Source organism: Enterobacter cloacae complex sp. IR5441, from assembly GCF_049238215.1.
GTDB lineage: Bacteria > Pseudomonadota > Gammaproteobacteria > Enterobacterales > Enterobacteriaceae > Enterobacter > Enterobacter hormaechei_C.
The window spans coordinates 171473-228202 of the sequence record NZ_JBMKIA010000001.1 but is presented as its reverse complement, the minus strand read 5'-3'; the positions used below and the strand labels follow the sequence as shown (position 1 = coordinate 228202).

At 57.9% G+C, this 56730-nt stretch carries 53 protein-coding genes and 1 tRNA gene (1 of these 54 running past the window's edge); 36 read left to right on the top strand and 18 right to left on the bottom strand.

What is annotated here, in order from left to right; genetic code table 11:
* On the bottom strand, nucleotides 1-612 hold the 5' end (the start) of the coding sequence (locus tag ACOTX5_RS01105; RefSeq protein ID WP_045911500.1) for an inorganic triphosphatase. It extends 690 nt beyond the left edge of the window; only the first 612 of its 1302 coding nucleotides appear in the window; the start codon lies at nucleotides 610-612; the stop codon falls past the left edge of the window.
* Nucleotides 613-849: 237 nt separating this feature from the next.
* Here ACOTX5_RS01105 and ACOTX5_RS01100 point away from each other — a divergent pair, with 237 nt between their 5' ends.
* Together ACOTX5_RS01100 and ACOTX5_RS01095 are read left to right on the top strand one after the other, a co-directional pair.
* Nucleotides 850-1470 (top strand): TIGR04211 family SH3 domain-containing protein, encoded by a 621-nt coding sequence (locus ACOTX5_RS01100; RefSeq protein ID WP_001303390.1) that lies wholly within the window; start codon nucleotides 850-852, stop codon nucleotides 1468-1470.
* 60 nt (nucleotides 1471-1530) lie between these two features.
* The gene (locus ACOTX5_RS01095) at nucleotides 1531-2772 is read left to right on the top strand and encodes a multifunctional CCA addition/repair protein (RefSeq protein ID WP_023304444.1); all 1242 of its coding nucleotides are present in this window, start codon (nucleotides 1531-1533) and stop codon (nucleotides 2770-2772) included.
* Between the two features lie 13 nt (nucleotides 2773-2785).
* Here the strand turns inward: ACOTX5_RS01095 and bacA are convergent, their stop codons facing one another.
* Together bacA and folB are read right to left on the bottom strand one after the other, a co-directional pair.
* The gene (gene bacA / locus ACOTX5_RS01090; protein WP_003862545.1) at nucleotides 2786-3607 is read right to left on the bottom strand and encodes an undecaprenyl-diphosphate phosphatase; all 822 of its coding nucleotides are present in this window, start codon (nucleotides 3605-3607) and stop codon (nucleotides 2786-2788) included.
* A gap of 106 nt (nucleotides 3608-3713) precedes the next feature.
* Nucleotides 3714-4082: a bifunctional dihydroneopterin aldolase/7,8-dihydroneopterin epimerase gene (gene folB / locus ACOTX5_RS01085; protein WP_015571902.1), complete on the bottom strand. Its 369-nt coding sequence runs from the start codon at nucleotides 4080-4082 to the stop codon at nucleotides 3714-3716.
* A gap of 107 nt (nucleotides 4083-4189) precedes the next feature.
* Here folB and plsY point away from each other — a divergent pair, with 107 nt between their 5' ends.
* The 10 genes from plsY (at nucleotide 4190) to ureG (ending at nucleotide 12004) form a co-directional block, all read left to right on the top strand.
* Entirely contained in the window at nucleotides 4190-4804 is a 615-nt protein-coding gene (gene plsY / locus ACOTX5_RS01080; protein WP_017384031.1) for a glycerol-3-phosphate 1-O-acyltransferase PlsY, read from the top strand.
* 92 nt (nucleotides 4805-4896) lie between these two features.
* Nucleotides 4897-6363, top strand: coding sequence for an MFS transporter (locus ACOTX5_RS01075; RefSeq protein ID WP_045340049.1), 1467 nt, complete (start codon nucleotides 4897-4899; stop codon nucleotides 6361-6363).
* Nucleotides 6364-6518: 155 nt separating this feature from the next.
* Nucleotides 6519-7346, top strand: a complete 828-nt coding sequence (locus ACOTX5_RS01070) for an urease accessory protein UreD (RefSeq protein ID WP_015571905.1) — start codon at nucleotides 6519-6521, stop codon at nucleotides 7344-7346.
* 10 nt (nucleotides 7347-7356) lie between these two features.
* Entirely contained in the window at nucleotides 7357-7659 is a 303-nt protein-coding gene (locus ACOTX5_RS01065) for an urease subunit gamma (RefSeq protein ID WP_003862556.1), read from the top strand.
* 10 nt (nucleotides 7660-7669) lie between these two features.
* Nucleotides 7670-7984, top strand: coding sequence for an urease subunit beta (locus tag ACOTX5_RS01060; RefSeq protein WP_015571906.1), 315 nt, complete (start codon nucleotides 7670-7672; stop codon nucleotides 7982-7984).
* Entirely contained in the window at nucleotides 7977-9680 is a 1704-nt protein-coding gene (ureC, locus tag ACOTX5_RS01055) for an urease subunit alpha (protein ID WP_015571907.1), read from the top strand. The genes ACOTX5_RS01060 and ureC overlap by 8 nt, the downstream gene beginning before the upstream one ends.
* 9 nt (nucleotides 9681-9689) lie before the next feature.
* Complete coding sequence (ureE, locus tag ACOTX5_RS01050; RefSeq protein ID WP_017692648.1) at nucleotides 9690-10154, top strand: urease accessory protein UreE; 465 nt, start codon at nucleotides 9690-9692, stop codon at nucleotides 10152-10154.
* Between the two features lie 9 nt (nucleotides 10155-10163).
* Nucleotides 10164-10703, top strand: a complete 540-nt coding sequence (locus ACOTX5_RS01045) for a HupE/UreJ family protein (RefSeq protein WP_023295464.1) — start codon at nucleotides 10164-10166, stop codon at nucleotides 10701-10703.
* Nucleotides 10703-11377 (top strand): urease accessory protein UreF, encoded by a 675-nt coding sequence (locus ACOTX5_RS01040; protein WP_045911501.1) that lies wholly within the window; start codon nucleotides 10703-10705, stop codon nucleotides 11375-11377. Before ACOTX5_RS01045 ends, ACOTX5_RS01040 begins: the two co-directional genes overlap by 1 nt.
* Before the next feature lie 9 nt (nucleotides 11378-11386).
* The gene (gene ureG / locus ACOTX5_RS01035) at nucleotides 11387-12004 is read left to right on the top strand and encodes an urease accessory protein UreG (RefSeq protein ID WP_014071813.1); all 618 of its coding nucleotides are present in this window, start codon (nucleotides 11387-11389) and stop codon (nucleotides 12002-12004) included.
* Between the two features lie 43 nt (nucleotides 12005-12047).
* Here the strand turns inward: ureG and tsaD are convergent, their stop codons facing one another.
* On the bottom strand, nucleotides 12048-13061 hold the full coding sequence (gene tsaD, locus ACOTX5_RS01030; protein WP_015571911.1) for a tRNA (adenosine(37)-N6)-threonylcarbamoyltransferase complex transferase subunit TsaD: 1014 nt from the start codon (nucleotides 13059-13061) through the stop codon (nucleotides 12048-12050).
* Between the two features lie 236 nt (nucleotides 13062-13297).
* Between tsaD and rpsU the strand changes: the two genes are divergently transcribed.
* The 3 genes from rpsU (at nucleotide 13298) to rpoD (ending at nucleotide 17371) form a co-directional block, all read left to right on the top strand.
* The gene (gene rpsU / locus ACOTX5_RS01025; protein ID WP_001144069.1) at nucleotides 13298-13513 is read left to right on the top strand and encodes a 30S ribosomal protein S21; all 216 of its coding nucleotides are present in this window, start codon (nucleotides 13298-13300) and stop codon (nucleotides 13511-13513) included.
* 115 nt (nucleotides 13514-13628) lie between these two features.
* Complete coding sequence (gene dnaG / locus ACOTX5_RS01020; RefSeq protein WP_003862574.1) at nucleotides 13629-15374, top strand: DNA primase; 1746 nt, start codon at nucleotides 13629-13631, stop codon at nucleotides 15372-15374.
* 152 nt (nucleotides 15375-15526) lie between these two features.
* Entirely contained in the window at nucleotides 15527-17371 is a 1845-nt protein-coding gene (gene rpoD / locus ACOTX5_RS01015) for an RNA polymerase sigma factor RpoD (protein ID WP_015571912.1), read from the top strand.
* A gap of 102 nt (nucleotides 17372-17473) precedes the next feature.
* Here rpoD and mug read toward each other — a convergent pair whose 3' ends face one another.
* Nucleotides 17474-17980: a G/U mismatch-specific DNA glycosylase gene (mug, locus tag ACOTX5_RS01010; protein ID WP_017384024.1), complete on the bottom strand. Its 507-nt coding sequence runs from the start codon at nucleotides 17978-17980 to the stop codon at nucleotides 17474-17476.
* A gap of 124 nt (nucleotides 17981-18104) precedes the next feature.
* On the opposite strand from mug, the gene ACOTX5_RS01005 reads away from it, so the two are divergent.
* Both ACOTX5_RS01005 and ACOTX5_RS01000 read left to right on the top strand, forming a co-directional pair.
* Nucleotides 18105-18180 (top strand) — tRNA-Ile (locus ACOTX5_RS01005).
* 218 nt (nucleotides 18181-18398) lie between these two features.
* On the top strand, nucleotides 18399-19568 hold the full coding sequence (locus ACOTX5_RS01000) for a DNA repair protein (protein ID WP_045911522.1): 1170 nt from the start codon (nucleotides 18399-18401) through the stop codon (nucleotides 19566-19568).
* Here ACOTX5_RS01000 and ACOTX5_RS00995 read toward each other — a convergent pair whose 3' ends face one another.
* Complete coding sequence (locus ACOTX5_RS00995) at nucleotides 19569-20333, bottom strand: siderophore-interacting protein (RefSeq protein WP_045911523.1); 765 nt, start codon at nucleotides 20331-20333, stop codon at nucleotides 19569-19571. It abuts the gene before it with no gap.
* 145 nt (nucleotides 20334-20478) lie between these two features.
* On the opposite strand from ACOTX5_RS00995, the gene ACOTX5_RS00990 reads away from it, so the two are divergent.
* Nucleotides 20479-20973 carry a PadR family transcriptional regulator gene (locus ACOTX5_RS00990; protein ID WP_045911524.1) on the top strand — a complete coding sequence of 165 codons (495 nt, stop codon included), beginning with the start codon at nucleotides 20479-20481 and terminating at the stop codon, nucleotides 20971-20973.
* Here the strand turns inward: ACOTX5_RS00990 and ACOTX5_RS00985 are convergent.
* A complete protein-coding gene (locus tag ACOTX5_RS00985) occupies nucleotides 20970-22529 on the bottom strand; it encodes a methyl-accepting chemotaxis protein (RefSeq protein WP_045911525.1) in 1560 nt (519 codons plus the stop codon). The genes ACOTX5_RS00990 and ACOTX5_RS00985 overlap by 4 nt on opposite strands.
* A gap of 241 nt (nucleotides 22530-22770) precedes the next feature.
* Entirely contained in the window at nucleotides 22771-24291 is a 1521-nt protein-coding gene (locus ACOTX5_RS00980) for a methyl-accepting chemotaxis protein (protein WP_047726811.1), read from the bottom strand.
* A 422-nt stretch (nucleotides 24292-24713) separates the two neighbouring features.
* On the opposite strand from ACOTX5_RS00980, the gene ygjG reads away from it, so the two are divergent.
* The 9 genes from ygjG to ACOTX5_RS00935 all read left to right on the top strand — a co-directional run bounded on the left by ygjG (nucleotide 24714) and on the right by ACOTX5_RS00935 (nucleotide 34088).
* The gene (ygjG, locus tag ACOTX5_RS00975) at nucleotides 24714-26093 is read left to right on the top strand and encodes a putrescine aminotransferase (protein ID WP_045348130.1); all 1380 of its coding nucleotides are present in this window, start codon (nucleotides 24714-24716) and stop codon (nucleotides 26091-26093) included.
* Nucleotides 26094-26695: 602 nt separating this feature from the next.
* Nucleotides 26696-27238 (top strand): fimbrial protein BcfA, encoded by a 543-nt coding sequence (locus ACOTX5_RS00970; RefSeq protein WP_017382405.1) that lies wholly within the window; start codon nucleotides 26696-26698, stop codon nucleotides 27236-27238.
* A 71-nt stretch (nucleotides 27239-27309) separates the two neighbouring features.
* Nucleotides 27310-27843, top strand: a complete 534-nt coding sequence (locus tag ACOTX5_RS00965; RefSeq protein ID WP_017382406.1) for a fimbrial protein — start codon at nucleotides 27310-27312, stop codon at nucleotides 27841-27843.
* A 46-nt stretch (nucleotides 27844-27889) separates the two neighbouring features.
* Nucleotides 27890-28600: a fimbria/pilus periplasmic chaperone gene (locus ACOTX5_RS00960; RefSeq protein WP_045911527.1), complete on the top strand. Its 711-nt coding sequence runs from the start codon at nucleotides 27890-27892 to the stop codon at nucleotides 28598-28600.
* Nucleotides 28601-28660: 60 nt separating this feature from the next.
* Nucleotides 28661-31285, top strand: a complete 2625-nt coding sequence (locus ACOTX5_RS00955; RefSeq protein ID WP_045911528.1) for a fimbrial biogenesis usher protein — start codon at nucleotides 28661-28663, stop codon at nucleotides 31283-31285.
* A complete protein-coding gene (locus tag ACOTX5_RS00950) occupies nucleotides 31286-32293 on the top strand; it encodes a fimbrial protein (RefSeq protein WP_023295472.1) in 1008 nt (335 codons plus the stop codon).
* A gap of 9 nt (nucleotides 32294-32302) precedes the next feature.
* Entirely contained in the window at nucleotides 32303-32848 is a 546-nt protein-coding gene (locus ACOTX5_RS00945) for a fimbrial protein (RefSeq protein ID WP_052703906.1), read from the top strand.
* 9 nt (nucleotides 32849-32857) lie between these two features.
* Entirely contained in the window at nucleotides 32858-33379 is a 522-nt protein-coding gene (locus ACOTX5_RS00940; RefSeq protein ID WP_063438916.1) for a fimbrial protein, read from the top strand.
* Nucleotides 33372-34088, top strand: coding sequence for a fimbria/pilus periplasmic chaperone (locus tag ACOTX5_RS00935; protein WP_023295473.1), 717 nt, complete (start codon nucleotides 33372-33374; stop codon nucleotides 34086-34088). Before ACOTX5_RS00940 ends, ACOTX5_RS00935 begins: the two co-directional genes overlap by 8 nt.
* A 34-nt stretch (nucleotides 34089-34122) precedes the next feature.
* Here the strand turns inward: ACOTX5_RS00935 and ACOTX5_RS00930 are convergent, their stop codons facing one another.
* Complete coding sequence (locus ACOTX5_RS00930; RefSeq protein WP_045141801.1) at nucleotides 34123-34725, bottom strand: helix-turn-helix domain-containing protein; 603 nt, start codon at nucleotides 34723-34725, stop codon at nucleotides 34123-34125.
* A gap of 42 nt (nucleotides 34726-34767) precedes the next feature.
* On the opposite strand from ACOTX5_RS00930, the gene ACOTX5_RS00925 reads away from it, so the two are divergent.
* Nucleotides 34768-35457, top strand: coding sequence for a B3/4 domain-containing protein (locus ACOTX5_RS00925; RefSeq protein WP_045911529.1), 690 nt, complete (start codon nucleotides 34768-34770; stop codon nucleotides 35455-35457).
* 134 nt (nucleotides 35458-35591) lie between these two features.
* On the opposite strand, the gene lsrG is transcribed toward ACOTX5_RS00925, so the two are convergent.
* The 6 genes from lsrG to lsrA are packed head-to-tail and all read right to left on the bottom strand — an operon-like array spanning nucleotide 35592 to nucleotide 41277.
* A complete protein-coding gene (lsrG, locus tag ACOTX5_RS00920) occupies nucleotides 35592-35885 on the bottom strand; it encodes a (4S)-4-hydroxy-5-phosphonooxypentane-2,3-dione isomerase (RefSeq protein ID WP_023295476.1) in 294 nt (97 codons plus the stop codon).
* Complete coding sequence (gene lsrF / locus ACOTX5_RS00915) at nucleotides 35882-36769, bottom strand: 3-hydroxy-5-phosphonooxypentane-2,4-dione thiolase (RefSeq protein WP_045911530.1); 888 nt, start codon at nucleotides 36767-36769, stop codon at nucleotides 35882-35884. Before lsrF ends, lsrG begins: the two co-directional genes overlap by 4 nt.
* A gap of 11 nt (nucleotides 36770-36780) precedes the next feature.
* Nucleotides 36781-37782: an autoinducer 2 ABC transporter substrate-binding protein LsrB gene (lsrB, locus tag ACOTX5_RS00910; RefSeq protein ID WP_032669127.1), complete on the bottom strand. Its 1002-nt coding sequence runs from the start codon at nucleotides 37780-37782 to the stop codon at nucleotides 36781-36783.
* A gap of 1 nt (nucleotide 37783) precedes the next feature.
* Complete coding sequence (lsrD, locus tag ACOTX5_RS00905) at nucleotides 37784-38761, bottom strand: autoinducer 2 ABC transporter permease LsrD (protein WP_047726809.1); 978 nt, start codon at nucleotides 38759-38761, stop codon at nucleotides 37784-37786.
* On the bottom strand, nucleotides 38762-39793 hold the full coding sequence (gene lsrC, locus ACOTX5_RS00900; protein WP_045911532.1) for an autoinducer 2 ABC transporter permease LsrC: 1032 nt from the start codon (nucleotides 39791-39793) through the stop codon (nucleotides 38762-38764).
* Nucleotides 39790-41277 (bottom strand): autoinducer 2 ABC transporter ATP-binding protein LsrA, encoded by a 1488-nt coding sequence (gene lsrA / locus ACOTX5_RS00895; RefSeq protein WP_032669124.1) that lies wholly within the window; start codon nucleotides 41275-41277, stop codon nucleotides 39790-39792. The genes lsrC and lsrA overlap by 4 nt, the downstream gene beginning before the upstream one ends.
* Before the next feature lie 215 nt (nucleotides 41278-41492).
* Here lsrA and lsrR point away from each other — a divergent pair, with 215 nt between their 5' ends.
* The 3 genes from lsrR to ACOTX5_RS00880 all read left to right on the top strand — a co-directional run bounded on the left by lsrR (nucleotide 41493) and on the right by ACOTX5_RS00880 (nucleotide 46292).
* Entirely contained in the window at nucleotides 41493-42464 is a 972-nt protein-coding gene (gene lsrR, locus ACOTX5_RS00890; RefSeq protein WP_015571933.1) for a transcriptional regulator LsrR, read from the top strand.
* Between the two features lie 32 nt (nucleotides 42465-42496).
* Nucleotides 42497-44092, top strand: coding sequence for an autoinducer-2 kinase (gene lsrK / locus ACOTX5_RS00885; RefSeq protein ID WP_045911533.1), 1596 nt, complete (start codon nucleotides 42497-42499; stop codon nucleotides 44090-44092).
* A gap of 178 nt (nucleotides 44093-44270) precedes the next feature.
* Complete coding sequence (locus ACOTX5_RS00880) at nucleotides 44271-46292, top strand: NADPH-dependent 2,4-dienoyl-CoA reductase (protein ID WP_045911534.1); 2022 nt, start codon at nucleotides 44271-44273, stop codon at nucleotides 46290-46292.
* A gap of 103 nt (nucleotides 46293-46395) precedes the next feature.
* Here ACOTX5_RS00880 and rlmG read toward each other — a convergent pair whose 3' ends face one another.
* On the bottom strand, nucleotides 46396-47532 hold the full coding sequence (gene rlmG, locus ACOTX5_RS00875) for a 23S rRNA (guanine(1835)-N(2))-methyltransferase RlmG (protein WP_032649625.1): 1137 nt from the start codon (nucleotides 47530-47532) through the stop codon (nucleotides 46396-46398).
* A gap of 83 nt (nucleotides 47533-47615) precedes the next feature.
* Here rlmG and ACOTX5_RS00870 point away from each other — a divergent pair, with 83 nt between their 5' ends.
* The 4 genes from ACOTX5_RS00870 (at nucleotide 47616) to sstT (ending at nucleotide 51903) form a co-directional block, all read left to right on the top strand.
* A complete protein-coding gene (locus ACOTX5_RS00870; RefSeq protein ID WP_017694291.1) occupies nucleotides 47616-48119 on the top strand; it encodes a YgjP-like metallopeptidase domain-containing protein in 504 nt (167 codons plus the stop codon).
* Nucleotides 48120-48189: 70 nt separating this feature from the next.
* The gene (locus ACOTX5_RS00865) at nucleotides 48190-49188 is read left to right on the top strand and encodes a Gfo/Idh/MocA family protein (protein ID WP_003862623.1); all 999 of its coding nucleotides are present in this window, start codon (nucleotides 48190-48192) and stop codon (nucleotides 49186-49188) included.
* Between the two features lie 251 nt (nucleotides 49189-49439).
* Nucleotides 49440-50405: a TerC family protein gene (locus ACOTX5_RS00860; protein WP_017382424.1), complete on the top strand. Its 966-nt coding sequence runs from the start codon at nucleotides 49440-49442 to the stop codon at nucleotides 50403-50405.
* 256 nt (nucleotides 50406-50661) lie between these two features.
* Nucleotides 50662-51903 (top strand): serine/threonine transporter SstT, encoded by a 1242-nt coding sequence (gene sstT, locus ACOTX5_RS00855; protein WP_017382425.1) that lies wholly within the window; start codon nucleotides 50662-50664, stop codon nucleotides 51901-51903.
* A gap of 86 nt (nucleotides 51904-51989) precedes the next feature.
* On the opposite strand, the gene ACOTX5_RS00850 is transcribed toward sstT, so the two are convergent.
* Nucleotides 51990-53477, bottom strand: coding sequence for a UxaA family hydrolase (locus tag ACOTX5_RS00850; RefSeq protein ID WP_015571940.1), 1488 nt, complete (start codon nucleotides 53475-53477; stop codon nucleotides 51990-51992).
* 17 nt (nucleotides 53478-53494) lie between these two features.
* Nucleotides 53495-54907, bottom strand: coding sequence for a glucuronate isomerase (uxaC, locus tag ACOTX5_RS00845; protein WP_017382427.1), 1413 nt, complete (start codon nucleotides 54905-54907; stop codon nucleotides 53495-53497).
* A 475-nt stretch (nucleotides 54908-55382) separates the two neighbouring features.
* On the opposite strand from uxaC, the gene ACOTX5_RS00840 reads away from it, so the two are divergent.
* Nucleotides 55383-56681: an MFS transporter gene (locus ACOTX5_RS00840; protein WP_015571942.1), complete on the top strand. Its 1299-nt coding sequence runs from the start codon at nucleotides 55383-55385 to the stop codon at nucleotides 56679-56681.
* The last annotated feature ends 49 nt before the right edge of the window (nucleotides 56682-56730 follow it).

The following is a 56730-nucleotide window of genomic DNA, read 5'->3' as shown; positions in this document are numbered from 1 at the left end:
CGGCGCATTCCCGGCGGCCAGGTGATAGCCGCGCGCCGCTTTACTCAGGCTGCCCTGACGCAGGCCAGGCTGGTTCACCAGCTTGTGCGCCAGCTTCAGCACGTCGCTCGCCTCGCCTTCCAGCAGTTCGAGTTCCAATTCGCAGATCGGCTCCTGCTCTTCACCCGCCTTAATTTCACCCCGATCGAACGCGATCTCAATGCGGCTCTTGCCTTCCGTCACCAGCCATTTTTCGCGCCAGAAATCGGTGCTGAACAGCGGTTGCGCCTCTGCCGACAGCGTTGCGGGCAGCGTCCCTTCCGGCCACACTTCCGCCGGAAAACGATCCAGCTCAAGTTCTGGCTTACTGATGTCGATATTGTATTCCGGACGCTGGTGCAAACCGCCCACCACGCGACCGGCGATTTTCATCGTCATCTCGTAGCGCCCGTTCGCACCCCGGATGCGCAGGCCCATATCGTGGTTGCGCAGCCAGTTGTCCGGCGTTTCGTAATAGATGTTGAGCAGCTGTACGGGTTCATGGTGCTCGCCGGACAGCGTATTCAGATGCTGGCGGAGCGCGTCAGCGCTGTCTTTTTCGACGATAAACTTTAATTCGATCTCTTGTGCCATAGCCTTGTACTTTTGCGTGCGTCACAGACGCGTCGATGAAGGCGAACTTCCTCGCCATTTGTTTGTCAGTACATAGTATTTTGCGCCAAATTGCCACGCAATGAGCAATTTGACGGGCGTAAAAGTTTAAAGCGGTGGAAATCATGACACAGATGATTCCGATTGATGATGAATCCTTTGCGTAGCGACACTGATACCACTACTATCGTTCCACTTTTTATGAAAATAACGACTGATATGCTTAAATTACGCCTGATTGGACTTACTTTACTCGCTTTTAGCGCCGCAACCGCGGTCCACGCTGAAGAGAAACGTTACGTTTCTGATGAACTGAATACCTGGGTACGCAGCGGCCCTGGAGACAATTATCGCCTCGTGGGTACGGTAAATGCCGGCGAGGAAGTGACTCTGCTGCAAACCAATGCAGACACCAATTACGGTCAGGTTCGTGACAGCTCTGGCCGCACCTCATGGATCCCGCTGAAAGAGCTGAGCACGGTGCCAAGCCTGCGCACCCGCGTGCCGGATCTGGAAAATCAGGTGAAAACCCTGACCGATAAGCTGAACAACATTGACGGCACCTGGAACCAGCGCACCGCAGAGATGCAGCAGAAAGTGGCGCAAAGCGACAGCGTGATCGCCGGTCTGAAAGACGAAAATCAGAAGCTGAAAAATGAGCTCATCGTCGCGCAGAAGAAAGTGAACGCCGCGAATCTACAGCTGGATGACAAACAACGCACCATCATCATGCAGTGGTTTATGTATGGCGGCGGGGTGCTGGGCGTCGGTCTGGTGCTGGGTCTGGTGCTTCCTCACCTTATCCCAAGCCGTAAACGTAAAGACCGCTGGATGAACTAACTCGTCTTCTCTGCCACACTTACGTATCATCTTGCGAAAAGAGAAAACGGGAGTGTTGGCGTGAAGAGTTATCTGGTCGGTGGTGCGGTACGTGATGCGTTATTAGGTCTGCCGGTCAAAGATAAAGACTGGGTCGTGGTCGGTGCCACGCCCGAAGCGATGATTGACGCGGGCTACCAGCAGGTAGGCCGCGATTTTCCTGTGTTCCTCCATCCGAAAAGCCGAGAAGAGTACGCCCTGGCGCGTACCGAACGGAAATCCGGTTCCGGTTATACCGGCTTCACCTGCTATGCCGCGCCGGATGTGACGCTGGAGCAGGACTTACTGCGCCGCGATCTCACCATTAACGCCCTGGCGCAGGACGAAAACGGCCATATTATCGACGTCTACGGCGGCCAGAACGATCTGCGTGACCGTCTTTTACGCCATATCTCCCCCGCCTTTTCTGAAGATCCGCTTCGCGTACTGCGCGTGGCGCGTTTTGCCGCCCGTTATGCCCATCTCAGCTTCCGCATCGCCGACGAGACGATGGCGCTGATGACGGCCATGACCGACGCGGGCGAGCTGGAACATCTGACGCCAGAACGCGTCTGGAAAGAGACCGAAAACGCCCTGACTACCCGCAATCCACAGGTCTTTTTCCAGGTTCTGCGCGACTGCGGGGCGCTGAAAGTGCTGTTCCCGGAAATAGACGCGCTGTTTGGCGTGCCCGCCCCGGCGAAATGGCACCCGGAAATTGATACCGGCATTCACACCCTGATGACGCTGAGCATGGCGGCCATGCTCAGCCCGGAGGTGGACGTGCGCTTTTCCACCCTCTGCCATGACCTCGGCAAAGGGTTAACGCCAAAGGAGTTGTGGCCACGCCACCACGGGCACGGTCCGGCTGGCGTGAAGCTGGTTGAAGGGCTTTGTCAGCGCCTGCGCGTGCCGAATGACATTCGCGATCTGGCAAAACTGGTGGCCGAGTTTCACGACCTGATCCACACCTTCCCGATCCTGAAACCCGCTACCATCGTCAGGCTGTTTGATAACATCGACGCCTGGCGCAAACCGCAGCGTGTGGAGCAAATTGCGCTGACCAGCGAAGCCGACGTGCGCGGCCGCACCGGGTTTGAAGCGTCCGATTATCCGCAGGGTCGTTTGCTGCGTGAGGCGTGGGACGTAGCGAAAGCGGTGCCAACAAAAGAGGTGGTGGAGGCAGGGTTTAAAGGCCCGGCGATCCGCGAAGAGCTGACGAAGCGGCGGATTGATGCGGTTGCAGCGTGGAAGGAAAAACGTTGCCCTCAGCCGAAAGACTGAGGGCGGTCGGTCATCAGAAGAAGACCACGTACACGGCAGCCGCGACGATAAAGCGGTAGATCGCGAACGGAATAAACGAAATACGCTTAATCAGTTGCAGGAAGGTTTTGATGGCGATCAACGCCACAATAAAGGCGGTGATAAAGCCCACGGCGAACATCGGAATGTCGCCCACGGTCAGGAAGCCGATGCTTTTGTAGAGATCCAGCGCGGTGGCGCCCATCATCATCGGCACCGCCAGCAGGAACGAGAACTCAGACGCCGCGTAACGGCTCACGCCCATCAGCATCCCGCCGGAAATGGTTGCCCCTGAACGGGAGAAGCCCGGCCACAGCGCCAGACACTGGAAGCAGCCAATCATAAACGCCTGGCGATACGTCATATCGTCCAGACCTTCCGCACGCGGGGTTTTTGGCTTCAGCACTTCGGCGGCAATCAGCAGGAAGCCGCCGACAACCAGCGCGTACATCACGTTAATCGGGTTGAAGAGCGATTTAATGGTGTCGTGGAACACCAGCCCCAGCACCACCGCCGGGATCATCCCGAGCAGAATATGAATCAGCGTCAGGCGCCCTTTGCCCTCTCCTTCACGCTGCGGCAAACGCCCGAAGTGGATACCGATCAGACCAAACAGACGTCGCCAGAACATCACGACCACCGCCAGGATAGAGCCCAGCTGGATCACCACCTCAAACGTCTTTGCGGTATCGCCTTCAAAGCCCAGGAGATGGCCAACGATAATCATATGGCCCGTACTGGACACCGGCAAAAACTCCGTCAATCCTTCGACCACACCCAGTATTGCCGCAACCAGCAGCGAGTGCATATCGCTCATCTATAAACCCCTAAAAAGATATAAAAAAACGGTGTCCCACGCGGACAACCGTGAAAGATACAGCTTTAAGACCGATATAACCTAAAATGGTTTAGCTATTATGACGTTAAATCTTTCCTTTCAGATTTGTGCCACGCTCGATAATCACGCCCACATTGGCGGCGCGCGCCACCGCTCCCGGCTTGCTTAGCTTAATGCGCACCCATGGGGAGTTAAATTTGCTCAGCAGCAGGTCTGCTACCTCTTCCGCCACGCGTTCTACCAGCGCAAAACGTTGCCCTTCAACATGGGCGATGACCGTTTCACTGATGTCGGCGTAGCTCAGACAGTCATTCACATCATCGCTTTTTGCTGACTTGCGGTTGTCCCAGCCCATTTCGATATCGAACACCAGTTTCTGCTCGATGGTCTGTTCCCAGTCGTAAACACCAATTGTGGTGATTACCGAAAGTTGCTCTATAAATACAATATCCATCACGACCTGCCTGCTTTTTGGCTAAACCGGATACCACTTCCGGCGAATTATGCGTATTATCCACAGATGCTGAGAATACAGATACATTTTCAAAACGGAACAGCGTTATGAGTGCAATCGCGCCTGGAATGATTATCCTCGCCTACCTTTGCGGCTCAATCTCCAGCGCCATTCTGGTCTGCCGCATCGCCGGGTTGCCTGACCCGCGTGAAAGTGGTTCCGGGAATCCGGGGGCGACCAATGTACTACGAATTGGCGGCAAGGGAGCAGCCGTAGCGGTTTTGATTTTTGATGTTCTGAAAGGAATGCTTCCCGTCTGGGGCGCGTATGCGCTCGGCGTCACACCCTTCTGGCTGGGGCTGATTGCCATCGCCGCCTGCGTCGGCCACATCTGGCCCGTTTTCTTTGGTTTTAAAGGCGGTAAAGGCGTTGCCACCGCGTTTGGCGCGATTGCGCCGATCGGCTGGGATCTCACCGGCGTGATGGCGGGCACCTGGCTGCTGACCATCCTGCTGAGCGGTTATTCGTCGCTGGGCGCCATCGTCAGCGCACTGATCGCCCCGTTTTATGTCTGGTGGTTTAAACCGCAGTTTACCTTCCCGGTGTCGATGCTCTCGTGTCTGATCCTGTTGCGCCACCACGACAACATTCAGCGCCTGTGGCGGCGTAAGGAAACGAAGATCTGGACGAAGCTCAGGCGTAAAAAGAAAGACGCTCAGTAAACCGTTCGTTATGCCTTATAACCAAATGTGATTTTTGTCACCTTCTGCCTGTGGTAACTGTTAGAGACACAACACAACCATACAAAAAGAAAATGGCAGAAATCACAGATTCAACTCCCCTTCCAACGGCAGGAAATACCCCGGATGGCGACATCAAGTGGGTGCGTAGCGCATCGGACGTTTCACGTCTCGTTAATGACGGCTCTCAGGGCCGGGCCAATGCCCGCATCGTGATCGGTATCGCACTCGGGGGAATTTTCCTCGATGCCTACGATCTCGGCGCGCTGGCATTCGGCATCAAAGACATCACCCGCGAATTTAACCTGACGCCCGCCGGTACCGGCATGGTGGCCTCGGCGATTACCTTTGGCGCGATTGTCGGGGCGCTGCTCGGCGGCTATCTTACGGATAAAATCGGGCGCTACCGCGTCTTTATGGCCGACATGGTGTTCTTTGTCGTTGCCGCTATCGCCTGTGCGCTGGCCCCGAACGAATATGTGCTTGCGGGCGCGCGCTTTGTGATGGGTCTTGGCGTTGGGATCGACCTTCCCGTCGCGATGGCGTTTCTCAGCGAGTTCGCCAGGCTGAAAGGCCCGGGGAATAAAGCCTCCAGCGTCGCAATGTGGTGCCCCACCTGGTACGCGGCCATCAGCATCTCTTATCTTCTGGTGCTCTTCTTTTACGCCGTGCTGCCGGAAAGCCACAGCGACTGGCTCTGGCGTCTGATCCTTGGCTTTGGCGCGGTGCCCGCGCTGGTGATTATCGCCATCCGCAGCCGCTATATGAGCGAATCCCCGGTCTGGGCGGCGAATCAGGGCAATCTGAAGGAGGCGGCGTCCATCCTGCGGCAGTCTTACAATATTAATGCCCACGTACCGCAGGATGCGCTCGACCAGCCCGCGCCTGTCGTGAACAAGGCAAAATGGTCGAACTACCTGAACCTGTTCCGCGGTATCTATCTGCGGCGTACCACGCTCGCCACGCTGCTGTCAGTGGTCTCCTCGTTCGCCTATAACGCCGTAGCCTTTGGCCTGCCGGTGATCATCTCCAGCTTCTTTGTGCAGTCGATGCTGACCACCATTCTGATCTCGCTGGCGCTTAACCTGCTGTTCGCATTTGTCGGCGGGCTGCTGGCGGTGCGCTATGTTCCGCGCTTCGGCGCATGGCGGATGTCACTGGCGGGTTATGCGTGCCAGCTTGCGGCACTGCTCGGCCTGGCGCTGATTGGCCGCCCTGACGGGGCGACGGAAGGCGTGGTCGCCGTCGCGATGCTGGCGCTGTTCCTGTTTGGTCAGGGTTTTGGTCCAGGTGCGCATACCATGACGTTTGCCTCCCTGAGCTACCCGACCTCGCTGCGCGGCGTGGGTGTGGGGCTTAACCAGACGCTGATGCGCAGCAGTTCAACGCTGTCACTGTTTCTGTTCCCGCTGCTGGTCGCCTCGCTGGATACCGCCGTGTTCTGGGTGATTGCGCTGGCGCCGTTTATCGGTCTGGCGTCGCTGCTGGCGATCCGCTGGGAGCCGTCGGGGTATGATGTGGATGCAGAGGATTATCGCTAGCCTTTCTTGCCGGGTGGCGCTGCGCTTACCCGGCCTGCATTACTGAAACCGGCTCACATGAGCCGTTTTTTTATCCATAAGCGACTCATATGACAGCCTTCATTTACGCCAGGGCATACTGAAACGTACCCCGATAGTGTGGAAATGGAAGCACCATGTTAGCAACTCAGGTCACTGATAATTCATACAAAGGCTGGCAGGCCTCGCTTGCCCTCCAGTTTTGTCATACCCCTGAGAAAACCCTTCTCCATTCCGCGCGTCACAGCGGGCCGCTCACCGTTCAGCGTCCGTTTTATCCCGAAGGGGAAACCTGCCACCTTTACCTGCTGCACCCGCCAGGCGGAATTGTGGGCGGAGATACGCTGGATATTTCCGTGCGGCTCGACGCCAAAAGCCATGCCCTCATCACCATGCCCGGCGCCAGTAAGTTCTATCGCAGCAACGGTCCGCTGGCCTGCCTCAGTCAGCATTTTTACCTCGACGAAGAGGCCACGCTGGAGTGGCTGCCGCAGGACACCATTATTTTCCCCGGCGCTAACGCCGCGCTGCGTTCCGTCTTTCACCTGCACGCCACCAGCACGCTGCTGGCGTGGGAGCTGTACTGTCTGGGCCGTCCGGTGATAAACGAAACCTTCAGCCACGGCACGCTGGAGAACCGCCTTGAGGTGTGGGTGGATGGCGAGCCGCGTCTGATTGAGCGACTGCATCTCAGCGGTGGCGATCTGACGCCCGTCGCGGACCATCCGTGGGTCGGCACGCTGCTGTTCTATCCGGCCCGGGAAGCACTTCTCGACGCGGTGCGTGCGCTTCTCGCCCCGCTGGAAAACGTTGGCGGGGCGACGCTCACCGACGATCTGCTGTCGGTGCGTTTTCTCTCCCACGACAACCTGATTTGTCAGCGGGTGATGCGCGATATCTGGCAGTCGCTTCGCCCGCTTTTAACTTCCAAAACCGCCTGTTCGCCGCGCATCTGGCAAACATAAGAGAAACGCTATGGAACTGACTCCCAGAGAAAAAGACAAGCTGTTGCTGTTCACCGCCGCGCTGGTTGCCGAACGCCGCCTCGCGCGCGGGGTAAAGCTCAATTACCCGGAATCGGTCGCGCTGATCAGCGCCTTTATTATGGAAGGCGCGCGCGATGGCGAAACCGTCGCCTCGCTGATGGAAGCCGGCCGCCACGTCCTGACGCGCGATCAGGTGATGGAAGGCGTGCCGGAGATGATCCCGGATATCCAGGTGGAAGCCACCTTTCCGGACGGATCCAAGCTCGTCACCGTCCACAACCCGATCGTGTAAGGAGCGCGTGATGATCCCAGGCGAATACCGGATCCAGTCCGGCAACATTGCTCTCAACGTCGGGCGCGAAACCCGAAGTGTGATCGTGGAAAACCACGGCGACAGGCCGATCCAGGTGGGATCGCACTACCACTTTTACGAGGTCAACCCGGCGCTGAAGTTCGATCGCGAAGCCACCCGAGGTTACCGGCTGAACATCCCTGCCGGCACTGCCGTGCGCTTCGAGCCCGGCCAGAAGCGGGAAGTGACGCTGGTGCAGGTGACGGGCGCACAGCGCATTTTCGGCTTTCGCGGCGAGGTCATGGGCGAGGTGAAACATGGCTGAGATTTCACGCCAGGCGTATGCCGATATGTTCGGCCCCACTACCGGGGATAAAGTGCGGCTGGCCGACAGCGAGCTGTGGATCGAAGTGGAAGACGATCTCACGATCTACGGCGAAGAGGTTAAATTCGGCGGCGGAAAAGTGATCCGCGACGGTATGGGACAGGGGCAGATGACCGCCGACGACTGCGTGGATCTGGTGCTCACCAACGCGCTAATCGTCGATCACTGGGGGATCGTGAAAGCGGATATCGGCGTAAAAGATGGGCGGATCTTCGCCATCGGCAAAGCCGGAAACCCGGACATTCAGCCCGGCGTGACGATCCCGATTGGCGCGGCAACGGAGGTGATCGCCGCCGAAGGGAGGATTGTCACCGCCGGCGGGATCGACACCCACATCCACTGGATCTGTCCGCAGCAGGCGGAAGAGGCGCTGGTGTCTGGCGTCACCACCATGATCGGCGGCGGCACCGGGCCTGCGGCAGGCACAAACGCCACCACCTGCACACCGGGGCCGTGGTATATCGCCCGCATGTTGCAGGCAGCCGATACGCTACCGGTGAATATTGGCCTGCTGGGTAAAGGGAACGGCTCCAACCCGGACGCGCTGCGCGAGCAGATCGCGGCAGGTGCCATCGGGCTTAAGATCCACGAAGACTGGGGCGCGACGCCTGCGGCCATCAACTGTTCGCTGGAGGTCGCTGAAGAGATGGATATTCAGGTGGCGCTGCACAGCGACACGCTGAACGAGTCCGGTTTTGTCGAAGACACGCTGGCCGCCATCGCCGGGCGCACCATCCACACCTTCCACACCGAAGGGGCGGGCGGCGGCCATGCGCCGGATATCATCACCGCCTGCGCGCACCCGAATATTCTGCCCTCCTCCACCAACCCGACGCTGCCCTACACGGTCAACACCATCGACGAGCACCTGGACATGCTGATGGTTTGCCATCACCTCGACCCGGATATCGCCGAGGACGTGGCGTTTGCCGAATCCCGCATTCGCCGGGAGACCATCGCCGCCGAAGACGTGCTGCACGATATCGGCGCGTTCTCGCTCACCTCGTCAGATTCACAGGCAATGGGCCGCGTGGGGGAAGTGATTATCCGCACCTGGCAGGTGGCGCACCGCATGAAGGTGCAGCGCGGCGCACTGCCGGAAGAGACCGGCGATAACGATAACTTCCGCGTGAAGCGCTATGTCGCCAAATACACCATCAACCCGGCGCTGACCCACGGCATCGCCCATGAGGTCGGTTCTATTGAGGCGGGCAAGCTGGCGGATCTGGTGGTCTGGTCCCCCGCCTTCTTTGGCGTCAAACCCGCCACCATCGTCAAAGGCGGGATGATCGCCTGCGCGCCGATGGGCGACATCAACGCCTCGATCCCCACGCCGCAGCCGGTACATTACCGCCCGATGTTTGGTGCCCTTGGTGCCGCACGCCACGCCACGCGGCTGACGTTTGTCTCTCAGGCTGCTGATGCCAGCGGCATTCCGCAACGGCTCGGACTGCAAAGCGCCACCGCGGTGGTGAGAGGCTGCCGGTCGGTGAAAAAGGCCGACATGATCCACAACGATTTACAGCCGAATATCACCGTTGACGCGCAAACCTATGAGGTACGCGTCGACGGCGAATTGATCACCAGCGAACCGGCAGAGGTTTTGCCGATGGCGCAACGCTATTTTCTGTTTTGAGGAGTCATGATGATCTATTTAACCCAACGCCTGGACCATGCGCATCCGATTACCGCCAGCGTCACGCTACCGATTGATGTGAGGGTAAAAAGCCGCGCCCGCGTGGCGCTGAACGACGGCCGCGAAGCCGGGCTAATGCTGCCGCGCGGCCTGCTACTGCGCGGGGGCGACCTGCTGACTACCGACGATGGCAGCGAGGTGATCGAAGTGATCGCCGCCCCGGAGTCGGTTTCCGTGGTGCGCTGCGCCGACCCGTTCCTGCTCGCCCGCGCCTGTTATCACCTGGGCAACCGTCACGTACCGCTGCAAATAATGCCTGGCGAACTGTGCTACCACCACGACCACGTCCTCGACGATATGCTGCGTCAGTTCGGGCTGGAGGTGACCTTCGCCAGCCTGCCATTTGAACCGGAAGCGGGAGCTTACACCAGCGATGCCCACAGCCATAGCCACTCTCACGCTCATTCACATTAAGGACTCATCATGCGCAAGTACTTACCGCTGTTACTGCTGGCTTTTTCCGTTCCCGCGCTCGCCCATCCCGGCCACGGGACCGACAGCTTCCAGGCAGGATTTCTCCATCCGCTGACCGGGCTGGATCACCTGCTGATGCTGACGGGGGCTGGCGTGCTCTCCGCCCTGAGCGGCCGCAAGCTGCTGCTGCCGTTAGCGACGCTCGGCATGATGCTTGCTGGCGCCGTTGCGGGCAGCCTGCTCGGCGGCTTTAGCGGCATGGAGATGCTGATTATCGCCTCGCTGGCGCTCTGCGGCGTGATGATGTTTAAGACCGAAAATCGCCTGCTGCTGGCGGTACCAGCCCTGGCGATGTTCCACGGCTGGGCGCACGGCGTGGAGATGTCCGGCCACAGCTTCTGGCTCTTCACCAGCGGGTTTATGTTAGCCAGCGCCACGGTGCTGTGTGCCAGCTTCGCGGCAGGGCTGCTGCTGCGCCGTCACGACGGCCTGCGTAAAACCTTCGGTGGCGGGCTGATCGTCTCCGCCCTGCTGGCGCTGATGAGCTGATGGAGCACGCCCGCCAGCGGCTGCGCCTGATGCAGCTCTCCAGCAGTAGCCTGCCGGTCGGATCGTTTACCTGGTCGCAGGGGCTGGAGTGGGCCGTTGAGGCCGGGTGGGTCACGGACGCTGAGGCCTTCAGGCGCTGGCAGATCCAGCAGATGGAGCAGAGCTTTTTCTGCGTCGACCTGCCGCTGTTTATCCGCCTGTATTGTGCCTGCGAGAAGCAGGACGTCGCGGCAGTAAAACGCTGGACGGCATACCTGCTCGCCTGCCGGGAAACGCGCGAGCTGCGCGATGAAGAACGCAACCGTGGGGCAGCCTTTACGCGGCTGATTAAGAGCTGGGAACCTGACTGCCCGGTAGAATGGCTACCGCTGTTGATGCGAAGCCAGCTCGGCGGCATGGCGTGGCTCGGCGTGCGCTGGGGCATTAACGCGCGCGAGCTGGCGCTGAGCCTGGGCTACAGCTGGATAGAGAGCGCGGTGATGGCGGGCGTCAAGCTGGTACCGTTTGGGCAGCAGGCCGCACAACAGCTGATTATCGACCTGAGCGACCATTTTGCCGCCGGGTTTGAACAGGCATTTTTACGTGGCGACGACGCGCTGGGGGCCGCTACGCCGCTGTCGGCCATCGCCTCCGCGCGCCATGAAACCCAATATTCACGACTATTCCGTTCCTGAGGAGTCAACATGGCTGATTACAAACATCCCCTGCGCGTGGGCGTGGGCGGCCCGGTAGGGTCGGGCAAAACCGCCCTGCTGGAAGCGCTCTGCAAGGCGATGCGCGACACCTATCATCTTGCGGTGGTGACCAACGATATCTATACCAAAGAGGATCAGCGCATCCTGACCGAGGCGGGTGCGCTGGAGCCAGAGCGCATCGTGGGCGTGGAAACGGGCGGCTGCCCGCATACCGCCATCCGCGAAGATGCCTCAATGAACCTGGCGGCGGTGGAAGCGTTGAGCGAGAAGTTCGGCAATCTGGATCTGATCTTCGTGGAAAGCGGCGGGGATAACCTGAGCGCGACCTTCAGCCCGGAGCTGGCGGACCTCACCATCTACGTCATCGACGTGGCCGAAGGGGAAAAAATCCCGCGCAAGGGCGGGCCGGGGATCACCAAATCCGATTTTCTGGTGATCAACAAAACCGACCTCGCGCCGTACGTGGGGGCGTCGCTGGAGGTAATGGAGCGCGACACTAATCGCATGCGCGGCGAGCGTCCGTGGACGTTTACCAACCTGAAAGCGGGCGACGGTTTAGCGACGATTATTGCGTTTCTGGAAGAGAAAGGAATGTTGCGGGTGTAGAGCCATGATCCCCTCTCCCTGTGGGAGAGGGTTAGGGTGAGGGTTACGCCTCCGGCAGTTCCGCCAGCGGCCAGCGCGGACGCACAGACACGCTCAGGTCAGCCGTTGCGCCGGCGTTCAGACGCACCATCCCGGCGTAGGCGATCATCGCCCCGTTATCGGTGCAAAATTCAGGACGCGCGTAGAACACTTCCCCGCGACGCTTTTGCATCATTTCGGCAAGCTTCGCGCGCAGCGTGCGGTTAGCGCTGACGCCACCGGCCATCACCAGACGCTTAAAGCCGGTCTGATCCAGCGCGCGCTTGCACTTGATCATCAGCGTATCCACCACCGCGTCTTCGAACGCACGGGCGATATCGGCACGGGTCTGCTCACTGTCGTCATTATTGCGGATAGTATTGGCCGCGAAAGTTTTCAGGCCAGAGAAGCTGAAATCCAGCCCCGGACGGTCGGTCATCGGGCGCGGGAAGACAAAGCGCCCTTCCGTTCCCTGCGACGCCATTTTCGACAGCATCGGGCCGCCCGGGTAATCCAGCCCCAGCAGCTTGGCGGTTTTGTCGAAGGCTTCACCGGCAGCATCGTCGATCGACTCGCCCAGCAGCGCGTACTTGCCAATGCCCGTTACGCTAATCAGCTGGGTATGCCCACCGGAAACCAGCAGCGCCACAAACGGGAACTCTGGCGGATTGTCTTCCAGCATCGGCGCCAGAAGGTGCCCTTCCATATGGTGAACCGGAATGGCCGGAACATCCCACGCGAAGGCCAGCGAACGCCCTACCGTTGCGCCGACCAGCAGCGCGCCGACCAGGCCCGGCCCTGCGGTATAGGCCACGGCATCAATATCTTTTGCACTCAACCCGGCCTCTTTAAGCGCCGCCTGAATCAGGGGAACCGTTTTACGCACGTGGTCACGAGAGGCCAGTTCAGGCACGACGCCGCCGTAGTCAGCGTGCAATTTCACCTGACTATACAGCTGGTTGGCCAGAAGCCCTTTTTCGTCGTCGTAAATCGCGATGCCGGTTTCATCGCAGGATGTTTCAATACCCAGTACACGCATGACTTGTTTTACCTCTTTTCAATACCGCGCAGTGTAGAGCCTGGGCGGATTGTTGTAAAACTTTGTTCGCCCCAGGAAGAAGCCTCGTGTATACTCCTCACCCTTATTAAAGTCCCTTTCAAAATCGCATCGGTGCTTTACAAAGCAGCAGCATTTGCAGTAAAATTCCGCACCATTTTGAAATAAGCTGGCGTTGATGCCAGCGGCAAACCGAATTTATTAAAGGTGAGAGTTACATGCCGGTAATTAAAGTACGTGAAAACGAGCCGTTCGACGTAGCACTGCGTCGCTTCAAACGTTCATGCGAGAAAGCAGGTGTTCTGGCTGAAGTTCGTCGTCGTGAGTTTTATGAAAAACCAACGACCGAACGTAAGCGCGCTAAAGCTTCCGCTGTGAAACGTCACGCGAAGAAACTGGCTCGCGAAAACGCACGCCGTACTCGTCTGTACTAATCTGTTGAGGGCCACAGCCCTCAATTGACAGACAGAGTTGTAGTCGTAAGGCCGTGCTTCCGGAAGGAATGCGCGGCTTGTTTTCGTTTATAAGTCGCTTAAATTTTTGGGGCATATGGCCGGAAGAATCCCACGCGTTTTCATCAATGACCTGCTTGCCAGAACCGACATCGTCGATCTCATCGACGCGCGGGTGAAGCTAAAAAAGCAGGGCAAGAACTACCATGCGTGCTGTCCGTTCCATAACGAAAAAACCCCCTCTTTCACCGTAAACGGTGAAAAACAGTTCTACCATTGCTTCGGCTGTGGCGCACACGGTAATGCCGTCGATTTTTTGATGAACTACGACAAGCTCGAGTTCGTTGAAACCGTCGAAGAGCTGGCGGCGATGCATAACCTTGAAGTGCCGTATGAAGCAGGCAGTGGGCCAAGTCAGATCGAGCGCCATCAGCGGCAAACGCTGTACCAACTGATGGATGGCCTGAATTCGTTTTACCAACAGTCTCTTAAGCACTCTGCGGCTGAGCCTGCGCGTCAGTATCTGAACAAGCGCGGACTGAGTGACGATGTGATTGCGCGTTTCGCTATTGGTTACGCCCCGCCCGGCTGGGACAACGTGTTAAAGCGTTTTGGCGGCAATAGCGAAGATCGTAAATCCCTCATCGACGCAGGCATGCTGGTCACCAACGACCAGGGACGAAGCTACGACCGCTTCCGTGAACGGGTGATGTTCCCGATCCGCGACAAGCGTGGCCGGGTGATAGGTTTTGGTGGTCGCGTGCTGGGCGATGCCCTGCCGAAATACCTTAACTCCCCGGAAACCGATATTTTCCATAAGGGCCGCCAGCTTTACGGTCTTTATGAGGCACAGCAGGATAATGCGGAACCTCCGCGTCTTCTGGTCGTCGAAGGCTATATGGATGTTGTTGCGCTGGCGCAGTACGACATTAACTATGCCGTTGCGTCGCTGGGAACGTCCACCACGGCGGACCATATCCAGCTGCTGTTCCGCGTCACCAACAACGTGATTTGCTGTTACGACGGTGACCGCGCAGGACGCGACGCCGCCTGGCGAGCGCTGGAAACCGCGTTGCCGTATATGACCGACGGGCGTCAGCTACGCTTTATGTTCCTGCCCGACGGTGAAGACCCGGATACGCTGGTGCGTAAAGAGGGCAAAGCGGCGTTTGAAGCGCGGATGGAGCAGGCTCAGCCGCTCTCCACGTTTCTGTTTAACAGCCTGATGCCGCAGGTTGATTTGAGTACCCCTGACGGGCGCGCGCAGCTCAGCACGCTGGCGCTGCCGTTAATCAGCCAGGTGCCCGGCGAAACGCTGCGCATCTATCTGCGTCAGGAGTTAGGCAACAAGCTCGGCATTCTGGATGACAGCCAGCTTGAACGTTTAATGCCGAAACAGGCTGAAAACGGCACGGTACGCCCCGCGCCTCAGCTAAAACGCACAACCATGCGTATACTGATAGGGTTGCTGGTGCAAAACCCCGAACTTGCTCCGCAAGTGCCGTCGCTGGCGGGTTTGAACCACGAAAAATTGCCCGGGCTTGGCTTATTTTCAGAATTGGTCAACACTTGTTTGTCTCAGCCAGGTCTGACCACCGGACAACTTTTAGAGCATTATCGCGGCACAAAAGAGGCCGCTACCCTTGAAAAACTGTCGATGTGGGACGATATAGCAGATAAGGATATCGCAGAAAAAACGTTCACCGACTCGCTCAACCATATGTTTGATTCGATGCTTGAGTTGCGCCAGGAAGAGTTGATAGCTCGCGAGCGCACCCATGGCCTGAGCAGCGAAGAACGCCGGGAGCTCTGGATGATTAACCAGGAACTGGCGAAGAAATAAAAAATTTAACGGCTTAAGTGCCGAATATCGATCGGGAAGCCCCCGGCAGCCGCACTGAGAGGCAGCGGCAAAAATATAAGTACGCCCTCGCTTTAAAGGTTGGCAGCCCATCGCCGACACCAATCAAACGAATTAAGTGTGGATACCGTCTTATGGAGCAAAACCCGCAGTCACAGCTGAAACTTCTTGTCCAACGCGGTAAGGAGCAAGGCTATCTGACCTATGCCGAGGTCAATGACCATCTGCCGGAAGATATTGTCGATTCAGATCAGATCGAAGATATCATCCAAATGATCAATGACATGGGCATTCAGGTGATGGAAGAAGCACCGGATGCCGATGATCTGTTGCTGGCTGAAACCTCCAACAACACTGACGAAGATGCGGAAGAAGCTGCTGCACAGGTCCTGTCCAGCGTGGAATCTGAAATCGGGCGTACCACTGACCCGGTCCGCATGTACATGCGCGAAATGGGTACCGTTGAACTGTTGACCCGCGAAGGCGAAATTGACATCGCAAAACGCATCGAAGACGGGATCAACCAGGTTCAGTGCTCTGTTGCCGAATACCCGGAAGCGATTACCTATCTGCTGGAGCAGTACGATCGCGTTGAAGCGGAAGAAGCGCGTCTGTCCGATCTGATCACTGGCTTTGTCGACCCGAACGCTGAAGAAGATATGGCGCCAACCGCCACTCACGTCGGGTCTGAGCTGTCTCAGGAAGAGATGGATGACGACGAAGACGAAGATGAAGAAGAAGAGGACGACAGCAGCGACGATGACAACAGCATCGACCCTGAACTGGCGCGTGAGAAGTTTGCCGAGCTGCGTACCCAGTACGAAGTGACGCGTGACACCATCAAAGCGAAAGGCCGCAGCCATGCCGCCGCTCAGGAAGAGATCCTGAAGCTGTCTGAAGTGTTCAAACAGTTCCGCCTGGTGCCAAAACAGTTCGACTACCTGGTGAACAGCATGCGCGTGATGATGGATCGCGTACGTACCCAGGAACGTATCATCATGAAGCTGTGCGTTGAACAGTGCAAAATGCCGAAGAAGAACTTCATTACCCTCTTCACCGGCAATGAAACCAGCGAAACCTGGTTCAACGCCGCTATCGCGATGAACAAGCCGTGGTCTGAAAAGCTGCACGACGTGAAAGAAGACGTACAGCGCGGCCTGCAAAAACTGCATCAGATTGAAGAAGAGACCGGCCTGACCATCGAGCAGGTGAAAGACATCAACCGTCGTATGTCCATCGGTGAAGCGAAAGCCCGCCGTGCGAAGAAAGAGATGGTTGAAGCGAACTTACGTCTGGTTATCTCTATCGCCAAGAAATACACCAACCGTGGCCTGCAATTCCTGGATCTGATTCAGGAAGGCAACATCGGTCTGATGAAAGCGGTAGATAAGTTTGAATACCGTCGTGGTTACAAGTTCTCCACCTATGCTACCTGGTGGATCCGTCAGGCGATCACCCGCTCTATCGCAGACCAGGCGCGCACCATCCGTATTCCGGTGCATATGATTGAGACCATCAACAAACTCAACCGTATCTCTCGCCAGATGTTGCAGGAGATGGGCCGCGAGCCGACGCCGGAAGAGCTGGCTGAACGCATGCTGATGCCGGAAGACAAGATCCGTAAAGTGCTGAAAATCGCTAAAGAGCCAATCTCCATGGAAACGCCAATCGGTGATGATGAAGATTCGCATCTGGGTGATTTCATCGAGGATACCACCCTCGAGCTGCCGCTGGACTCTGCAACCACCGAGAGCCTGCGTGCCGCTACGCACGACGTGCTGGCTGGCCTGACCGCCCGTGAAGCTAAAGTGCTGCGTATGCGTTTCGGTATCGACATGAACACCGACCACACGCTGGAAGAAGTGGGTAAACAGTTTGACGTTACCCGCGAACGTATCCGTCAGATCGAAGCGAAGGCGCTGCGTAAGCTGCGCCATCCGAGCCGCTCTGAAGTGCTGCGTAGCTTCCTGGACGATTAATCGGTCCTGAAATGAAAAAGCTCCCAATCGGGAGCTTTTTTTTTGTTTATTCCCTCTCCCTGTGGGAGAGGGTCAGGATGAGGGCATCAAGCCGCAGAGGAGCTAAAGCCCCCTCACCACCAGCGCCTCATCCAGTTCCCGATACGCCTCCACCAGCTTGTCCAGCGTCGCCCTGTTCAGCCCGCTCGGGTTCGGCAGCACCCACACCTGCGTTACGCCAATGGTAATGTTCTGCTTACCCCAGCTGGCGCCGCGCTGGCTGAACGCCTGCTCGTAGGCCTGCTTGCCGAGGATCGCCAGCGCCGCGGGCTGATAGTCTTCAATTTTCGCGATCAGCTCACGTCCGCCAGCGCGCAGCTCATGCAGATTCACTTCGCTTGCCTGTACCGTGGGTCGCTCGACCAGCATGGTGATGCCACAGCGCGTATCCAGCAGCTGCTGCTCTTCTTCCGGCTTAAGCTGTTTGTCGGTAAAACCGGCCTGGTGGATCACCTTCCAGAAGCGATTTCCCGGATGAGCAAAGTGAAAACCGGTGTGCGCCGATGACTTACCCGGATTGATACCGCAGAACACCACCCGCAGGCCAGGGGCCAGAATATCGTTGATCATCTCTACTCCTGTCTATGCATCTTAAGGTAAGTATAAAGGATTGATTATGCGTTGTTTATAAAAACAGCAGGCAGGTGTGAATGGCTGGATTGCTGAGGGGAGTTACTTTATAATTCACCGCCACGGCCCCTTAGCTCAGTGGTTAGAGCAGGCGACTCATAATCGCTTGGTCGCTGGTTCAAGTCCAGCAGGGGCCACCAAATTTTAGCTTTAGAATCATCCAGTTAAGCCACTCAATTGAGTGGCTTTTTTGTAAGTAATCCACCACACGTAGCCCGGCCTGTCGCTTCCCCTCACAAACCCTAAAAACTAAAGAAATCCCCCATCGCGCCGATCATCATCCGTGTGTATTATTTCCTGTAGCTTTTACAACAACTAACCTTAACTCAAATACTTAAGCGCCAGAGCGAAAGGCATCATGAGCACACCGATCAAACGGCTAGAAATCATTAAAAATGCCATTGAGCTGGAAGATGACGACATCATCCGGAGCCAGCTGAAACGTCTCAAAGAGGAAGCCTTTGACGATGATCTCCTGTCCATCGTCGCGGCGCTTGAGCAGAAAAACTACACCGCAGCCCTTCGCGCTATCACCGCCTGGCTGCAAAGCCAGCGCGCCGTTACCCCGTGGCGTGACCCACAGCTGGCGGCCAGCAAGCTGGAGCTGAAAGCCCTGGAAGAGCGTCTGCGCGATCTGATTGATCGCCGTAACGCCCGGGTACAGCAGCTAGATGAGTTCAACGATCTCTATTTCTCCCGCCTCGGGCCGTTGATGCAGCAGATCCTCGCCCTGCGTAAAACGCTGGCGGAGCTTAACCTGCGTCGTCAGCAGGAGGAGACGCGTCGTCGGGAAGAGGATTACCGCCGCTGCCAGGACTATATGGCGCAGGCCGTAGAGGTTCTGACAACGCTCACCCGGCGCTGGCGAGATCTGCCTGCGGATTCCGTTCAGGCGGCAGAGGCGCGCAAGCATCTTCAGCAGCAAAGTAACCTGATTGCCAACCTGCTGGCCGAAGCGATGGAGCTGGAGACCGGTTTAACGCGTGAAGAAGAGCCAGCACGTCAGGCGCGCGATGAGGCCAACGAAGAGTACAAGAAGTATCGCGAACAGCATCATGATGCCGAAGTTCGCCTGCGTAAAGGCAAGGATCTCTCTGAAGAGGATCGGAACGAGCTGAAGCGGCTCTGGCGTCAGGCGAGCAAGCTATGCCACCCGGATCTGGTTGCCGATGATTTAAAAGAAGAAGCCAACAGGATGATGGTACAACTCAACCAGGCCAAACAGCGCGGCGACGTGAAGGCCATTCGCTCGCTGGTCGCCCGTCTGCAACAAGGATTCGAACCGATGATGGCGAGCGACAGGCTGAACGACCTGGAACGTATTCGCAAAAAGATGGCGCAGGTGCGTGAGCAAATCGACACCCTGGTGAACGAGCTGGCAGAGCTGGAGAAGGAAGAATCCTGGCTGCTCGTCTCGTCGCTCAGCAATATGGAAGCCTACTTTGCCCAGCAGGAGAAAGCGTTGAAAGAGGTATGCGCCTCGCTCGAACATCAGGTGAGCGAAGCGCAGCTGGATCCCGCTGCCTGATTATTTGGCGTGCCAGTACGCGCTGGCACGCACCAGCTGTGGGTCAATTGCGTCGGTTTCAAACTGACGGCTCAGGCGTTTCACCACCTTCCCCTCCCCGGTCAGCCAGATAAAGTAATCCTCTTCCGGCACATCCAGCGCGGCAAGATGGTCGGCCACCGCCTGCTCGTTGTGGCCGATAACCCAGGTGATGTTGAACCCGCTCAGGTGCGCCAGATAGTCCTGGTACGCCGCATCGCCCACGGTGACGATGGCGTGGATCGCCGGGCGAACAGGCAGTTTTGCTATGCCTTCTAAACGGCGGCGCAGCGCGGGCATGCCCGACTCGTCGCACACGTACAGCTGCCAGGCGTAATCTTCCGGCACCACCAGCGAACCGCGCGGACCGCCGATGGTCAGCTTGTCGCCCACCTTCGCCTCTACTGCCCAGTTGCTGGCAATGCCGCCATCATGAACGAAGAAATCGAGCGCCAGCTCATGTTTTTCGTCATCGTACAGCGGGGTATAGTCACGCGCCTGCGGACGCACGCCGTCGCCCCAGTCGATGCCTTCATCGGTCACCACAGGCGGCACGAAAGTGGTGCCCGGTGCCGGGAAAAAGACTTTGGTATGGTCGTCAAAGCCGCGAGAGCGAAAGCCCTCCAGCGCCTCGCCGCCTAGCACAATGCGCTGAAATCCTGCGCTGACTCGCTCAGTGCGCAGCACGTTCAGCTCGCGAAAACGCAGGTCATTGCGGACACGTTGAGGGTAACGGGTAGATGCCATGTTGATGCCCTTCTCAGGTGAATACGATATATCGGAATGAATTTTTAATGATAATGATTGCTATTAACTCAGAAATCAAGATCTTTTAGATTGCATCTGAATATATCTTAGATATAGTTTAGATATATCAAATTGAGGAAGAAACATGCGACACGAACACGACGGCGGCGGACGCCGGCCACGATTTTTTGGCCATGGCGATCTGCGGCTGGTGATCCTGGATATCCTGACCCGCAACGCGAGCCATGGTTACGAGCTGATCAAAGAAATCGAGAACCTGACGCAGGGACATTACACGCCTAGCCCTGGCGTGATCTACCCGACGCTGGATTACTTGCAGGATCAGGCGCTTATCACCATTACCGAAGAAGAGAACGGCCGTAAGCGAATTGCGATTAACGCCGCCGGAGAACAGTGGCTGGATGACAACCGGGAACAGCTGGAGCAGATCCAGACGCGTATCAAGGTGCGCTCCGTCGGGTTCCAGCTGCGCAAAAACCCGCAGATGAAGCGGGCGCTGGATAACTTCAAAGCGGTTCTGGATCTGAAGGTTAATCAGGGAGAACTCAGCGACGCGCAGTTGAAACAGATTATCGGCGTGATTGACCGCGCGGCGCTGGAGATCTCCCAGCTGGATTAAGCCAGCGCGCCGTCGCTCACGCGGAACACCCGGACCAGCTCTTTCAGGTGCATCGCCTGTTCGTTAAGGGATGCCGCCGCCGCAACGGACTCCTCCACCAGCGCGGAGTTCTGCTGGGTGGTGGCGTCTATCAGGCCAATCGCGCTGTTGATCTGCGAGATGCCTTCCGTCTGTTCGTGGCTGGCCTGGCGAATCTCACGCAGGATGACGTCCATCTCCTCCACGTTGCCGACCATGCCGTTGATAAGCCCGCTGGCTTTCTCCACAAGGTTCATGCCGTCCTGCGTCTGGCTTGTGGAGCTTTCAATCAGCTGGCGGATCTCACTCGCGGATGTTGCACTTTTCTGCGCGAGCTGGCGTACCTCGCCCGCCACCACCGCAAAGCCGCGACCATGCTCACCCGCGCGCGCCGCTTCGACCGCCGCGTTCAGCGCCAGAATGTTGGTCTGGAAGGCAATGGCGTCGATCAGGTCGATAATGTCGGACATCCTGTTCGATGTTTCGTTAATCAGGCGCATCTTGCTGGTGACCTGCTTCATCATCTCGCCGTTGTTTTTGACCACGGCAGCCGCATCGGCAGACAGGTTCGTCGCTTCTCCGGTGTGGGACGCGGTGTTCTTCACCGTGGCGGTGATCTGCTCCATCGACGCGGCCGTCTGTTCAACGGAACTGGCCTGCTCCTCCGTGCGGGCAGCCAGATCCTGGTTGCCCGCGACAATCTGCGCGGCGGCGCTGGAGATGTTTTCCGATCCGGTTTGCACCTGCTGCACAATCTCCAGCAGGCGCGTTTTCATCTCCATCAGTGCGGTGAGTAGCAGTCCGGTTTCATCTTTACCGTGCGAGGTAATGCTGCCGGTGAGATCGCCATCGGCAATGGCCTCCGCAAAATTCACCGCATCGTTCAGCGGGCGGGTAATGGATCGCACAATGAACCAGCCAGCCAGGGTGGCTGCCGCGACGCTGAAAAGCGTAATCAGGATCAGCAGCAGACGATTGGTGTGGAAATCGCCTTCCACCTGTTCGCCCGCACTCTGCATTTCATGGTCCTGGATCGCAATCAGCGCCTGCACTTTCGCTTTATAGGACTGTTGCAGGTTCAGGGTGTTGGTCATCATCTCGTTTATCGCGCCCGCACGGTCGTTATTCTGCACGGCCTGCAAAATGCGGTAGCGCGAGTCAAGATATTGCTGGCGTACGCCGTGGATATCGGCCAGCACCTGTTGGGATTTTTTATCCTTGAGAGCGTTGTCCAGCTCGCTCAGGATTGCGGTGATGCGCTCGCTGATCGCCTTCAGACGCTGCTCTGATTGCGCCGTGTACGTCCCCTGCTCGTCCAGCAGCATGAGCTGCTGCGTGCTGATAAATTCCTGGAAGTTGTCGATTAACTGGTTCGCTTTTACCGTCGTTGGATAGTCGCTGGTAAGGATGGTTTGCATTCCATTGTTTGCCCGATTCAGGCTCATCAGAGACAAACTTGCGCTGACGACCATCAGGACAATAAATAATCCAAACGCCAGAAATAATTTCGTGCCGATCTTTACGTCATGTATGAACATATTTACCCCATCGATGTGATTATTTCTCAGACGATCGCTGTTATCGACAGGAAAAGCGCTAACTTTATGACTTTGATCGTTTTTTTATTTTTCACACTCAAAGAATTCGGGGCGTAACAATTAAAAAACCGGGCGATTTTTTTTAGTTACTTAATATTTCATTAACAACATGACTTATTCTGAAAAACAAAAAAGCCGTTTACCCCGGAGGAATAAACGGCTTTATCGAAGCATGCATTTCTTAATGCAGCACGGTAACCGCATCTTCAAGACGTCCGGCCCGGTGCTTAACCATCGCGGAAATCTGCGCGCTCTCTTCGACCAGGTCAGCATTTTTCTGCGTAATGCTGTCCAGCTCTGCCACGGCACGGGTCAGCTCTGTCAGGCCTGTCGCCTGCTCGGAGGTGGCGTGGCTGATCTGCGCGATAAGCTGCGTGACGTTTTTCACCTGCTCGACAATATCATCCATGGTACGTCCCGCGGCGTGGACCTGATCGGCGCCCGACTGCACTTTGCTGGCGCTGGCGTCGATCAGCTTACGAATATCGTTAGCCGCATTCGCGCTGCGGCTGGCAAGATGACGCACTTCGCCCGCCACCACCGCAAAGCCTTTCCCCTGCTCGCCTGCGCGTGCCGCCTCAACCGCGGCGTTCAGCGCCAGAATATTTGTCTGGAAGGCGATGTCATTGATAAGCGAAGTAATAGAGCCAATGCGCTGGGTACTGTCGGCAATGTCATCCATGGTTTTCACCACGGTCTGCATCACGGTGCCCCCCTGCGTGGCCGCGCTGCTGGCAGCCATCGACAGCTTGTCGACTTCGGCTGCGGTCTCAGAGTTACTCTGCACCGACGCCGCCATCTGGTTCATTGTTGCCACGGTCTGCTGCACGTTAGCCACGGTCTGGCGCGTGCGGTCGTTGAGATCTTCATTGCCCTGCGCCAGCCTGTCGCTACCATCGCGCACGCTCACCACCTGGCTGGAGACGTCGTTGATCAGCCAGCGGCACATCAGCCCCAACTGTCCGACGGCTCGCAGCGTCAGCCCCAGTTCATCGCTGCGGTTAAGATGCTGCACGCTGTTACGCTCTCCGGTAGCGACCCTGAGCGCCTGCCGTGCGACGTTTTCCACCGGGCGGACAATCTGTTGCTCAAACACCAGGGTGCCAAGCAGCATCACCACGGCTGCCGCCACCAGCGAAGCCCAGCCCGCGGCACTGGCAACCAGCGTTGCGGCCATCACCGCGAAAAGTATCGCCATCACGCTGCGCACGCGCCAGCGCAGCGGCATCGCCGGTAATTTACCGAGCCAGCCTTTGCGCACCACCAGCCCTTTATGAATGCGTTTTTTGCAGCGTCCTTCGTTGAGCGCCTTATAAAGCGGCTCCACTGCGGCTACCTCGTCCTCGGTGGCGCGGGTGCGAATGGACATATAGCCCGTCATCTGGCCGTTACGCACCATCGGTACCGCATTGGCGCGTACCCAATAGTGATCGCCATTTTTACGTCGGTTTTTGACAATCCCGCTCCAGGGCTCGCCCTTTTGCAGCGTGTACCACATGTCGGCAAAAGCCGCTTTCGGCATATCCGGATGGCGCACAATGTTGTGCGGCTGCCCGAGCAGCTCCTGGAGCGTAAAGCCGCTCACTTGCACAAAGGTGTCGTTAGTGTGGGTCATGTAGCTGTGGAGGTCGGTGGTCGACATAAGCGTGGTGTCATCGTCCAGCGGATATTCATTCTGGGTGACATAGTCAGGAGAGGACATAGTGAGCATCCCTTGCAGGTTATTTGAATGTTAATTTTGTGGCTTATGTTTTTTCGGCGATAAAAAATTTATCTTTAGTTGTTAAATATGATTGAGATCGCAAATCTCGGTTAAACCGCACTTTTCGTACGTTTTTCTAATTAATTGATTTAAAATACTTTCGAGACGTAACTACCTACAAAGCATGATCCCCCGGCGCACACTTAAGGCGCATTCCCTGCCCTGGCGTAGTGCAATTGACGACACCCCATCCCCGGCTCGTTATCCCTTATCCCGTGCGGCGCGCAATGGCATGATTAAATATTGTGCAAATTTGATTTCACCTGGCGTTTATCCCGATTTTTGTTAAGGCATCTGAGGTGGCGTAATCCCTGCAATAATTAACTCAGTATCATGTGATACGCGATCCCCGGGAGCATATTTTGAACAGGTTACCTTCCAGCGCCTCGGCTCTTGCCTGTACCGCGCACGCACTGAATCTCATTGAGAAGCGAACGCTTGATCATGAGGAGATGAAACAACTTAACCGTGAGGTCATTGATTACTTTAAAGAGCATGTGAATCCTGGTTTTCTGGAGTATCGCAAATCTGTTACCGCCGGCGGGGATTACGGAGCCGTAGAGTGGCAAGCGGGCAGTCTGAATACGCTTGTCGACACCCAGGGACAGGAGTTTATTGATTGCCTGGGTGGTTTTGGTATTTTCAACGTGGGGCACCGTAATCCAGTTGTGGTTTCCGCCGTACAGAATCAACTTGCGAAACAACCTCTCCATAGCCAGGAACTGCTCGACCCGCTTCGCGCCATGCTCGCGAAGACGCTGGCAGCCTTAACGCCCGGCAAGCTGAAATACAGCTTCTTCAGCAACAGCGGCACGGAATCGGTCGAAGCGGCGATTAAACTCGCCAAAGCGTACCAGTCGCCGCGTGGGAAATTCACCTTTATCGCCACCAGCGGCGCGTTCCACGGGAAATCCCTGGGCGCACTGTCGGCGACCGCTAAATCAACCTTCCGCAAACCGTTTATGCCGCTGTTGCCGGGCTTCCGCCACGTGCCATTTGGCGACATCAACGCCATGCGCACCGTGCTGAGTGAATGCCGTAAAACCGGCGACGACGTGGCGGCGGTGATCCTGGAGCCGATTCAGGGTGAAGGCGGCGTGATCCTCCCGCCGCAGGGCTATCTGCCCGCCGTGCGTCAGCTGTGCGATGAGTTTGGCGCGCTGCTGATCTTCGACGAAGTGCAGACCGGGATGGGGCGCACCGGCAAGATGTTCGCCTGCGAGCACGAGAACGTTCAGCCGGACATTCTGTGCCTGGCGAAAGCGCTCGGTGGCGGCGTGATGCCGATTGGCGCAACGGTCGCCACTGAGGAGGTCTTCTCGGTGCTGTTCGATAACCCGTTCTTACATACCACCACCTTTGGCGGTAACCCGCTGGCCTGTGCGGCGGCGCTGGCCACCATCAACGTCCTGCTGGAGCAAAACCTGCCCGCGCAAGCGGAGCAGAAAGGCGACATGCTGCTGGACGGCTTCCGTCAGTTGGGCCGGGAATATCCGGATCTGGTACAGGATGCGCGCGGGAAAGGGATGCTGATGGCGATTGAGTTCGTTGATAACGAAACCGGTTATAGCTTCGCGAGCGAGATGTTCCGCCAGCGGGTGCTGGTGGCCGGCACGCTCAACAACTCGAAAACCATCCGCATTGAGCCACCGTTGACGCTTACCATTGAGCAGTGTGAGCAGGTGCTGAAGGCGGCGCGTAAGGCGCTGGCGGCATTACGTATTGCCGTAACATCCGCCTGAACATTTATTTTTCCTGCCCTTTTAGCAGTATCAGGGCGATATGCAAAGAAATCCCTGGGATACGCCAGGGATTTCTTTATGCAGTCAGACTGAGGAATAATGTGCATAAGTGCAAACACGGTTCATCATATAAATTTAAAATATTTCTTTATGTAATATCAGATTGTAAAAGCAGCCGGATAATAACACCACCGCATTCCCAACGCATGTCCGAATAATGACAGCCGTAACGTCTTGCATTATTAACAAAACCACGATGACATTCATCGCAGACATTAATAAAACCGACCAGCGAATAGAAATGCGGTTCTGACGGCGTGCAATATCATTCAAACAAATAAATTATGAGTTAATTTTATATTTAGTAAAACTAATAAAACATCAACCCATTATCACATTGATATAATATTATTTAATCCGTAGAATCCCCTCATTCATCAGCGCAGTGGCGGATGATATAAAACCAGTAACAACGCCCTGGGTAAAAATAATATATTAATCTAAAAACATATCCTATACCACTGCCTCGAAAAAAGATTCACATGACATTGTGAATATATTATTTCAATTGACAGCATGATGTTTATCTAAAAAGGATTTGTATGAAAAAGCAAGTTATAGCAATGGCTGTTGCCGGCGCGCTGGCTGGTGGCATGGCAATTAATGCGCAGGCCGATACCGTTACCGTTTCCGGCGGGACCGTCAACTTTGTCGGCCAGGTGGTAAACGCCGCCTGTTCCGTCGCGGCTGACTCCGTAGACCAGACCGTTACCCTGAGCCAGGTGCGTACCGTCAAGCTGACAACGGTCGGCATGCAGGCCAACCAGAAAGAAGATTTTAAAATCGTTCTGGAAGATTGCGACGCCACCGTTAGCCAGAATGCCGCCGTGATCTTTAACGGCCAGCAGGACCCTGCTGTAGAAGGCAGCCTGGCGAACACCGCTGGCGCAGGCTCGGCCAAAAACGTTGCGCTGCAACTGTTCGGGCCGGACGGCCAGGCGCTGAACATTGGCGATACCTCCTCCAACGTTAAGCTGATCAACGGCGAAAACATCATCCCGCTGAGCGTGGATTACGTGGCCACAGGCGCGGCCGAGCCGGGCAACGTCTCCTCCGTCGCAACGTTCCAGATGGTTTATTCCTGATTCGTTAGCCGATCTCGCTTCTTCGCCTGCGGGCGGAGAAGCGTTGTCCGGCAAGCGTTAGAGAGTTCGCAATGCAGCAATCCATAAATCGGGCGCTGCTGATAGCCGGCACTGCGCTTTTTGCCGTATTGCCAGCCGCGGCAAAGGACGATGGAAGCGTGACCTTTCAGGGTCAGGTCGTCAATGCGGCCTGTTCCGTCAGCATGGATTCCCAGGATCAAATCGTGCATATGGGACAGGTACGCAATAGCCAGTTCATCGCCGCCGGTGACTGGGCCAAACCGGTACCCTTCTTCATCACGCTGGAAGCATGCGACACCAGCGTAAGCCAGCGCGCCGGGGTGCTGTTTAGCGGCGAGTCTGACGGCAACGATCCCCAGGTTTTTCGCGCGGGCTATGGGCCTGGCGCCGCCACCGGGATTGGTATCGGTCTATTCGATGCGATGGGGAACCTGGTAAAGCCAGACACCGCGCCCCCCTGGTACAGACCTTTGCAGGACGGTGAAAACCGGCTGAGCTATATCGCCAGGTATCGCGCCACCGAAGATAGCGTCAACGCTGGTACCGCGAACGCGCAGGTCTGGTTCATCGTTTTTTACCAATAACTGACTCACAGGCAAGAAGCCTGACACATGAGAAACTGAGGGAACAATGCGTATCATTACATCACGCTGTAAACTGACTTGTCTGATAGCTGGCGCGCTAACGGCTCTGTTCGCGATGGGGATGGCCGGTTCTGCCAGCGCAGGCGGTATCGCGCTCGGGGGAACCCGGGTGATTTATCCCCAGGGTGATAAGCAGGCTTCATTAGCCATTATTAACTCTTCAACGAATACCACTTTTTTAATTCAGAGCTGGGTGTCCAACGCCGAAGGGGCAAAATCAGCGGATTTTGTCATTACGCCGCCGCTGTTCGTTATCCATCCTAAAAAAGAGAATACCCTGCGTATTATGTACGTGGGCCCCGATCTGCCTGTCGATCGTGAAAGCGTTTTTTATCTGAACAGCAAAGCCATTCCTTCCGTCGAGAAAAATAAGCTTTCCGGTAATACGCTACAAATTGCCACCCAGAGCGTTATTAAACTTTTTATCCGGCCGAAAAAATTGCCGTCGCTCTCTATTGATGCGCCCAAAACATTAACCTGCTCAGTCACCAATGGAAAAGTCACTATTACCAATCCATCGCCTTATTACGTTTCGTTGGTTCAGTTTTTCGTCGGCAACACGCAACTGGCAAATAACATGGTAGCGCCCAAAAATAACCTAGTGGTGGAGATCCCCGGTGGCGGCACTGGCAGCGTGAGGTTTCAGACCGTTAATGACTTTGGTGCCAACACGCCCGTTCAGTCATGCGCGAAATAAGTCGTATACGGCGTTACGTATGACGTTTTGTCATTAAAAGCCTCGCAGGTAAGGGAAGACATGAAGCGTGTTCAGCCACGAAGATTTAACGCGCTCGTCAGAGCGTCGCTAACGCCGCTGGCGTTGACGATTGCGGGACTCCTTTCGTCCATCACCGTGCGCGCGGAGTATTTTTTTAACCCGGCATTTTTGTCGAGCGATCCTTCCGCCGTGGCGGATCTCTCCCGTTTTTCAACAAATGGCCAGGCGCCGGGCGTCTATCGCGTGGATCTCTGGCTGAATGGAACATTTGTCACCACCCGCGATATCAACTTTATCGCCAGAACCGTAACGGACGGAGCCGTACAGGGCGACGACACGGGGCTAATGGCCTGCCTGACGCCCAAAGCGTATGAAAACATGGGCGTCAACGTTCAGGCATTCCCGGCGCTGGCCGCCGCGAAAGCCGACAGCTGCGTGGACATTGCCGCCATTATTCCGGCCGCTGCCACTCTCTTTAATTTCGAACAGCAGCGTCTGGAAATCAGCATTCCGCAGGCCGCATTACGCAACAACGCGCGCGGCTATATCCCGCCAGAGCAGTGGGATGAAGGTATTAACGCTCTGCTGCTGAACTATAACTTTAGCGGCTCATACAGCCGCGATCGCAGCGAAAACGGCACAACCCACAAAAGCTATTTCCTCGGCCTGAACAGCGGGGTGAATCTTGGTGCGTGGCGTCTGCGGGACTACTCGACGTGGAACTACTATAACAGCGACGAGAACCGCCATAGCGAATGGGAACATATCAACACCTATCTTGAGCGGACGGTGATTCCGCTAAAGGGCAGACTGACGGTGGGCGATAGCTATACCTCGTCGGAAATTTTCGACAGCCTTCCCTTTCGCGGCGCGCAGATCGCCTCGGACGACAACATGCTGCCAGACAGCATGAAAGGCTTTGCGCCCACCATTCGCGGGATTGCCAAAAGCAACGCGCAGGTCACCATCAAGCAGAACGGCTATAGTCTTTACCAGAGCTACGTTCCGCCCGGCGCCTTCGCCATTAACGATCTCTTCCCAACCTCCTCCAGCGGCGACCTCACGGTAGAAGTGAAGGAGACGGACGGCAGTATCTCCCGCTATTCCGTTCCTTACTCCGCCGTACCGCTCCTCCAGCGCGAAGGGCGGGTGAAGTATGCCCTGACGGCGGCACAGTACCGCAGCAATAACGGTCAGCAGGACGAGGTGAATTTTGCCCAGGGCACGCTGATTTGGGGGCTACCGCACGGCGTAACCGTCTATGGCGGCTCACAGCTTTCCGGCGATTATTACGCGCTGGCTCTTGGCGCTGGCCTCAATATGGGCAACTTTGGCGCCGTCTCTTTCGACGTTACCCACGCGCGCAGTACGCTGGCCGACGACACCAGCCATACGGGGCAGTCTCTTCGTTTCCTGTATGCCAAATCCCTCAACAAGATGGGTACGAACTTCCAGCTGCTGGGCTACCGCTACTCCACGTCCGGGTTCTATAACCTGGATGAGACAACCTACACCCATATGCAGGGCTATACGGGCGATGCGGAGCAGGATGACGCGAATGAGGCCACGAACTGGCTGGACTACTACAACCTCAACTGGACTAAACGCGGCAAGCTTCAATTCAATATTTCGCAGCAGCTAGGCGGGCTCGGCTCGCTGTTCGTGACCGGAAGCCAGCAGAGCTACTGGCACACGGACGACAAAAACACGCTCGTCCAGGTGGGATACAGCGGTACCTGGGCCGGGATCTCATACAGCCTGACCTACAACTACAACAAATCGCCGGGCATGTCGGATAGCGATGAGATTTATGCGATTAACCTTTCCTTCCCGCTTAGCCAGTGGCTTTCACCTGCCAATGACGTCAGCCAGAAGCGGAACTACGCCTATGCCACCTACGGCATGAGCACCAATAAACATGGAGAAACGTCTCAGAACGCGGGGATTAACGGCACGCTGCTGGCGGAGAACAACCTTAACTACAGCGTGCAGGAAGGTTATGCCAGCCAGGGGGCTGGCTCGCAAGGTTCCGCCAGTCTGGAATACGATGCCGCCTACGGCAACGCCAGCCTGGGCTACAACTACAGCGATAACGGCGATTATCGGGAAGTAACCTACGGCCTGAGCGGAGGCGTGGTAGCCCACCGCAACGGCATCACCTTAAGCCAGCCACTGGGTGATAGCAACGTGCTGATTGCCGTACCGGGCGCAGCGGACGTCAGCGTCGAGAATGAACCCGGTATCCATACCGACGGACGCGGCTATGCGGTGGTGCCTTACGCCTCGGCCTACCATCTGAACAGGATGGCGCTGGACATTAACTCCCTCTCAGACGCCATGGATATCGATGATGCCGTCACCAGCGTGGTGCCGACCCACGGCGCCATCGTGCGCGCCACGTTTAACGCCCGTCTGGGCGCACGCGCGCTGGTAACGCTGCGCTACCACGGCAAGCCGGTGCCGTTTGGCGCCATGGTTTCCCGCGACGATAACGGCAGCGACACCATCGTAGGCGAAGAAGGCGAAACCTACCTCTCCGGCCTGAGCCAAAAGGGAGTGTTGAAGGCGCAATGGGGAGAAGGGGCGGATAAGCGCTGTACGGCCAACTACCACTTACCTGAAAGCAAACAGCCGCTGCTGCGGATCACCATGGAGTGTTCATAAATGAAATTAAGGATGATGCTTCTCTCTGCCGCTGGGCTACTTTTTTCGCTGAGCAGCCTGGCCGCAACGTGCAAAAACGCTAACGGCGGAATTTCCATGGTGAATTACGATCTGACCACCACGCTCACCACGGATCAAAACATCAAGGGCAACGGTACAGAGCTGAACCGAACCCAGGATATCCACGTCAACGCCACCTGTCCCCCAGGCAACTGGGAGAAGCGCACCTATCGTACCTATATCTCACCTTTCCCCGTGGTCAAAACGGAAGGCGAGTGGAAATATTTACAGCTTGATCCGGATTATATTATCGGTGCGATGAAAATCCATGATGCCACCATCGGCGATTTTTATCCGCCGGTGGAGTATGTCCACATGGGGGGGCACGAAGAGGTGGATACGGGCGGCGTCTTCCCGGTGAACGACAGCAATCTGACCTTCAAAATACAGATTGTCAGGCCGTTCATCGGCTCGGTCGTGATCCCGCCGAAACTGATGTTTAACGTCTATGTCACCACGACGGAAAATGACCGGCCCACCGTAATCGTTTATCAGATCACCTACAGCGGCGTAATAACCGTCCCGCAAAACTGCGTGATTAACGCCGGGCAAACCGTCACCGTCGATTTTGGGGCACTCTACCACGGCGATTTCACCCAGGCCGGACAGCGACCCGACAGCGTAGCGCCAAAAACCTTTACCGTGCCGATCGAATGCAACGCTGATGTCAACTCACCGGCGCAGCTCACCCTGCGGGTACAGGGGACGGCAGACGCTCGTTTCGCCAACGCGCTGGCGACGGATAACCCGGACGTGGCCGTCGTCGTGACCAGCCCGCAGGGCGAGATCCTGCGGCCAAACGTGTTCTCAAGCAGCGTCCCCTTTACCACGGATATGTCAGGACGCGCGGACGTGACGCTGCAAGCCTACCCCATCAGCACCACCGGGCAGTCGCCAGAGCTGGGCGTCTTCAGGGCGCTGGCGCTGTTACGCATTGATTTCGCCTGAGGAAGCGTAATGACCATTTCATGGAAAAACACCGTATGGCTGAGCGTGGCCCTGTTAAACCCGCCGCTGGTGAAGGCTGACGACACAAGCTTTAACGTGCAGTTTATCGGCACCATCGTTGGGGAATCCTGTAACGTCGATACAAACAGCGCAGAGCAAACGATCGACCTGGGTGAATTTACGACAGAGGAATTTCCGCGCGTGGGCGCCACGACATCGGAAAAGCAGTTTGCCATCACGCTCAAAAACTGCACCCGCGCAATCGGCGGCACGACCGTCTGGTTTACCGGCGACGCGGACGCCAACGATCCCAAGCTGCTTGCCTTATCAGATACGGGAAAAGGGACGCAGCACATGATGGCGACCGGACTGGCAGTCGAGCTGCTCGACAGCGCGCGGGCGCCTGTCCCGATCAATAATACCGAGTCGCCGCTATATCCCCTGCTGCCGGGCGATAACACGCTGACCTTCTTCCTGCGCTATAAATCCACGCTGCCGACGGTCACCACCGGCAACGCCACCGCCGTGATGTATTTCGATCTGCTTTACCAGTAAGGAGACAGAATGACGATCCTGAACAGGTTATTTATCTGTTGCGCGCTGCTGTTGTCAGGCAAGACGCTCGCCCATGACGGCACGGTCTATATTACCGGCGTGGTGAAAGGCAAAACCTGTATTGTCTCCCCCGGCTCGGAACAGCTGGTAGTGGAGATGCATGATGTGGCGGCCCGCCAGCTGGCCGGGCAAAAAAACGAAACGCCCTATGAGCCGTTCACTATTAACCTTGAAGCCTGCGGCGCCGGGTTATCCGCCGTCAGCACCCATTTTGAAGACACGCCGGACGGTAACAATAGCGATCTGCTGGCCCTGACCGGCGGGCCGGACTATGCAACCGGCGTGGCTATCGGCCTCTATAATCCTGATAAATCGCTGATCGCCATGGGGGATGAAAGCCTGCCGTTCGCGCTAAGCAATGACCAGACCACCCTGGCGCTGCATTTTTACGCCCGCTACCTCGCCGTGACGAACGCCGTTACGCCGGGGGTGGCTAACGCTGCCGCCACCTTTGTGCTGACCTATGCGTGAGGCCAGCCTGCTGAAAAAAGCGGGGATAGCCCTGCTGACCGCCGCGTCTTTCTGGCTCTTGCCTGCTCAGGCCGGGGTGGTGATTGGCGGCACGCGGTTTGTTTATCCTCAGGATCAGCGCGCTATCAGCGTCACCGTGCGCAATAAGTCCTCGCTGCCGTATCTGATTGGCACAAAAATTTATCGCGGCGGCCGATGGCCGGGGGCGCAGCAGCCCCCCGAAGCGGCCACCGCGTGGTTTACCGCGACGCCGCCACTTTTTGCACTCCAGCCCGGACGTGAGAATAAGATCCGTCTGTTTCGCGCCGATGCGCCGCTTCCTGCCGATCGCGAAACGCTTTTCACGCTAAGCATTGCCTCCATTCCGGCCAGCCAGCGTCACAGCGATAACGTTCAGATGGCGGTACGTTCCAGCATGAAGTTTATCTATCGCCCGGAGGGGCTTCAGGGCGAACCGGCGCTGGCCTATCGTCAGCTACGCTGGCAGCTGACCGCCGACGGGCTGACGGTTGAAAACCCGTCGCCTTATTACGTCACGCTGTATCAGCTTTCCGTTAACGGAACGCGGGTGGATAACGCCGGCGTTGTCGCCCCTCTGAGCCAGCGACAAACGGACTGGTGTAAAGGGACTGCCAGGTGCCAGCTCACCTGGCAGTCGCTGAGCGACGAGGGGCGGATATTGCCCTCGATCGCCCGCACGGTGAAATAATTGCTCGCGGGGGTATCCTGGCAGCGGACCGACACTAGCGGTGAAACTCCGCTACCGTCATGGTAAAGCGCAGCACTTTTTCTCCCTCATTGGCATAGCCGTGCGCCGCTTCCGTTTTCGCTACCGCCGACGCGCCAGCATTAACCTGTACCACCGTCTCGTCCACCGTCAGGGTTAATACGCCTTCGTTCACGTGCAGCAGCTCAAACGTTCCCGCCGGATGTCCCGGAGAGGTGAAAGTCTCTCCCGGATGCATCTCCCACTGCCACAGCTCAATCATGTCCGGGCCTGCGGTGCCTGCCAGCAATCTGGCATAACCGCCCTGTGCGCCCTGCCACAGAACCGGGATCGCCTCTTCCTGAATAATGTGTACCTGCGGCTCGCTGGAGACGTTAACGATGTCTGCCACCGAGACGCCAAGCGCGGCGGCCAGTTTGCACAGAATGGCAATGCTGGGGTTGGCAGCTCCTTTTTCGATCTCCACCAGCATGCCTTTGCTGACGCTGGCGCGGCGGGAAAGCTCGTCCAGCGACAGCTTTTTCTCTTTCCGCCAGCTGCGGATACGGTTCGCCACGGCCAGGCTTACCTGGGCAACATCGGCGCCTGCATCGGTCATTATATTGACTTTATCAGTCATTGGTCACTACCATGGTATAAAACAGTCAATACAGGATTATTTATGTCTCTTGTAACACCGTCAATAGATTCGCGACTTGTCGGGATCGCGCCCGGCTTTCGAGCGCTGAGCATTCAGGTGGAAGCCGCCCCGATTACCCAACCGGAGGTTGCGCCCGCCGCGCTGGCGCGGGCCTGCCAGCAGATGCTCAATGATGATGTGCCCTGGGCAGAAAATCATCTCGCCGCCTGGGATGAGGTGTTTAAAGCCTTTGGTGCAAAACCCAAACGTACGCCCTGCTCGGCCTCGGCCCTGCGCAAGCGCGTGATGAGAGACGGTTCGCTGCCGCCGCTCGACCCGGTGGTGGATATCTATAATGCCATCAGTATCCGTTACGCTATTCCGGTAGGGGGAGAAAATCTGGCGGCTTACTCGGGAGCGCCGCGCCTGACGCTGGCCGACGGCAGCGAGCCGTTTGATACCTTTAAAGAAGGTGAGCCGGTTGTAGAAAATCCGGAGCCAGGCGAAGTTATCTGGCGTGACGATCTCGGCGTCACCTGCCGCCGCTGGAACTGGCGACAGGGGGTACGCACGCGTCTGGACAGCCAGGCGCAATCCATGTGGTTTATTCTCGAAAGCCTGCCGTCGATGCCGCTGGCGGCATTACAGGAAGCTGGCGATGAGCTGGTGAGCAATCTGCAAAAGCTGATGCCGGGCGCGACGGCGCGTATTCAGTTGCTGGAGCTGGCGTGAACAACGCCGGGTGGCGCTTCGCTTACCCGGCCTACAAATACTGCATATGTAGGCCCGGTAAGCGCAGCGCCACCGGGCAAACACCGCACCATCCCCCGTAGGCCCGGTAAGCGCAGCGCCACCGGGCAAAGCCGCTACTCCGGCAACAACCCCACAAAACAGCGTTTTTTGCGCGGCTCTGACATCAGCTCTTCAAGCTTATCCACGCACGCCAGATAGTGTGGCGTTTGCTTATGCGCCAGCACCGCCGCTTCGTCTTTATAGGCTTCGTAGATAAAGAAGCGGGTTTTCACCCGCGGGTCCTGCAAGACATCAAAGCGCAGGTTTCCCGGCTCCTTGATGGCCCCCTCGTGGTTGGCGCGAAATACCTCCAGAAACTCGTCCACCCGCTCGGGTTTAATATTAATCTCCACCAGCGTCACGTTCATTTTGCTTCTCCCTGTTTCTCTTCCTGCCAGAACTGGAACGCCTCCCGGGCGCTCATGTTCTCGTGAACGACTTTCTTCACCGCCTTCAGCATGGCGAGTGGCGCGCTGGACTGGAAGATGTTGCGCCCCATGTCCACGCCGGATGCGCCCTGGTCAATCGCCCGCCAGCACATCTCCAGCGCCTCGTGTTCCGGCAGCTTTTTGCCCCCGGCGATAACAATCGGCACCGGGCAGCTGGCGGTCACTTTTTCAAAGCACTCGTCCACGTAGTAGGTTTTGACGAACTGCGCTCCCATTTCGGCGGCGATGCGGCTGGCAAGCGAGAAATAGCGCGCGTCACGCGCCATCTCTTTCCCCACGCCCGTCACCGCCAGCGTCGGCATGCCGTAGCGCGCCCCCGCATCCACCAGCTTGATGATGTTGTTGATCGACTGATGCTCAAACGGGCTTCCGATATACATCTGCGCCGCCACCGCGCAGACGTTCAGGCGCAGCGCGTCCTCCATCGCCACCGCCACGCACTCGTTGGAAAGCTCGCCCAGAATCGAGTTACCGCCGGAGGCGCGCAGCACCACCGGTTTGTTGGTCGCGGCTGGCACCTGGCTCCTGAGGATGCCGCGGGTGCACATCAGCACGTCGGTTTCACCAAACAGCGGCGCGATGGAGAGATCGATACGCTCAAGGCCGGTGGTCGGCCCCTGAAAGTAGCCGTGGTCAAAGGCCAGCATCACCGTGCGGTTGCTCTGTGGGTTGAAGATGCGCGCAAGCCTCGACTGCATGCCCCAGTCCAGCGAGCCGCAGCCCTTCAGGGTGTACGGCACATTCTGCTGCGGCGTGCCGATGCCAAAATCCTTGCCGTCTTTGATGTCATCTAAATCAGCCATTTGCTCCCCCGTCAGAAATCGTATTTGTTGATGTTCTCTTTGGTGAACACCACCCGCTCCGGCAGCAGCACGATGCCGTTGCCCTTCGCCTCATACTGGTAGCCCTGCACGCTGTTCGGCTCGACCTTCAGCGTCCCGATATCTTTCACGTCGACGCTGTCGCCAGGGTTAAGATCGCCTTTTTTCAGTAAACGATCGGCGACATTGACCGCAATTTTGCCCTGTTGCACCACATCCCACAGGCCGAAGGCTTTCACCGTGCCGCGCTCAACGTACGGGCGCATCACGTTCGGCGTGCTGAAGCCGACAATCGCCACCCCTTCCCGTTTCAGGTTTTCCGCCGCCTGTGCCGCGGCTGGCAGGGCGTTGGCGTCCGGGGCGATAATCGCATCCAGATCCGGATAGGCTTTTAAGATCCCTTCGGCGGTTTGCAGAGATTTGGTGGCGTCGTTATAGCCAAACTGGGTGGTGACGACCTGCCACTGAGGATGATCTTTCTCGATTTTGGCCTTTGCCTCTTTCACCCACTGGTTCTGGTCGGTGACGGTGGGGCTGGAGTAGAAGAACGCCACTTTCGCGTTCGGTTTGGTGACCTGCTTGCCCGCCATGTCCACCAGCAGACCGCCGAGCTGCTCCGGCGTTCCCTGGTTGATGTAGATGCTGCGGCACTCCGGTTTGGTGTCGGAATCCCAGGTCAGGACCTTGACTCCGCGCTGCATCGCGCGCTTCAGTGCCGGGCAGAGGCCGTCCGGCGACACGGCGGAGACGATAATGGCGTTATAGCCCTGGTTGACGAAGTTATTGATCAGCTGCACCTGGCCGGAGACGCTCGGCTCGGTCGGGCCGTCGTAGGTCACGTCCACGCCGAGATCTTTCCCCGCCTCTTTCGCGCCGTTGCCGCCGCTGGTGAAGAATCCCACGCCTACCAGTTTCGGGATAAAGGCAATGCGGTCCGCCGCCTGCGCCGAAGCGAAGCTGAGGGCCATTGCCAGGACGAATAGTTTTGTTTTCATCTTACGCTCCGGATAGTTTTCTGAAGAGAGAACGCACCCATTCGCGGTGCAGACTCAGCGAACGTCCCATCACCACCACAACCAGCAGCGCCCCTGACAGCGCGCTCGACACCTGGTTGGGGATGCCGACCATCTGTAAACCCTGTTGCAGGTACCCCACCAGCAGCGCCGCCAGCGCCGTACCGACAACCGAACCTGACCCGCCGTAGATATTTGCCCCGCCGAGTACGGCGGCGGTGAGCGCGGGCATGAGTAAATCGCGCCCCAGATCCGAGCGCGCGGAACCGAAATAGGAGACCATCACCAGCGCGGCAACCGCCGAGGCCACCCCCACCAGGCCATACAGCGCGTACGGCATGCCGTTCACCGACAGCGCCGCATAGCGCGCCGCACGCGGATTCTGGCCGATTAAAAACAGATGCCGACCAAAGCGCCCGCGGTGGGTAATCAACCAGAAGAAAGCGGTAATCACCGCGAACAGCACCAGCGGGATCGGCAGACCCACCACCGTGAGGTTAGCGAAGGCCGTGAAGCTGTCCGGGAAGCCGCCGATCCCCTCATAGCCCGTCGCCCCCGCCATGCCGGAGAGCAGCAGCGCCCCGCCGCCGTAGAGGTAGAGCGTGCCGAGGGTAATGACCAGGGGGCTGATGCCGGTGTAGTGGATCAGCGCCGCATTCACCAGCCCGCACAGCAGGCCGAGCACCAGCGTCAGAGGGATGGCAACCGCCATCGGCCACCCTGCCTGCATCATGACGCCCAGCGCGATGGCGCACAGGCCGATGGTCGAGCCGAGGGAGATATCGATCCCGCCGCTGATAATCACCAGCGTAAGCGGCAGCGCCACAATGCCAATGCAGATAAAGTCGCTGGTGCTGAACAGCAGCATGTTGATGTCGAGCATGCGCGGGTTGATGGCGCCAAAGAGCAGGATCTCCAGCACCAGTAAAATCAGCAGCGCGCTTTCCCAGTTAAGCCTCATTTACGCCACCTCTTTTTTGCGTTCTGGAAACGGGGTGACGTGCTTTCCCCCTTTGTTACCCGGCTGGAAACGGCTGTATTTCAGCGCCCGCTGATGCCGTGAGAGCGCCTGACGCAGCCGCCCGTCGAGCACCAGCACACCCAGCAGCACCAGCCCGGCGATAAAGTCGTTCCACCACGCCGGGAGCCTGAACAGCACCAGCACGGTATCGATTTGGGTGAGGAAGAACGCGCCGAGGAAGGCGCCGACCAGCGTGCCGGTGCCGCCCAGCAGCGAGATGCCACCGAGCACGCAGGCGGCGATGGCCTTCATCTCCAGCCCGCTGCCGGTCTGGTTCGGCACGAAGCCAATCTGTGAGGCAAACACAATCCCGGCGCAGGCCGCCAGCATGCCGTTGAGGGTAAAGGCGATCATGCGGGTGCGGTTCACCGCCACGCCCAGCTGGCGCGCGGCGGCGAGGTTATCCCCCACGGCGTAAAAATCACGTCCAAAGGCGGTGCGCGACAGCGTCCACGCGCCGATGGCCGCGATAATCAACACCAGCATGCCGAGCGGCGAAATGCCGACGGCGGCGGGCTCAGAGAGAGATTTCAGCCCCGGCGGCAGCCCTTCTATCCACTTCCCGCCGGTCCACAGCAGCATCGCCCCACGATACAGCCCCAGCGTGCCGAGGGTGGCGACAATCGCCGGAATGCGCAGGCCCACCACCAGAAAACCGTTGAACGCCCCCGCCAGCGCGCCAATCGACAGCGCGAAGAGAATGGAAACGGGCAGGCTGTAGCCGCTGTTCAGCGCCACGCCGACGGCAATAGCGGAAAGCCCGACGGTGGAGCCGACGGAGACGTCAATATTGCGGGTCAGCATCACCAGCGCCGCGCCGATGGCCAGCAGGATCAAGATCTGCGAGCTGGCGAATATCATCCCCAGCGTCTGTAAGCTCAGGTAGGACGGGTTCAGCGCCACCAGCACGGCGAACAGCGCCAGAATGGCGAGAAACGCGCTCAGCTCGCGGTTTTTCAGTAAGATCTTCATGATTGCCCTCCAAACGCCAGCGCCATCATCCGGTCGAGGCTGACGGCGTGGCGCGGCAGCTCGCCGCTGAGCACGCCCTGATGCATTACCAGCACCCGATCCGCGAGGCCGGGAAACTCATCGAGATCGCTTGAGATCATCAGCACCGCCACGTTCTGCGCCGCCACGCTTTTCAGCAGCTGATAAATATCAGCGCGCGCCGATACGTCCACGCCGCGCGTCGGTTCATCGACGATCAGCAGCAGCGGGTTGGCCTCAAGACAGCGCGCCAGCAGCACCTTCTGCTGATTACCACCGGAGAGCGTGCGCACGGTTTGATCCGCATGGTTGAGCTTGATCCCCAGCGCCCGGTGATAGCGTTCCACTACCGCAGACTCCCGCTTTCGCTGTTGCCAGAGCGACGGCTCGTTCAGCGCCACGGTGTTCCAGCGGATCGGCGCGTCGAGAAACAGGCCGGACACCTGCCTGTCTTCCGGCAGATAGACCAGCCCTTTTTGCAGGCGTGAACTGACCGGATCGGCGGTGATCTCCTGGCTCTCCAGCCACACCCGCCCGCCGCGAACCGGACGCAGGCCGTAGAGCGTTTCGGCAAACTCGGTGCGCCCGGACCCTACCAGCCCGGCCAGACCGACAATCTCCCCGGCGTAAATCTCAAGGCTGAGATCGATAAAGCCCTCCCCGGTGAGCGCTTCCACGCGCAGCACGGGAAAATCCTGCGCCTGGGTGCGGCGGTTGCCCGGCAGCGCCAGCCACAGCTTTTGCGTATCGCTCAGGGATGCTTCCCGGCTTACAGGCGTCATGGCGGCGATCAGGGCGTTATCGTCAAAATGCGCAGTTTCGCCGCTGAGCACCACCGCGCCGTCGCGCATCACTGAGACGTGACTCGCCAGCTGTCGAATCTCCGGCAGCTTATGCGAGATAAAAACAATCCCGACGCCAAGATCCTGCAAGGCGCGGATCTGGCGAAACAGCCGTTCGGTTTCACCGGGCGTCAGCGAGGCCGTGGGTTCATCAAGGATCAGAATTCTGGCGTTGCGCATCAGCCCGCGCAGGATCTCCACCATCTGCTGGTCCGCCACCTCGAGGGTGCTGGCGGTAGCGTCGAGGTTAAGCTGGCATTGCAGCTGCCGGAGTTTTTCCGCCAGGCGTTTTTCCCGATCGCGCTCTCGCGGCAGACGAAACAGGATGTTTTCCCGCACCGTCAGGTTGGGAAATAGCAGCGGCTCCTGCGGCACCAGATAAATGCCTAACCTGTGCGCCTGCGCCGGGGTAAGCCGTGCAAAAGACTCACCCGCCACCGAAAGTTCACCGCTATCCGGGGTTTCTACCCCGGCGATGATCTTCATCAGCGTCGATTTTCCCGCGCCGTTACCGCCCATCAGCGCATGCACCTGCCCCGCAAGCAGCGTGAAATCAATGCCTTTTAAGACCGGTACGCCTGAAAACTGCTTGCTGATATCACGCGCGTCGAGAAGTGGTGTCATCATCGCTCCGCTATTGAACAAATGATTTTTAGATTTAATAATGTTCAAAAGCGTAGACGGTGAACTATATTTACAACCGTGCAGGGATCACAGTTTTATCGATTGAGATTCATATAAAGCGGAAACGATCGAAAAGATCCGTTTTGTCGCGTGGCTCACATTTTCACGTCGCACCATCACGAACATATGATCTAAATTTTTATAAGAGTTCAATTATGAGCGATAAACGCACTGCGGAAGAAGGACGGTTTGCCGGGCTGGCACTGGCGGAAGAGGAGCTGGTGGCGCGCGTGGCCTGGTGCTACTACCACGACGGGCTGACCCAGAACGACATCGGCGAACGGCTCGGGCTGCCGCGTCTGAAGATCTCCCGCCTGCTGGAGAAAGGCCGTCAGTCCGGGGTGATCCGCGTGCAGATCAACTCCCGCTACGAGGGCTGCCTGGCGCTGGAAACCGAGCTGCAACAACGATTTGGCCTGAAGCTGGTGCGCGTGATGCCCGCCCTGAATACGCCGCCGATGAACGTGCGGCTGGGCATTGGCGCGGCACAGTCGCTGATGGGCGTACTGCAACCCGGCCAGCTGTTAGCGGTGGGCTTCGGTGAAACCACCATGAGCAGTCTGCAACACTTAAGCGGCTTTATCAGCTCGCAGCAGATCCGCCTGGTGACGCTCTCTGGCGGCGTCGGGCCGTATATGACCGGTATCGGCCAGCTGGATGCGGCCTGTAGCGTCAGCATGATCCCCGCCCCGCTTCGCGTGTCATCCGCTGAAGTCGCCGGGATCTTAAAGCGCGAAACCAGCGTGCGGGACGTGATCCTCGCCGCCACCGCGGCTGACGTGGCGGTGGTCGGGATTGGCTCGGTAAACCAGCGCCGTGACGCGACGATACTGCGCTCCGGCTATATCAGCGAAGGTGAACAGCTGATGTACGCCCGTAAAGGCGCGGTGGGCGATATCCTTGGCTATTTCCTCAATGCCGAAGGGGAATGCGTCGAGGAGCTGGAGATCCACAAAGAATTACTGGGCGTCACGCTCGATGAACTGGCGCAGCTGCCCACCATCGTAGGCGTGGCCGGAGGGGAAGAGAAAGCCGATGCGATTTATGCCGCACTGAAAGGTCGCCGTATTAATGGCCTGGTGACGGAAGAGACGACAGCCCGCGCGGTGCTGGCTCTGGCCGGATAAGAGCAGCCCTGCGCCTGACACGAGGCAAGCTCATGAGTTACCTTTTAGCGTTAGATGCAGGGACAGGCAGCGTTCGCGCCGTGATTTTTGATTTACAGGGCAACCAGATTGCCGTTGGCCAGGCCGAGTGGAAGCACCTGAGCGTGGAGAACGTGCCGGGCTCGATGGAGTTCGACCTCGACACCAACTGGCGGCTGGCCTGCCGGTGTATTCATCAGGCGCTGGAGCGCGCACGCCTGAGCGCGGCGGATATTCAGTCCGTCGCCTGCTGCTCGATGCGCGAAGGGATTGTGCTGTACGACCGCAACGGCGAGGCTATCTGGGCCTGCGCCAACGTCGACGCCCGCGCCAGCCGCGAGGTGGCTGAACTCAAAGAGATCCACGACTACCGGTTTGAATCCGAAGTGTATGATGTTTCCGGCCAGACGCTTGCCCTCAGCGCCATGCCGCGCCTGCTGTGGCTGGCGCACCATCGTCCGGATATTTATCGTAAAGCCGCCACCATCACCATGATCAGCGACTGGCTGGCGGCGAAGCTCTCCGGTGAGCTGGCGGTCGATCCGTCCAATGCGGGCACCACCGGCATGCTGGATCTCTTCTCCCGCGACTGGCGTCCGGCGCTGCTCGACATGGCCGGGCTGCGCGCCGATATTCTCTCTCCGGTGAAAGAGACCGGCACCGTGCTGGGCGCTGTCACCAAAGAAGCCGCGCAGCAGAGCGGCCTGCGCGAAGGCACACCGGTGGTGATGGGCGGCGGCGACGTGCAGCTGGGCTGTCTGGGGCTGGGCGTGGTGCGCGCCGGACAAACGGCGGTTCTCGGCGGCACCTTCTGGCAGCAGGTGGTGAATCTGCCGCAGGTGCGCACCGACCCTGAGATGAACATCCGCGTAAACCCGCACGTCATCCCCGGCATGGCGCAGGCGGAGTCGATCAGCTTCTTTACCGGGCTAACCATGCGCTGGTTCCGCGACGCCTTCTGCGCCGAAGAGAAGCTGATTGCCGAACGAATGGGAATGGACACCTACTCCCTGCTCGAAGAGATGGCGAGCCGCGTCCCGGCGGGCTCCCACGGCGTGATGCCGATCTTCTCCGACGCGATGCATTTTAAGCAGTGGTATCACGCAGCGCCGTCGTTTATTAACCTCTCCATCGACCCGGAAAAGTGCAACAAAGCGACGCTGTTCCGCGCGCTGGAAGAGAACGCGGCCATCGTCTCGGCCTGCAACCTGGCGCAGATTTCGCGCTTCTCCGGCGTGACGTTTGAGAGCCTGGTGTTTGCGGGCGGCGGGGCCAAAGGCGCCCTGTGGAGCCAGATTTTAAGCGACGTTACCGGGCTGCCGGTGCGCGTGCCGGAAGTCAAAGAGGCAACGGCGCTCGGCTGTGCCATTGCCGCAGGAGCTGGCGCGGGGTTGTTTGCGGATATGGCTTCGACGGGCGAGCGGCTGGTGAAGTGGAGCCGCGAGTTCACGCCAGACCCTCAGCACCGCGAGCTGTACGACGGCATGATGCAAAAATGGCAGGCAGTGTACGCCGACCAGCTCGGGCTGGTGGACAGCGGGCTGACCACGTCGATGTGGCAGGCGCCGGGGCTGGTGCGGGCATCCCCCTCACCCCGGCCCTCTCCCTAAGGGAGAGGGAGATTAAGTCCCCTCTCCCTGTGGGAGAGGGTTAGGGTGAGGGCATCAGGCCACACCAATATTTGAATCCCATCACAATCACCACACTCCCCTTTTCCCTTTTCCTCGCGACTGGCTAAATTAGTAACTCATCCGACCACATAACAATAATTTTACACTGGAAGAGACTATGAGCCGCTACCCGTCGTTATTCGCCCCTCTCGATCTGGGGTTCACCACCCTCAAAAACCGCGTGCTGATGGGCTCGATGCACACCGGGCTGGAGGAGCGTCCGGACGGGGCTGAACGTCTGGCAGCCTTCTATGCCGAGCGCGCGCGCCACGGGGTGGCGCTGATTGTCACCGGCGGTGTAGCCCCTGCCCATTCCGGGGTGACGATGGAGGGCGGCGCAGTGTTGAACGATGCGTCACAGCTGCCGCATCACCGCATTGTGACCGACGCGGTCCACCGCGAGGGCGGCAAAATCGCCCTGCAAATTCTGCATACCGGACGCTACAGCTATCAGCCGAACCTGGTTGCCCCCTCGGCTATTCAGGCGCCGATTAACCGCTTTACTCCCCATGCCCTCAGCCACGACGAGATCCTGGCGCTGATAGACGATTTTGCCCGCTGCGCGGCGCTGGCGCGGGAAGCGGGCTACGACGGCGTTGAGGTGATGGGCTCGGAAGGCTATCTGATCAACGAATTCCTCGCCGCCCGCACCAACCAGCGCGACGACGAATGGGGTGGCGACTATGCCCGCCGGATGCGTTTTGCCGTGGAGGTGGTGCGTGCGGTGCGTGAACGTGCGGGTGCGGATTTTATTATCATCTTCCGCCTGTCGATGCTTGACCTGGTGGAGGGCGGCGGCACCTTCGACGAAACCGTGCAGCTGGCGCAGGCGATTGAAGCCGCTGGCGCCACCATCATCAACACCGGGATTGGCTGGCACGAAGCGCGCATCCCGACCATCGCTACGCCGGTGCCGCGCGCGGCGTTCAGCTGGGTAACGCGCAAGCTGAAAGGCATAGTCTCCGTTCCACTGGTCACCACCAACCGCATTAACGATCCGCAGGTGGCGGAGGATGTGATCTCACGCGGCGATGCCGATATGGTATCGATGGCGCGCCCGTTCCTCGCGGATGCCGAACTGCTCTCCAAAGCGCAAAGCGGCCGTGCGGACGAGATTAATACCTGCATCGGCTGCAACCAGGCGTGTCTGGATCAGATCTTCGTCGGCAAGGTCACCTCCTGCCTCGTTAACCCCCGCGCCTGCCATGAAACCAAAATGCCGATCGTTCCTGCGGTCAACAAGAAGCGTCTGGCCGTGGTGGGTGCAGGGCCGGCGGGCCTGGCGTTTGCAGTCAATGCCGCCTCGCGCGGGCACAGCGTGACACTGTTTGATGCGCTGGCGGAAATCGGCGGGCAGTTTACTATCGCCAGACAGATCCCCGGCAAAGAGGAGTTCTACGAAACGCTGCGCTATTACCGCCGGATGATCGAGGTGACGGGCGTCGATCTGCGGCTTAAACAGTTTGTCAGCGCGGCGGATCTGATCGGTTTCGACGAGGTGATCCTGGCGAGTGGGATTGCCCCGCGCACGCCTGCGATCGAAGGCATCGATCATCCGAAGGTATTGAGCTATCTGGATGTATTAAGGGACAAAGCGCCGGTTGGCGAGAAGGTGGCGATCATCGGCTGCGGCGGGATCGGTTTTGATACCGCGATGTATTTAAGCCAGCCGGGCGAAGCCACCAGCCAGAACATCGCTGAGTTCTGCGTGGAATGGGGCATTGATACCAGCCTCAGTCAGTCCGGTGGTTTACGCCCGGAAGGTCCGCAGCTGCCGAAAAGCCCGCGTCAGATCGTGATGCTCCAGCGTAAAGCCAGCAAGCCGGGTGAAGGGCTGGGGAAAACCACGGGCTGGATCCACCGCGCCACCCTGCTCTCGCGCGGGGTGAAGATGATCCCGGGGGTGAGCTACCAGAAGATCGACGACGACGGGCTGCACGTGCTGATCGGCGGCGAACCGCAACTGCTGCGCGTGGATCATGTGATTTTGTGCGCCGGGCAGGAGCCGAAGCGCGATCTGGCCGATCCGCTGCGCGAGGCGGGGAAAACGGTGCATTTGATTGGCGGGTGCGATGTGGCGATGGAGCTGGATGCGCGGCGGGCGATTGCGCAGGGGACGAAGTTAGCTCTGGCGATCTAGGGCATTGCCGGGCGGCGCTTCGCTTGCCCGGCCTACGGGCTCGAGGCCATTGTAGGCCCGGTAAGCGAAGCGCCACCGGGCATCAGGCCGCACATACCCAATCTTACCGACGACGCCCCAGCTTCACCGATTTCAGCACCACGAATTTGTTATTGGTGGCAATGGTGACGCAGTTGCCGAAAATCTTCTTCAGCTTGTGGAAGTAGTCCAGGTGGCGGTTGGCCACGATATACAGCTCGCCGTTGATTTTCAGGCAGCGGCGCGCGTGGTGGAACATCTCCCACGCGACGTTATCCGTCAGGGCGTGCTTCTGGTGGAACGGCGGGTTACAGAATACCGCGTTGAAGCGGAAAGGCTCTACGCCCGACAGCGCGTTATTGATCATAAACTCGCAGCGATCCAGTGCCTCCGGCAGGTTGGTTTCCACGTTCAGACGGCTGGACGCCACCGCCATTGGCGATTCGTCGCTGAACACCACGCTGGCCTCCGGGTTCTTCGCCAGCAGCGTCAGGCCAATCACGCCGTTACCGCAGCCGAGATCAACGATTTCCCCTTCCAGGTTTTCCGGCAGGTGTTCCATAAAGAAGCGTGCGCCGATATCCAGACCGGTGCGGGAGAAAACGTTCGCGTGGTTGTGGATGGTCCAGTCGGTACCTTCCAGTTTCCAGCTCAGCGTCTCCGGCGCGTCGGCCAGCGCCGGTGCGCTGAAGGTACAGTTGATCAGGCGCGCTTTTTTCCAGGCAAGCGTAGTGGTGGTCGGGCCGAGCACTTTCTCGAACAATTCCAGCGTCGAGGTGTGAATATCGCGCGCTTTGGCACCCGCGATAATACGCGTATCCGGCGTGACGACCTTACGCAGCGCGCGAAGCTGCTGCTCCAGCAGCGCCATGGTTTTGGGCACTTTAATCAGCACCACGCCCGGCGCCTGCGGGTAGTCCGCGGTGCTGTCGAGGAACTTCACGCTGGATTCGTCGATATCGTTGTGACGCAGGTTTTCACGCGTCGCCAGCTCGCTTAAGTAAGAATCGCCGATACTGTAAGGCGCATGTTCCGCCAGCGCGCAGGCCAGCGCGCCAAACGCGTCATTCAGGATCAGAACCGGGCCGCTGATTTCAGTCCCATCCAACTGTTGCAGCAGATATTCATCCGCCGCTTCCCACGCCTGAAGCGGGTTAACGTCGTCCGTTTCCGGGAAACGTTTAAGGTTGAGTGAACGGAAACCGTTGTCTAAGTGGCTCATCGGCCCTCCTGAATGGTAAAATTTGGCGTATCCCTGAAAAGGGTGCGTGAGTATACCCGTTTTCACACTATTTTGGGGTTTTGATGAACCAGCTGACTTATCTCCAGGGCTATCCGGAGCATTTACTTTCCCAGGTTCGTGACCTGATTGCCGCGGGAAAGCTCGGTGCGGTGCTGGAAAAACGCTACCCGGGCACGCATGATTTCGCGACTGACAAAGCCCTCTGGCAGTATACGCAGGATCTGAAAAACCAGTATCTTAAGAGCGCTCCGCCGATCAACAAGGTGATGTACGACAATAAGATCCACGTGCTGAAAAACGCGCTCGGCCTGCATACCGCCATCTCCCGCGTACAGGGCGGCAAGCTGAAGGCCAAAGCGGAGATCCGCGTCGCGACCGCCTTTCGCAATGCGCCGGAAGCCTTTCTGCGGATGATCGTGGTGCACGAGCTGGCGCACCTGAAAGAGAAAGAGCACGACAAAGCGTTCTACTCACTGTGCTGCCATATGGAGCCGCAGTACCACCAGCTGGAGTTTGATACCCGTTTGTGGCTGACGCATTTATCGTTAAAGAGTAATGCGCAGTAGCGCACGCGAAATGTCATGATGACGTGCTACAGTGGCTTTAGGTTCCCTGCTACGGAGTACGTAAACGTTTATGATACGTTTCGCAGTCATCGGTACGAACTGGATCACGCGCCAGTTCGTCGACGCCGCCCACGAAACCGGCAAATATAAGCTCACCGCAGTCTATTCCCGCAGCCTTGAGCAGGCGCAGAGTTTTGCGAATGACTACCTGGTTGAACATCTGTTCACCTCGCTCGATGAGATGGCGCAAAGCGACGCCATTGACGCGGTCTATATCGCCAGCCCGAATTCTCTGCACTTCCCGCAAACGAAGCTGTTCCTCAGCCACAAAAAGCATGTGATCTGCGAGAAGCCGCTCGCCTCGAATATTGAGGAAGTGGAAGCCGCCATTGCGCTTGCCCGCGAAAACCAGGTGGTGCTGTTTGAAGCGTTCAAAACCGCCAGCCTGCCGAACTTCCTGCTGTTGCAGCAATCGCTGCCGAAAATTGGCAAAGTGCGTAAAGCCTTTATCAACTACTGCCAGTATTCCTCGCGCTACCAGCGCTACCTGGACGGCGAAAACCCGAACACCTTTAACCCGGCCTTCTCGAATGGCTCGATTATGGATATCGGTTTTTACTGCCTGGCCTCTGCGGTCGCCCTGTGGGGTGAACCGCACGGCGTAACCGCCACCGCCAGCCTGCTGGAAAGCGGCGTGGATGCACACGGCGTTGTGGTGCTGGACTACGGTGATTTTAGCGTGACGTTGCAGCACTCGAAGGTCAGTGACTCCGTACTGCCAAGCGAAATTCAGGGCGAAGACGGCTCGCTGGTGATCGAAAAAATCTCCGAATGCCAGAAGCTAAGCATCGTTCCCCGCGGCGGCAAAGCGCAGGAGCTGACGCAGCCTCAGCATATTAACACTATGCTCTATGAGGCAGAGGTCTTCGCCCGTCTGGTAGAAGACAACGAAGTGAACCACCCGGGGCTGGCGATCAGCCGCACCACGGCGAAGCTGCAAACGGAGATCCGCCGACAGACTGGCGTGATCTTCCCCGCAGACGGCGTGAATGTGGAAGCCGTCGCGTAAAACTGTGTAATGAAATCGTGCAGACCATTGACGAAACCGATGGTCTGACATAATTTGTTACCTGCAAAGGGGAGTAACTTCTTCGCCGGTGGATCGTCATTACGATGCGTGCAAAACCGCATCCGGTCGCCGGGCAACCTTCGTGGTTGTAAGTGAGACCTTGCCGGAAGGCGAGGTCTATGCATAAAAAGCTAACGGCTATCGTCTTCTGACCATGGCCGTTTTTGTTTTTTATGTGTAAGGAAAATAGTATGCATTCTGTCGGCACTCCAATGCTGTGGGGCGGATTCGCGGTTGTCGTGCTCATCATGCTGGCAATCGACCTCTTTTTGCAGGGTCGTCGCGGCGAGCACGGCATGAGCGTTAAGCAGGCCGCCGTCTGGTCGCTGGTATGGGTTACCCTCTCACTCCTCTTCTGCGCCGCCTTCTGGTGGTATCTGGCCTCAACCGAAGGCCGCGCGGTGGCCGATCCTCAGGCACTCGCCTTCCTCACCGGCTATCTGATTGAAAAAGCGCTGGCGGTTGATAACGTCTTCGTCTGGCTGATGCTGTTCAGCTACTTCGCCGTACCTGCGGCTCTGCAACGTCGCGTGCTGGTGTACGGCGTGCTGGGCGCTATTGTCCTGCGTACCATCATGATCTTCGCCGGTAGCTGGCTGATTACCCAGTTCGAATGGCTGCTGTATGTGTTTGGCGCGTTCCTGCTGTTCACCGGGGTAAAAATGGCGCTGGCGAAAGAAGACGATACCGGTATCGGTGATAAGCCGCTGGTGAAGTGGATCCGGGGTCATCTGCGCATGACGGACAAGATCGAGAGCGAGCATTTCTTCGTGCGTAAGAACGGCCTGCTGTTCGCCACCCCGCTGCTGCTGGTGCTGATTCTGGTCGAACTGAGCGACGTGATTTTCGCGGTGGACAGTATCCCCGCTATCTTCGCGGTCACTACCGACCCGTTCATCGTGCTGACCTCAAACCTGTTCGCCATCCTCGGCCTGCGTGCGATGTATTTCCTGCTGGCGGGTGCGGCAGAGCGCTTCTCAATGCTGAAGTACGGTCTGTCGGTGATTCTGGTGTTTATCGGTATCAAGATGCTGATCGTCGATTTCTACCATATTCCGATCGCCATTTCGCTCGGCGTGGTGTTTGGCATTCTGCTGGTGACGCTGATTATCAATACCTGGGTTAACCGCCAGCACGATAAGAAGCAGCAGGCTTAGTGCGTTTTGCCCGGTGGCGCTACGCTTATCGGGCCTACAACGTCACCCCGTAGGCCGGGTAAGCGCAGCGCCACCCGGCACTTTCGTTAACCAATAGTTAAAAAACATGACGCAACACGTAAAATCCAGCATTTTACGCTTCCGCCTTTCGCTGCTTTCCCTGATACTCAACCAGGCAAACAAATACTTACATCCGGACACAAATGTGACTTAGAGCACATCCAGGATGGAACGCAATTTCACTCAGGAATAACGTATGAGCACACAATCACGTGGTCTGTTCGCGCGCCTGGCGCAGGGCAGTCTTGTAAAACAAATTCTGGTCGGGTTGGTACTGGGTATTCTGCTGGCGATGGTGTCAAAACCTGCCGCGGAAGCGACGGGGCTGCTCGGCACCCTTTTCGTTGGCGCACTGAAGGCCGTCGCCCCGGTACTGGTGCTGATGCTGGTGATGGCGTCGATTGCCAACCACCAGCACGGACAAAAAACCAACATTCGCCCTATTCTGTTCCTGTATCTGCTGGGAACCTTCTCTGCTGCCTTAACGGCCGTGGTGTTTAGCTTCCTGTTCCCGTCCACGCTGCACCTGACCAGCGCGGCCGGTGATATCACCCCGCCGTCCGGGATTGTGGAAGTGCTTCGCGGTCTGCTGATGAGCATGGTCTCTAACCCCGTCACCGCGCTGATGAACGCGAACTACATCGGCATCCTGGTCTGGGCGATCGGTCTGGGCTTCGCGCTGCGTCATGGTAACGAGACCACGAAAAACCTGGTGAACGATATGTCCAACGCTGTCACCTTTATGGTGAAGCTGGTGATTCGCTTTGCGCCAGTCGGTATTTTCGGCCTGGTCTCCTCCACGCTGGCAACCACCGGTTTCGATGCACTGTGGGGCTACGCGCAGCTGCTGGTCGTCCTGGTCGGCTGTATGCTGCTGGTGGCGCTGGTGATCAACCCGCTGCTGGTGTTCTGGCAGATCCGCCGCAACCCGTATCCGCTGGTGCTGACCTGCCTGCGTGAAAGCGGCGTGTATGCCTTCTTCACCCGCAGTTCGGCGGCAAACATTCCGGTCAACATGGCGCTGGCGGAGAAGCTGAATCTGGATCGCGATACCTATTCGGTGTCGATTCCTCTGGGTGCAACCGTGAACATGGCAGGTGCGGCGATCACCATCACCGTGCTGACGCTGGCGGCGGTGCATACGCTGGGCATTCCGGTGGATCTGCCAACCGCGCTGCTGCTGAGCGTCGTTGCATCACTGTGTGCCTGTGGCGCATCCGGCGTGGCGGGCGGCTCGCTGCTGCTGATCCCGCTGGCCTGTAACATGTTCGGTATTCCGAACGAGATTGCCATGCAGGTTGTCGCGGTCGGCTTCATTATCGGCGTATTGCAGGATTCCTGCGAAACCGCGCTGAACTCCTCTACCGACGTTCTGTTTACCGCAGCGGCCTGTCAGGCGGAAGACGCGCGTTTAGCGAAGAACGCCCTGCGCAGTTAAAAAGAAAAGCCCGGTGGCGGCTACGCCTTACCGGGCCTACAGGGTTTAGTAGGTCGGGTAAGCGCTAGCGCCACCCGACAAAGCACTTATAGCGTCACACCACTCTTAAAGATCGCCAGCTCGCGGAAGTCGTTCTTCTCGTTGCAGGTCTGCCTGCCGCTGGCAAATTCCACAATCGTGTCCACGAATTCGCTCAGCAGCTGCGGCATCGCTTTGCCGTGGATCAGCTGGCCGGCATCAAAGTCGATCCAGTGTTTTTTCTTCGCCGCCAGCTCGCTGTTAGTGGCGATTTTCACCGTTGGCACAAATCCGCCGTACGGCGTGCCGCGTCCGGTACTGAACAGCACCATGTGACAGCCCGCCCCCGCCAGCGCGCTGGTGGCGACCGCATCGTTGCCCGGTGCGCTCAGCAGATTCAGACCGTGCGTTTTCAGACGCTCACCATAGCGCAGCACGTCCACCACCTGGCTGGCGCCCGCTTTCTGGGTGCAGCCCAGGGATTTCTCTTCCAGCGTGGTGATCCCGCCCGCCTTGTTTCCCGGCGACGGGTTCTCATAAATCGGCTGGTTATGGGCGATGAAGTACTGTTTGAAATCGTTGACCATGGTGACGGTCTTCTCAAAGGTCTCTTCGTCGCGGCAGTGGCTCATCAGAATGCGCTCTGCGCCGAACATCTCCGGCACTTCGGTCAGCACCGTGGTGCCGCCGTTGGCGATGACGTAATCTGAGAAGCGGCCCAGCATCGGGTTAGCGGTAATGCCGGAAAGCCCGTCAGATCCGCCGCACTCCAGGCCAAACTTCAGTTCGCTCAGCTTGCCCGGCTCGCGCTTGTCGTGACGCATCACCTCATACAGCTGGTGCAGCTGTTCAACGCCCGCTTCCACTTCGTCGTCCTGGTGCTGACACACCATAAAGTGCACGCGCTCAGGATCGAACTCGCCCAGCGTGTCGCGGAAGGCGTCGACCTGATTGTTTTCACAGCCGAGGCCAATCACCAGCACCGCCCCCGCGTTCGGGTGACGCACCATATTTTGCAGCATGGTGCGGGTATTGATGTGGTCGTCGCCCAGCTGGGAACAACCGTAGGTATGGCTGAACAGATGCACGCCGTCGGTGCCTTCAGCATTGTTGGTCTCTTTCAGGAAACGCGTCTGAATTTGACGCGCGATCCCGTTCACGCAGCCGACGGTCGGGAGGATCCACAGTTCATTGCGGATCCCCACCTCCCCGCTGGCGCGGCGGTAGATCTGCACCTCACGATCGGCCGCCTGTCCTTCTTCTGCCTGGAAGTCAGGTTGATAGCTGTACTCGTCCAGATCGCTGAGATTGGTGCGGGTATTGTGGGAATGAATGTATTCACCCGGCGCAATATCCGCCAGCGCATGACCGATGGGCAAACCGTACTTCACCACGTTCTCCCCTTTCGCGATGGGGATCAGGGCAAACTTATGTCCACGTCCAATGGCCTGGCGTAACGTCACCGACTGGTTGTCGAAGGTCACTTCCGTCCCTTCGGCTAAATCGGCCAGCGCGACGGCAACGTTATCCAGCGAATGGATTTTGATGTATTGCATATCAACCTCAAACGGCCTTAGTTCAGTTCAATGGCGAAGTAGTCACGCGCATTGTTAAAGCAGATGTTTCTCACCATTTCGCCCAGCAGCTGGATATCCGCTGGCGCTTCGCCCGCGTGCACCCAGCGGCCAATCATCTGGCACAGAATGCGGCGGAAATATTCATGGCGGGTATAGGAGAGGAAACTGCGGCTGTCGGTCAGCATGCCAACGAAGCGGCTCAGCAGGCCGAGCTGCGCCAGCTGCGTCATCTGACGCTCCATGCCGTCTTTCTGATCGTTAAACCACCAGCCGGAACCGAACTGCATCTTGCCCGGCATCCCTTCGCCCTGGAAGTTGCCGATCATAGTGCCCAGCACTTCGTTATCGCGCGGGTTCAGGCAGTACAGAATGGTTTTTGGCAGCAGGTTTTGCTCGTTCTGTTTGCTCAGCAGTTTTGACAGCTCTTCCGCCATCGGACGGTCGTTGATGGAGTCAAAGCCTACGTCCGCGCCCAGCAGTTTGAACTGACGCTGGTTGTTATTACGCAGCGCGCCGATGTGATACTGCTGAACCCAGCCGCGACGGGCATATTCCGCACCGAGGAACACCAGCACCGCGGTTTTAAACTGCGCCACTTCGTGCTCGCTCAGGGCTTCGCCGGAGAGACGACGCGCCAGAATACTGTCCAGCTCAGCTTCACTGGATTCCGCGAACAGCACTACGTCCAGCGCGTGGTCAGACACTTTACAGCCGTGTGCGGCAAAGTGATCCAGACGTTTGGTCAGCGCGGTTTGCAGATCGCCAAAGCGACGAATGTCGGTATCCGAAACTTCCGCCAGCTTCGCCATGTAGTCGTTAAAGGTCGGCAGCTCGATGTTGAAGGCTTTATCCGGGCGCCAGCTTGGCAGCACTTTGATGTCAAACGTGCTGTCCTTCGCGACAACCGCGTGATGTTCCAGAGAGTCGACCGGATCGTCGGTGGTGCCCACCATCTTCACGTTCATCTGCTGCATGATGCCGCGCGCCGAGAAGCTATCCTGCGCCAGCAGTTCGTTGCACTGATCCCAGATTTCATCCGCCGTGGCGGGAGAGAGCAGCTTGCCGGTGATACCAAACGGACGACGCAGTTCGAGGTGCGTCCAGTGGTATAACGGGTTACCGATGGTGTGAGGAACGGTAGCGGCCCAGGCGTCAAACTTCTCGCGATCGGTCGCGTCGCCGGTACACAGGCGCTCGGCCACGCCGTTGGTGCGCATTGCACGCCATTTATAGTGGTCACCCTTCAGCCAGATATCATACAGGTTTTTGAAACGGTAATTTTCGGCAACCTGCTGCGGCGGTAAATGGCAGTGGTAGTCGAAAATCGGCTGGTCTTTTGCGTAGTCGTGGTACAGGCGGCGAGCAAATTCGGTATCTAGCAGAAAATCGTCGGTCATAAACGGTGTCATTATCGTCTTCCTCATTACGGGAGCGTCAGAAAGCTTATGTTCAGATGCTGCAAAGTTATCACACCAATTTCCAGAGTCCGACGTTTTTTTCGTGAGTTAGATCAATAAACGTCGACAAATAAATTACCCTCAAAGGGGTAAACCCTCTCGCAGACCGCGCCAGTTCTGGCTTTGCGCACGCCGCATAATGTCCCTACAAAGATTCACACTTTTGTGATGTCACTCACCTTTTAAAGTTGTATGACAAGTTATCTTTTCGCCGTCGCAAACTATAAGCCGACGGAATGCATTACCGGTGTTTGATACATCGGATTTAACGGTACGGAAGCCGACTTAGCACGATTACTTATGGCAAGGTTCGGGCCGTTCCGGGACAGGTTCCCGGTTACGCCCCTCCCGTTACAGAACAACTCCCGGCAACGGTTGAGTTGTTGCCGTGTCCCGACACGGAAATAACATAACGATGAGGTTTTACATGCGTAAAATTAAAGGGTTACGTTGGTACATGATCGCACTGGTGACGCTCGGCACCGTGCTGGGCTACCTGACACGTAACACCGTGGCAGCAGCGGCGCCAACGTTGATGGAAGAGTTACATATCTCCACGCAGCAATACTCTTACATCATTGCGGCTTACTCTGCCGCTTACACCGTAATGCAGCCTGTTGCAGGTTATGTTCTTGATATTCTGGGTACAAAAATTGGTTATGCCTTCTTCGCTGTAGCCTGGGCCGTCTTCTGTGGGGCGACCGCGCTGGCCGGCAGCTGGGGCGGACTGGCGCTGGCGCGTGGTGCGGTAGGTGCTGCCGAAGCAGCGATGATCCCCGCGGGACTGAAAGCCAGCTCTGAATGGTTCCCGGCAAAAGAGCGTTCAATCGCTGTCGGTTACTTCAACGTGGGCTCCTCCATCGGGGCGATGATTGCTCCGCCACTGGTGGTGTGGGCGATTGTGATGCACAGCTGGCAGATGGCGTTCATCATCTCCGGTGTGCTGAGCTTTGCCTGGGCCATGGCGTGGCTGATCTTCTATAAACACCCGCGCGATCAGAAAAAGCTGTCTGACGAAGAACGTGACTACATTATTAATGGTCAGGAATCTCAGCATCAGACCGACAACGGCAAAAAGATGTCCGTCTGGCAGATCCTGGGCACCCGTCAGTTCTGGGGTATCGCCCTGCCACGCTTCCTGGCAGAACCGGCCTGGGGTACGTTTAACGCCTGGATCCCGCTGTTCATGTTTAAAGTTTACGGCTTTAACCTGAAAGAGATCGCGATGTTCGCCTGGATGCCAATGCTGTTTGCAGACCTGGGCTGTATCGTCGGCGGCTACCTGCCACCGCTGTTCCAGCGCTGGTTTGGCGTGAACCTGATTGTGTCCCGTAAGATGGTGGTCACCATGGGCGCCTTGCTGATGATCGGCCCGGGCATGATCGGCCTGTTCACCAGCCCTTACGTGGCTATCGCCCTACTGTGTATCGGGGGCTTCGCTCACCAGTCTCTTTCCGGTGCGCTTATTACGCTCTCGTCCGACGTGTTTGGTCGTAACGAAGTCGCTACCGCCAACGGCCTGACCGGGATGGCCGCCTGGACCGCAAGTACCCTGTTTGCGCTGGTGGTCGGCGCGCTGGCAGATACGATTGGTTTCAGCCCGCTGTTCGCGGTACTGGCTATCTTCGACCTGATGGGTGCGGTGGTTATCTGGACGGTGCTGAAGAGCAAATCCGCCGATGAACTGGCGAAAGAGTCCCTTGGGGGACCGGCGACGCAGAGTTAGCGTTGTTGTGCCGGGTGGCGGCTACGCCTTACCCGGCCTACAAAACCCA

Excerpts from the sequence above, each read along its gene's own strand:
- rpoD (WP_015571912.1), top strand. The coding sequence starts at position 15,527 with ATGGAGCAAAACCCGCAGTCACAGCTGAAACTTCTTGTCCAACGCGGT.
- ureG (WP_014071813.1), top strand. The coding sequence starts at position 11,387 with ATGGCTGATTACAAACATCCCCTGCGCGTGGGCGTGGGCGGCCCGGTA.
- sstT (WP_017382425.1), top strand. The coding sequence starts at position 50,662 with ATGAGCACACAATCACGTGGTCTGTTCGCGCGCCTGGCGCAGGGCAGT.
- ACOTX5_RS01075 (WP_045340049.1), top strand. The coding sequence starts at position 4,897 with ATGGCAGAAATCACAGATTCAACTCCCCTTCCAACGGCAGGAAATACC.
- ureC (WP_015571907.1), top strand. The coding sequence starts at position 7,977 with ATGGCTGAGATTTCACGCCAGGCGTATGCCGATATGTTCGGCCCCACT.
- ACOTX5_RS00950 (WP_023295472.1), top strand. The coding sequence starts at position 31,286 with ATGAAATTAAGGATGATGCTTCTCTCTGCCGCTGGGCTACTTTTTTCG.
- lsrG (WP_023295476.1), bottom strand. The coding sequence starts at position 35,885 with ATGAACGTGACGCTGGTGGAGATTAATATTAAACCCGAGCGGGTGGAC.
- ACOTX5_RS00960 (WP_045911527.1), top strand. The coding sequence starts at position 27,890 with ATGCGTATCATTACATCACGCTGTAAACTGACTTGTCTGATAGCTGGC.
- ACOTX5_RS00940 (WP_063438916.1), top strand. The coding sequence starts at position 32,858 with ATGACGATCCTGAACAGGTTATTTATCTGTTGCGCGCTGCTGTTGTCA.
- mug (WP_017384024.1), bottom strand. The coding sequence starts at position 17,980 with ATGATCAACGATATTCTGGCCCCTGGCCTGCGGGTGGTGTTCTGCGGT.
- ACOTX5_RS00935 (WP_023295473.1), top strand. The coding sequence starts at position 33,372 with ATGCGTGAGGCCAGCCTGCTGAAAAAAGCGGGGATAGCCCTGCTGACC.
- ACOTX5_RS01040 (WP_045911501.1), top strand. The coding sequence starts at position 10,703 with ATGGAGCACGCCCGCCAGCGGCTGCGCCTGATGCAGCTCTCCAGCAGT.
- ACOTX5_RS00970 (WP_017382405.1), top strand. The coding sequence starts at position 26,696 with ATGAAAAAGCAAGTTATAGCAATGGCTGTTGCCGGCGCGCTGGCTGGT.
- folB (WP_015571902.1), bottom strand. The coding sequence starts at position 4,082 with ATGGATATTGTATTTATAGAGCAACTTTCGGTAATCACCACAATTGGT.
- ACOTX5_RS01065 (WP_003862556.1), top strand. The coding sequence starts at position 7,357 with ATGGAACTGACTCCCAGAGAAAAAGACAAGCTGTTGCTGTTCACCGCC.
- ACOTX5_RS00870 (WP_017694291.1), top strand. The coding sequence starts at position 47,616 with ATGAACCAGCTGACTTATCTCCAGGGCTATCCGGAGCATTTACTTTCC.
- ACOTX5_RS00945 (WP_052703906.1), top strand. The coding sequence starts at position 32,303 with ATGACCATTTCATGGAAAAACACCGTATGGCTGAGCGTGGCCCTGTTA.
- ACOTX5_RS00880 (WP_045911534.1), top strand. The coding sequence starts at position 44,271 with ATGAGCCGCTACCCGTCGTTATTCGCCCCTCTCGATCTGGGGTTCACC.
- ACOTX5_RS00850 (WP_015571940.1), bottom strand. The coding sequence starts at position 53,477 with ATGCAATACATCAAAATCCATTCGCTGGATAACGTTGCCGTCGCGCTG.
- ACOTX5_RS00925 (WP_045911529.1), top strand. The coding sequence starts at position 34,768 with ATGTCTCTTGTAACACCGTCAATAGATTCGCGACTTGTCGGGATCGCG.
- ACOTX5_RS00930 (WP_045141801.1), bottom strand. The coding sequence starts at position 34,725 with ATGACTGATAAAGTCAATATAATGACCGATGCAGGCGCCGATGTTGCC.
- lsrB (WP_032669127.1), bottom strand. The coding sequence starts at position 37,782 with ATGAAAACAAAACTATTCGTCCTGGCAATGGCCCTCAGCTTCGCTTCG.
- ACOTX5_RS01100 (WP_001303390.1), top strand. The coding sequence starts at position 850 with ATGCTTAAATTACGCCTGATTGGACTTACTTTACTCGCTTTTAGCGCC.
- uxaC (WP_017382427.1), bottom strand. The coding sequence starts at position 54,907 with ATGACACCGTTTATGACCGACGATTTTCTGCTAGATACCGAATTTGCT.
- ACOTX5_RS00965 (WP_017382406.1), top strand. The coding sequence starts at position 27,310 with ATGCAGCAATCCATAAATCGGGCGCTGCTGATAGCCGGCACTGCGCTT.
- lsrC (WP_045911532.1), bottom strand. The coding sequence starts at position 39,793 with ATGAAGATCTTACTGAAAAACCGCGAGCTGAGCGCGTTTCTCGCCATT.
- ACOTX5_RS01045 (WP_023295464.1), top strand. The coding sequence starts at position 10,164 with ATGCGCAAGTACTTACCGCTGTTACTGCTGGCTTTTTCCGTTCCCGCG.
- ACOTX5_RS00860 (WP_017382424.1), top strand. The coding sequence starts at position 49,440 with ATGCATTCTGTCGGCACTCCAATGCTGTGGGGCGGATTCGCGGTTGTC.
- ACOTX5_RS01070 (WP_015571905.1), top strand. The coding sequence starts at position 6,519 with ATGTTAGCAACTCAGGTCACTGATAATTCATACAAAGGCTGGCAGGCC.
- lsrF (WP_045911530.1), bottom strand. The coding sequence starts at position 36,769 with ATGGCTGATTTAGATGACATCAAAGACGGCAAGGATTTTGGCATCGGC.
- ACOTX5_RS00980 (WP_047726811.1), bottom strand. The coding sequence starts at position 24,291 with ATGTCCTCTCCTGACTATGTCACCCAGAATGAATATCCGCTGGACGAT.
- dnaG (WP_003862574.1), top strand. The coding sequence starts at position 13,629 with ATGGCCGGAAGAATCCCACGCGTTTTCATCAATGACCTGCTTGCCAGA.
- ACOTX5_RS00995 (WP_045911523.1), bottom strand. The coding sequence starts at position 20,333 with ATGGCATCTACCCGTTACCCTCAACGTGTCCGCAATGACCTGCGTTTT.
- ACOTX5_RS01000 (WP_045911522.1), top strand. The coding sequence starts at position 18,399 with ATGAGCACACCGATCAAACGGCTAGAAATCATTAAAAATGCCATTGAG.
- ACOTX5_RS00990 (WP_045911524.1), top strand. The coding sequence starts at position 20,479 with ATGCGACACGAACACGACGGCGGCGGACGCCGGCCACGATTTTTTGGC.
- ACOTX5_RS01060 (WP_015571906.1), top strand. The coding sequence starts at position 7,670 with ATGATCCCAGGCGAATACCGGATCCAGTCCGGCAACATTGCTCTCAAC.
- tsaD (WP_015571911.1), bottom strand. The coding sequence starts at position 13,061 with ATGCGTGTACTGGGTATTGAAACATCCTGCGATGAAACCGGCATCGCG.
- ACOTX5_RS00955 (WP_045911528.1), top strand. The coding sequence starts at position 28,661 with ATGAAGCGTGTTCAGCCACGAAGATTTAACGCGCTCGTCAGAGCGTCG.
- ureE (WP_017692648.1), top strand. The coding sequence starts at position 9,690 with ATGATCTATTTAACCCAACGCCTGGACCATGCGCATCCGATTACCGCC.
- lsrA (WP_032669124.1), bottom strand. The coding sequence starts at position 41,277 with ATGACACCACTTCTCGACGCGCGTGATATCAGCAAGCAGTTTTCAGGC.
- ACOTX5_RS00985 (WP_045911525.1), bottom strand. The coding sequence starts at position 22,529 with ATGTTCATACATGACGTAAAGATCGGCACGAAATTATTTCTGGCGTTT.
- rpsU (WP_001144069.1), top strand. The coding sequence starts at position 13,298 with ATGCCGGTAATTAAAGTACGTGAAAACGAGCCGTTCGACGTAGCACTG.
- lsrD (WP_047726809.1), bottom strand. The coding sequence starts at position 38,761 with ATGAGGCTTAACTGGGAAAGCGCGCTGCTGATTTTACTGGTGCTGGAG.
- rlmG (WP_032649625.1), bottom strand. The coding sequence starts at position 47,532 with ATGAGCCACTTAGACAACGGTTTCCGTTCACTCAACCTTAAACGTTTC.
- bacA (WP_003862545.1), bottom strand. The coding sequence starts at position 3,607 with ATGAGCGATATGCACTCGCTGCTGGTTGCGGCAATACTGGGTGTGGTC.
- lsrR (WP_015571933.1), top strand. The coding sequence starts at position 41,493 with ATGAGCGATAAACGCACTGCGGAAGAAGGACGGTTTGCCGGGCTGGCA.
- ACOTX5_RS00840 (WP_015571942.1), top strand. The coding sequence starts at position 55,383 with ATGCGTAAAATTAAAGGGTTACGTTGGTACATGATCGCACTGGTGACG.
- plsY (WP_017384031.1), top strand. The coding sequence starts at position 4,190 with ATGAGTGCAATCGCGCCTGGAATGATTATCCTCGCCTACCTTTGCGGC.
- lsrK (WP_045911533.1), top strand. The coding sequence starts at position 42,497 with ATGAGTTACCTTTTAGCGTTAGATGCAGGGACAGGCAGCGTTCGCGCC.
- ACOTX5_RS00865 (WP_003862623.1), top strand. The coding sequence starts at position 48,190 with ATGATACGTTTCGCAGTCATCGGTACGAACTGGATCACGCGCCAGTTC.